This window comes from Erythrobacter sp. RANMB8 (assembly GCF_056848235.1).
The window spans coordinates 56,716-114,386 of the sequence record NZ_JBREHG010000008.1 but is presented as its reverse complement, the minus strand read 5'-3'; the positions used below and the strand labels follow the sequence as shown (position 1 = coordinate 114,386).

At 61.8% G+C, this 57,671-nt stretch carries 41 protein-coding genes and 1 tRNA gene (2 of these 42 only partly in view); 26 read left to right on the top strand and 16 right to left on the bottom strand.

The window, feature by feature from the left end; translation table 11 throughout:
- The 3 genes from ACU0AG_RS11105 to ACU0AG_RS11095 form a co-directional block, all read right to left on the bottom strand.
- On the bottom strand, positions 1-902 hold the 5' portion of the coding sequence (locus tag ACU0AG_RS11105; protein ID WP_482782345.1) for a M10 family metallopeptidase C-terminal domain-containing protein. The gene continues 2,557 nt to the left of window position 1, outside the view; 902 of the gene's 3,459 nt are visible here — the first part of the coding sequence; the start codon lies at positions 900-902; its stop codon lies off the left edge, out of view.
- A 137-nt stretch (positions 903-1,039) separates the two neighbouring features.
- Entirely contained in the window at positions 1,040-1,471 is a 432-nt protein-coding gene (locus tag ACU0AG_RS11100; protein ID WP_482782344.1) for a copper resistance protein CopC, read from the bottom strand.
- A gap of 184 nt (positions 1,472-1,655) precedes the next feature.
- Positions 1,656-2,645: a hypothetical protein gene (locus tag ACU0AG_RS11095; protein ID WP_482782343.1), complete on the bottom strand. Its 990-nt coding sequence runs from the start codon at positions 2,643-2,645 to the stop codon at positions 1,656-1,658.
- 191 nt (positions 2,646-2,836) lie between these two features.
- Between ACU0AG_RS11095 and ACU0AG_RS11090 the strand changes: the two genes are divergently transcribed.
- Positions 2,837-4,786 carry a sensor histidine kinase gene (locus ACU0AG_RS11090; RefSeq protein ID WP_482782342.1) on the top strand — a complete coding sequence of 650 codons (1,950 nt, stop codon included), beginning with the start codon at positions 2,837-2,839 and terminating at the stop codon, positions 4,784-4,786.
- Positions 4,783-5,442: a response regulator gene (locus ACU0AG_RS11085; protein ID WP_482782341.1), complete on the top strand. Its 660-nt coding sequence runs from the start codon at positions 4,783-4,785 to the stop codon at positions 5,440-5,442. Before ACU0AG_RS11090 ends, ACU0AG_RS11085 begins: the two co-directional genes overlap by 4 nt.
- A 31-nt stretch (positions 5,443-5,473) precedes the next feature.
- Here ACU0AG_RS11085 and ACU0AG_RS11080 read toward each other — a convergent pair whose 3' ends face one another.
- Entirely contained in the window at positions 5,474-6,181 is a 708-nt protein-coding gene (locus ACU0AG_RS11080; RefSeq protein WP_482782340.1) for a VIT1/CCC1 transporter family protein, read from the bottom strand.
- A gap of 88 nt (positions 6,182-6,269) precedes the next feature.
- Positions 6,270-7,241: a complex I NDUFA9 subunit family protein gene (locus tag ACU0AG_RS11075; protein ID WP_482782339.1), complete on the bottom strand. Its 972-nt coding sequence runs from the start codon at positions 7,239-7,241 to the stop codon at positions 6,270-6,272.
- 360 nt (positions 7,242-7,601) lie between these two features.
- Here ACU0AG_RS11075 and ACU0AG_RS11070 point away from each other — a divergent pair.
- A tRNA-Leu gene (locus ACU0AG_RS11070) sits at positions 7,602-7,688 on the top strand.
- A gap of 166 nt (positions 7,689-7,854) precedes the next feature.
- Positions 7,855-9,081 (top strand): tyrosine-type recombinase/integrase, encoded by a 1,227-nt coding sequence (locus tag ACU0AG_RS11065; RefSeq protein WP_482782338.1) that lies wholly within the window; start codon positions 7,855-7,857, stop codon positions 9,079-9,081.
- Between the two features lie 7 nt (positions 9,082-9,088).
- Here the strand turns inward: ACU0AG_RS11065 and ACU0AG_RS11060 are convergent, their stop codons facing one another.
- From ACU0AG_RS11060 to ACU0AG_RS11050, 3 genes are all read right to left on the bottom strand, one after another.
- Positions 9,089-10,921, bottom strand: coding sequence for a recombinase family protein (locus ACU0AG_RS11060; RefSeq protein ID WP_482782337.1), 1,833 nt, complete (start codon positions 10,919-10,921; stop codon positions 9,089-9,091).
- Between the two features lie 182 nt (positions 10,922-11,103).
- Positions 11,104-11,685, bottom strand: a complete 582-nt coding sequence (locus ACU0AG_RS11055) for a thermonuclease family protein (RefSeq protein WP_482782336.1) — start codon at positions 11,683-11,685, stop codon at positions 11,104-11,106.
- A gap of 59 nt (positions 11,686-11,744) precedes the next feature.
- Complete coding sequence (locus ACU0AG_RS11050; RefSeq protein WP_482782335.1) at positions 11,745-12,329, bottom strand: lytic transglycosylase domain-containing protein; 585 nt, start codon at positions 12,327-12,329, stop codon at positions 11,745-11,747.
- Between the two features lie 182 nt (positions 12,330-12,511).
- Between ACU0AG_RS11050 and ACU0AG_RS11045 the strand changes: the two genes are divergently transcribed.
- The 4 genes from ACU0AG_RS11045 (at position 12,512) to ACU0AG_RS11030 (ending at position 18,888) form a co-directional block, all read left to right on the top strand.
- Positions 12,512-13,375 (top strand): DUF7146 domain-containing protein, encoded by an 864-nt coding sequence (locus tag ACU0AG_RS11045; RefSeq protein WP_482782334.1) that lies wholly within the window; start codon positions 12,512-12,514, stop codon positions 13,373-13,375.
- Positions 13,376-13,449: 74 nt separating this feature from the next.
- The gene (locus tag ACU0AG_RS11040; RefSeq protein WP_482782333.1) at positions 13,450-17,685 is read left to right on the top strand and encodes a strawberry notch-like NTP hydrolase domain-containing protein; all 4,236 of its coding nucleotides are present in this window, start codon (positions 13,450-13,452) and stop codon (positions 17,683-17,685) included.
- Between the two features lie 58 nt (positions 17,686-17,743).
- Entirely contained in the window at positions 17,744-18,157 is a 414-nt protein-coding gene (locus tag ACU0AG_RS11035) for an MbcA/ParS/Xre antitoxin family protein (protein WP_482782332.1), read from the top strand.
- The gene (locus ACU0AG_RS11030) at positions 18,154-18,888 is read left to right on the top strand and encodes an RES family NAD+ phosphorylase (protein WP_482782331.1); all 735 of its coding nucleotides are present in this window, start codon (positions 18,154-18,156) and stop codon (positions 18,886-18,888) included. Before ACU0AG_RS11035 ends, ACU0AG_RS11030 begins: the two co-directional genes overlap by 4 nt.
- A 65-nt stretch (positions 18,889-18,953) precedes the next feature.
- Here the strand turns inward: ACU0AG_RS11030 and ACU0AG_RS11025 are convergent, their stop codons facing one another.
- The 6 genes from ACU0AG_RS11025 to ACU0AG_RS11000 form a co-directional block, all read right to left on the bottom strand.
- Positions 18,954-19,466 (bottom strand): DUF6933 domain-containing protein, encoded by a 513-nt coding sequence (locus ACU0AG_RS11025; protein ID WP_482782330.1) that lies wholly within the window; start codon positions 19,464-19,466, stop codon positions 18,954-18,956.
- Positions 19,467-19,653: 187 nt separating this feature from the next.
- Positions 19,654-20,592 carry a hypothetical protein gene (locus ACU0AG_RS11020; RefSeq protein WP_482782329.1) on the bottom strand — a complete coding sequence of 313 codons (939 nt, stop codon included), beginning with the start codon at positions 20,590-20,592 and terminating at the stop codon, positions 19,654-19,656.
- Between the two features lie 3 nt (positions 20,593-20,595).
- Complete coding sequence (locus ACU0AG_RS11015) at positions 20,596-21,561, bottom strand: DUF4917 family protein (protein WP_482782328.1); 966 nt, start codon at positions 21,559-21,561, stop codon at positions 20,596-20,598.
- A 349-nt stretch (positions 21,562-21,910) separates the two neighbouring features.
- A complete protein-coding gene (locus ACU0AG_RS11010; protein WP_482782327.1) occupies positions 21,911-23,869 on the bottom strand; it encodes a DUF3732 domain-containing protein in 1,959 nt (652 codons plus the stop codon).
- Positions 23,866-24,351, bottom strand: a complete 486-nt coding sequence (locus tag ACU0AG_RS11005; protein ID WP_482782326.1) for a three component ABC system middle component — start codon at positions 24,349-24,351, stop codon at positions 23,866-23,868. Before ACU0AG_RS11005 ends, ACU0AG_RS11010 begins: the two co-directional genes overlap by 4 nt.
- Positions 24,348-25,565, bottom strand: a complete 1,218-nt coding sequence (locus ACU0AG_RS11000; protein WP_482782325.1) for an ABC-three component system protein — start codon at positions 25,563-25,565, stop codon at positions 24,348-24,350. Before ACU0AG_RS11000 ends, ACU0AG_RS11005 begins: the two co-directional genes overlap by 4 nt.
- Positions 25,566-25,898: 333 nt before the next feature.
- Between ACU0AG_RS11000 and ACU0AG_RS10995 the strand changes: the two genes are divergently transcribed.
- The 7 genes from ACU0AG_RS10995 (at position 25,899) to ACU0AG_RS10965 (ending at position 32,402) form a co-directional block, all read left to right on the top strand.
- On the top strand, positions 25,899-27,887 hold the full coding sequence (locus tag ACU0AG_RS10995) for a ParB/RepB/Spo0J family partition protein (protein WP_482782324.1): 1,989 nt from the start codon (positions 25,899-25,901) through the stop codon (positions 27,885-27,887).
- A 167-nt stretch (positions 27,888-28,054) separates the two neighbouring features.
- Positions 28,055-28,996 carry an ArdC family protein gene (locus tag ACU0AG_RS10990; protein ID WP_482782323.1) on the top strand — a complete coding sequence of 314 codons (942 nt, stop codon included), beginning with the start codon at positions 28,055-28,057 and terminating at the stop codon, positions 28,994-28,996.
- A gap of 11 nt (positions 28,997-29,007) precedes the next feature.
- Positions 29,008-29,430: a hypothetical protein gene (locus ACU0AG_RS10985; RefSeq protein ID WP_482782322.1), complete on the top strand. Its 423-nt coding sequence runs from the start codon at positions 29,008-29,010 to the stop codon at positions 29,428-29,430.
- A 302-nt stretch (positions 29,431-29,732) separates the two neighbouring features.
- Complete coding sequence (locus tag ACU0AG_RS10980; RefSeq protein ID WP_482782321.1) at positions 29,733-30,686, top strand: DUF2493 domain-containing protein; 954 nt, start codon at positions 29,733-29,735, stop codon at positions 30,684-30,686.
- Between the two features lie 122 nt (positions 30,687-30,808).
- On the top strand, positions 30,809-31,270 hold the full coding sequence (locus ACU0AG_RS10975; RefSeq protein ID WP_482782320.1) for a DUF6878 family protein: 462 nt from the start codon (positions 30,809-30,811) through the stop codon (positions 31,268-31,270).
- Between the two features lie 10 nt (positions 31,271-31,280).
- Positions 31,281-31,709, top strand: a complete 429-nt coding sequence (locus tag ACU0AG_RS10970; protein ID WP_482782319.1) for a DUF6915 family protein — start codon at positions 31,281-31,283, stop codon at positions 31,707-31,709.
- Between the two features lie 303 nt (positions 31,710-32,012).
- Complete coding sequence (locus ACU0AG_RS10965; RefSeq protein WP_482782318.1) at positions 32,013-32,402, top strand: single-stranded DNA-binding protein; 390 nt, start codon at positions 32,013-32,015, stop codon at positions 32,400-32,402.
- Positions 32,403-32,517: 115 nt separating this feature from the next.
- Here the strand turns inward: ACU0AG_RS10965 and ACU0AG_RS10960 are convergent, their stop codons facing one another.
- Entirely contained in the window at positions 32,518-32,745 is a 228-nt protein-coding gene (locus ACU0AG_RS10960) for a DUF6437 family protein (RefSeq protein ID WP_482782317.1), read from the bottom strand.
- Between the two features lie 348 nt (positions 32,746-33,093).
- On the opposite strand from ACU0AG_RS10960, the gene ACU0AG_RS10955 reads away from it, so the two are divergent.
- The 5 genes from ACU0AG_RS10955 (at position 33,094) to ACU0AG_RS10935 (ending at position 40,368) form a co-directional block, all read left to right on the top strand.
- The gene (locus ACU0AG_RS10955; RefSeq protein WP_482782316.1) at positions 33,094-33,315 is read left to right on the top strand and encodes a hypothetical protein; all 222 of its coding nucleotides are present in this window, start codon (positions 33,094-33,096) and stop codon (positions 33,313-33,315) included.
- Between the two features lie 462 nt (positions 33,316-33,777).
- Positions 33,778-34,107, top strand: a complete 330-nt coding sequence (locus ACU0AG_RS10950; protein ID WP_482782315.1) for a hypothetical protein — start codon at positions 33,778-33,780, stop codon at positions 34,105-34,107.
- On the top strand, positions 34,097-36,427 hold the full coding sequence (locus ACU0AG_RS10945; protein WP_482782314.1) for a type IV secretion system DNA-binding domain-containing protein: 2,331 nt from the start codon (positions 34,097-34,099) through the stop codon (positions 36,425-36,427). Before ACU0AG_RS10950 ends, ACU0AG_RS10945 begins: the two co-directional genes overlap by 11 nt.
- 44 nt (positions 36,428-36,471) lie before the next feature.
- The gene (gene mobF / locus ACU0AG_RS10940; protein ID WP_482782313.1) at positions 36,472-39,381 is read left to right on the top strand and encodes a MobF family relaxase; all 2,910 of its coding nucleotides are present in this window, start codon (positions 36,472-36,474) and stop codon (positions 39,379-39,381) included.
- A 78-nt stretch (positions 39,382-39,459) separates the two neighbouring features.
- Positions 39,460-40,368 (top strand): HNH endonuclease, encoded by a 909-nt coding sequence (locus tag ACU0AG_RS10935; protein WP_482782312.1) that lies wholly within the window; start codon positions 39,460-39,462, stop codon positions 40,366-40,368.
- 10 nt (positions 40,369-40,378) lie between these two features.
- Here ACU0AG_RS10935 and ACU0AG_RS10930 read toward each other — a convergent pair whose 3' ends face one another.
- Positions 40,379-41,014 (bottom strand): S24 family peptidase, encoded by a 636-nt coding sequence (locus ACU0AG_RS10930; protein ID WP_184081895.1) that lies wholly within the window; start codon positions 41,012-41,014, stop codon positions 40,379-40,381.
- A 481-nt stretch (positions 41,015-41,495) separates the two neighbouring features.
- Between ACU0AG_RS10930 and zorA the strand changes: the two genes are divergently transcribed.
- The 6 genes from zorA to ACU0AG_RS10900 form a co-directional block, all read left to right on the top strand.
- On the top strand, positions 41,496-43,421 hold the full coding sequence (gene zorA, locus ACU0AG_RS10925; RefSeq protein ID WP_482782311.1) for an anti-phage ZorAB system protein ZorA: 1,926 nt from the start codon (positions 41,496-41,498) through the stop codon (positions 43,419-43,421).
- Positions 43,422-43,471: 50 nt separating this feature from the next.
- Positions 43,472-44,149 carry an OmpA/MotB family protein gene (locus ACU0AG_RS10920; RefSeq protein ID WP_482782310.1) on the top strand — a complete coding sequence of 226 codons (678 nt, stop codon included), beginning with the start codon at positions 43,472-43,474 and terminating at the stop codon, positions 44,147-44,149.
- Positions 44,146-45,552, top strand: coding sequence for an EH signature domain-containing protein (locus ACU0AG_RS10915; RefSeq protein WP_482782309.1), 1,407 nt, complete (start codon positions 44,146-44,148; stop codon positions 45,550-45,552). Before ACU0AG_RS10920 ends, ACU0AG_RS10915 begins: the two co-directional genes overlap by 4 nt.
- A complete protein-coding gene (locus ACU0AG_RS10910; RefSeq protein WP_482782349.1) occupies positions 45,546-49,301 on the top strand; it encodes an SNF2-related protein in 3,756 nt (1,251 codons plus the stop codon). Before ACU0AG_RS10915 ends, ACU0AG_RS10910 begins: the two co-directional genes overlap by 7 nt.
- Positions 49,302-49,412: 111 nt before the next feature.
- Positions 49,413-52,709: an STY4851/ECs_5259 family protein gene (locus tag ACU0AG_RS10905; protein ID WP_482782308.1), complete on the top strand. Its 3,297-nt coding sequence runs from the start codon at positions 49,413-49,415 to the stop codon at positions 52,707-52,709.
- Positions 52,699-57,671: the 5' portion of a DEAD/DEAH box helicase gene (locus tag ACU0AG_RS10900; RefSeq protein WP_482782307.1), read on the top strand. 991 nt of this gene lie beyond the right edge of the window; only the first 4,973 of its 5,964 coding nucleotides appear in the window; it begins with the start codon at positions 52,699-52,701; the stop codon falls past the right edge of the window. The genes ACU0AG_RS10905 and ACU0AG_RS10900 overlap by 11 nt, the downstream gene beginning before the upstream one ends.

Genomic DNA, 57,671 nt, shown 5'->3' with positions numbered 1-57,671 from the left:
GAACGGAAGCCGATGATGCCGAGCGGATCGGTGAGCGGGGAGCCGGGCGGATAGCTGGCCCCGCCTTCGACATAGATGAAGCCGCGATTTTCGAAGGCATTGCCCTCCAGTGCCCAGACCCCGTAGGCATCGAAGGTCGAAATCGCCTCGATCAGACCGGTGTTGAGCAGCGCCCCGCTCCAGCCGATCGCCCGGCCGGGAAAGAACTGGCTGTCGGCCCCGCCGCTGAAGATGGCCGAGGCGACGCCGTGGTTCTCGCCAAAATCCCCGACTGCGGCGGCACCGCCTGTCTCGGGCTCCGCACTGCGGGCGGTGATCCGGCCGTAATTGTAGGTGCGGCCCAGCGGCGGGGTCGCCACCACGGTCGTCGCGCCGTTCGATCCGTTGGCGGCGACCAGCGCGATCGCGCCGAAATTGGTGAAGTCCCAGCGCGGCTCGGATTCGAAGGACAGCGCCTCGCGGTAGCCTTCGGCACCGGTGAACCGCACCAGCGCATCGCGGGCGATAACCGTATCCCCGGCCACTTCGACGGGATCGTTGAAGGTGATCGCCGTCTGTCCCGGCTCGTTCACCCCGTTGATCGCCACATCCACCGCCAGCGTGCGTTCCACGCCGCCCAGCCGGTAGGTGATGACGAAGCGGTCAATCGCGGTCTCGCCGGTCGCGAGCAGATCGGTATCTGTATCGGTGTTGTCGAGCACATAGGAAAAGCTGCCGTTGGCATTGACCTGCAAGGTGCCGAAGATCCCGCGAAACGGCGTGCCGACATTGCCCGGCTGGCGGCCGGCAAAATGCACCCCCAGCACGGTCATGCCCGCAAGGCTGCCGGTATCGAGCCGCCCCGACAGGGTGGTGGTTGCGGTCTGATTGCTCTCGTTTACCGAACCGAGGCGGGTGGTCATCGCGTGTGTTCCTCTTGCGGCAGCCATCCGGGCCGCGCCGATGATACAAAGTATTCCGGCAGGAGAAACCAGAAGCGCCGCGAATGCAAGCGCTTACCTTGTCGCTGCAATGTCGCTGGCAGGATGTCCGGCTCCAGTCACTCCGGCGCTTCGGTCGCCTGATCGTCAGCGACCGGGGGTTCGGCGAGGGTGAAGCTGGTGTGGACGCTCATCGTCGAGGCCGATCCGTCCGCCGGATCGGTGACCGAGGCGGCGACTTCGATCACATAGGCACCGGGCAGGCTGACCGCTTCGGGCAGGGGCAGCACGAAGCTGTCACCCTTGCGATCGGGATCGCCGTTGAAGGCATCGTGCAGCATCACGCGGCGCTGGTCGGGTGTGACGAGCGCGACTTCCACCAGATCGACCGTGGCCGCGAAGGTCAGCGTGACCTCGACCGGCGGCGCGGCGATTTCGCTCTCGTCAGCCGGGGTGATCGCGGCCAGTTCCGGGGCGGGCAGGGTGGCGCTGAGCGGTGCGGGTGCAAGGGCCAGCGCCAGAACGGCGGAAAGGGCGGAGATCAGGCGCATCGGCGTTTCCTATTGCTGGGCAAAAAGGGAGGGGGGCGCAAAAAGGCGGGGGCACCGCGTTACGGCAGCACCCCCGCCAGTGTTCCGCGGGGACGGGTCGCATATGACCCCGCAGACCGTGATCAGCCGCCCCGCACGCGGCGCGGCGGCTGACCGGGACTGGTGATCGACAGACGGGGGGCCTTCAGCAGCCGGGTGCCTTTTTCTTCTTCTTGCCGAGCCCGCCCAGCATCCCGCCGATGGCCGCGCCGGTCTGTCCGCCCACAGCGCCGCCAATCGCCGCACCGGCAGCAGAGGCATCGCCGGTCTGGCATTGGGCGCTCTGGGCAGCGGCCTGGGCAGCGGGGCTATTGCCCGCCGCAGCCGGAGCGGCGGCAGCAGCAGCCTGCGCGCCGCCCTTGGGGCCATAGGCCGCCACCATCGAGGGGTAATTGTCGGTATCGTCGCCCTGAGCGGGATATTTGCCGCGGTTGAACGAATAGATCGCGTTGAAATCGCGCACCGCCTCGGCCTCGGCCTGGGCGCGGGTGATGGCGGCCGCGTTGGCGGTGCAATAGAGGCCCCATTCGTCGATTTCGTCGGCCTTGCACCCGCCGGTGTTCTTGCGCACGACCGGCGCGGGGGAGAGGCGGGTGGTGCAGATCGTCATGTCCGACTTGGAAAAGTAGCCAAGCGGGCAGCGGTCGAGCGGGTTGGCCTTGGCGATCGTGGCATGGGACACCAGCCGGTCCGAAGCCGGGCCTGACGGGGCCGAGGAGGAACTGCTGCTTTCGCTGGCGCTGGCGCTGGCGCTTTTGGCGTCCTTGGCCTCCTTGGCGGCCTTGCTGGCGGCAGCGGCGCTCGCAGCCTTGGCACCCTTGGTCGTGCACCAGACGCGCTGTTCCTCGATATAGCCCTCGGCGCAGGTTTCCTTCTCCTTCTTGGAGTAGATCTTGGGCGAGAGCGATCCTTGCGGGAAGCACATGGAAGTGTCGGTCTGGCTGTTCTTGGTGCTGCTCCATCCGCTGGGGCAGCCATAGGTCTTGTTGGTCTTGGCGACGGGCGCCTGGTTCTGCCCCTGCGCCTGGGCAGGCGCGCCAAGGCCCGCCAACGCAAGACTGGCGACCAGAGCGAGGTTGGCGATGCTCAGTCCGCCCGCGATGATCAAGCGACCGCGGCTTTCCCTGATGGTCATGGTGTCTTCTCCCTGTTGCGACAAAAACTGCTGGTCACAGGGTTAGGCGGGCAGGGGGCGGCGCGGCATCCCATGCGCTGTGGCTCCCATATCATGGGATGCGGCGTGCTGTGTGCCGCCGCATTTGCCCTCTTTCCAGACCCTAGCCTTTCGGGCATCGCAGGCGGGCAGCCGGGGGGGTGTAGGGGCGAATGTTCAGCCGTGTGAACTGGAAGCAGCTGGGCAAGCTGCTGGTGGCCGTGGCGCTGGTGCAGGCGTTTTACTGGCTGGCGATCGACCGCCCCTTGTTCCGCGGCGACCCCGACGATGCGTCGCAGTTTGTGCCGGTCACCGCGGTCGAAGTCGCGCGGCTGAAGGCGCCCGACTTTGCCGAGGCGGCCACCGCCACCTATCAGCCCGCCAGCCTGCCGTGGACCCATTGCTGCGACACCGCCATCTTTGCAGTGCGCATGACCTTCACCATCAGCGAGGTTCCGGCCGAGGGGCTGGGGATCGTCCCCTATCTGGAAGCGGACAATTACCTGCTCGCGCTCAACGGCACGCCGATTGTGGCGCGCGGGCGGATGCAGCCGGGCAACGGGAGCTTCCACGGTCAGGTCCGCACGCTCACGCGGATGCCGTCGGGCCTGCTGAAGCCGGGCGCGAACACGCTGACCTTTATCACCCTGCGTGACGGCTTTCCCTATACCGACGTGCTCGAACCGCAGATCGCCGGATATGCCGCGCTGGAACGTTACAGCGCGCGCACGCTGTTCCTTGCGTCGGGCTACAACCTGCTGACCGGCGGGCTGCTGGGCCTGCTGGGCGTGATTGCGACGATCATGGTGTTCCGGTCCGACGACTGGCGCTTTGCCGCCTGGCTCAGCCTGCTGTGCGCGGCCTTCGTCGCCAATGCGGCCTATTTCCTGTGGCTCGATCCGCCGTTCGACGGCTGGGGGCGGATGGTGGCCTTCTTCGCGATCTCGCAGCTGATCCCGGCGGCGATGCTGTGCTTCATCGACAGCTGGACGGGCCGTCCGGTCCCGTGGCTGCAACCCCTGACCATGGCGGTCTATCTGGCCGCGCTGGGGGTGATCGCATGGTATATCTACCGCGTGCCGATGCCCGCAGGCTTCGACGTTCCGGCGATGATCTGGATCTGGCATCTCGGGGCATCGGCGGTGGCGGTGGCGGCGCGGCTGGTGTGGCATTTTGCCACGCGGAGCGAAGACCGCCTGCTCGAAAGCGCACTGTTGACCGTGATGGCCGCCGCGCTGGTGATGGATGCCAGCGCCGCGTGGTTCCCCGAACAGCACGTGCAGGCGGGCAATGTCCGCTATTCGGCGGTGTTCCTGCTGCTGGCGATGACGGCGGCATTCCTCGCCCGCAATTTCCGCCTGTTCCAGTCGCAGGGCGCGCTCAACGAACTGTTGCGGGCCAAGGTCGCGCAGCGCGAGGCCGAGCTGGCCGAGGCGGCCCTGCGCGAACAGGCGCTGGTGCGGGCGCAGGCGCATGACGAGGAGCGCCGCCGGATCATGCGCGATCTGCACGACGGGCTCGGCAGCCAGCTGATGACGATGATGCTTTCGGCCCGGATGGGCGAGGCCGATCCGCCGCGGGTTACCGAAGGCTTGCAAGGCGTCATCGACGAGATGCGGCTGATGGTGGATTCGATGGATTCGGTGGGCGAATCGCTCGATGCCGCGCTCGCCACCTTCCGCGCCCGGGTCGAGCCGCGGGTCACGGCGGCAGGCTTTGCCTTCCGCTGGAGCCAGCCCGCACAGCTCGACGCGCCTGTTCTCGGCCCGCGCGATGTGTTGCAGGTGTTCCGCATCATGCAGGAAGCGGTCACCAATGCCCTGCGCCATTCGGGCGGAAACGAGATTGCGGTGGATGTCTCGGCGTCCGGTGCCGGTGGCGGCAGCGGCTGCGTCACCATCGCCATCGCGGACAATGGCAAGGGCGGCGCGCAGAGCGGCGATGCCGGGCGCGGGCTGGCCAATATGCGCACCCGCGCAAGGGCGGTGGGGGCGGAATATGCGCTGCAATCCGAACCGGGCAAGGGCACGCGGGTCACGATCGTCCTGCCGGGCGCATCCCATATTCCGGCGCCGGCCATGGGATATGCCGGGGGCGCTGCGGCTGATAGCGTCACGCCATGACCGACCCCAGCCCTTCAGCGCCGGTGCGCATCGCGATTATCGAGGATGAACCGGCGGTGCGCCGCTACTTCATGCAGATCATGGGCCTCGCCGAAGCCTATGACGTGATTGCCATGGCACCCGATCTCGCCACCGGACGCGGGCTGATCGGCCTCGCGCCGGACCTGTTCCTGATGGATATCGGCCTGCCCGACGGCAACGGCTATGATCTGGTGCCCGAGATCAAGGCGGGCTGCGCCGCGAAGGTGCTGATCATCAGCTCCTTCGGCGACCGCGAGACCGTGGTGAAGGCGCTGGGCGCGGGGGCGGACGGATACCTGCTCAAGGACAGCACCCCGCAGCAGATCCTCGATGGAATCGCGATCACACTGGATGGTGGCGCGCCGGTCAGCCCGGCGGCGGCGGTCTATCTGCTCGATCTGCTGCGCGCTCCGCCAGCCGTGCCGCAAGACCAGCCCGCCAGCGCCGCAGACGACCGCCTGACCCAGCGCGAGACCGAATTGCTGCGCGCCTTTGCGGAAGGCCAAAGCTACAAGGAAGCCGCGCGCGTGCTGGGCATTTCGCCGCACACCGTCGGCACCCATGTCAAGGCGATCTACCGCAAGCTTGAAGTCAATTCGCGCAGCGAGGCGATCCGCGAGGCGTTCCGCCCCTGACCGTCCCGATCCGGTTTCGCCGGGAACGTCTCTAGACACTCACCCCGAACAGGCGCCCGACCGCGGCAGTCGTCGCCATGGCAAACACGCCCCAGCCCACCACCCGCAGCGTTGCAGGGACCAGCGGGGCCGCGCCGGCCTTCGCACCCAGCGCGCCCAGCACCGCGAGCGCGAGAACCGAGACTGTCACCACGGTCACCATGATCGCTCCGGCAGGGGCAAGCCAGGCGGCCAGCAGCGGCACCGCGGCGGCGGCGCTGAAGGTCGCCCCGGATGCCATCGCCGCCTGCAGGGGCCGGGCGGCGAGATGGTCCGACAGGCCAAGCTCGTCGCGCACATGCGCCGCCAGCGGATCGAGCGCCGAAAGTTCGCGTGCAACCGCCGCCGCGGTTGCAGGGCTCAGCCCGCGCGCCCGATAGATCGCGGCCAGCTCGGCTTCCTCGTCGTCGGGGGTGGCGGCCAGCGCCTCCTGCTCGCGGCGGATATCGGCCTGTTCGGAATCGGCCTGGCTGGAGACCGAGATATACTCGCCCGCCGCCATCGACATCGCGCCCGCCATCAGCGCCGCGACACCGGCAACCAGCACCGGTCCGGGCTCGGGGGTCGCCGCCGCCACGCCGATGATCAGCGAGGCGACCGAGATGATTCCGTCATTCGCCCCCAGCACCGCAGCCCGCAGCCAGCCGGTGCGGTGGACATAGTGCGGGTCGTCAGGATGGGCGCTGGCGGGTGTGGTCATGGTCGCACTCCTCGGGCGGGGACCGGACGGGTTTCCACCCATACCGGGCCAATTGCAACCGGCGCTGTATCCGTGCGCCGCGCCCGCCTTACGCCTTGTGCGCCTTGGCCCGCTCGTTGGCCGCGCCGAAGCGGCCGTGCTTGCGGTAGCGCAGCATCCACTTGTCGAGGAACAGGCCGAGCGGCTTGGCTTCGATCCCGAGATCGCCAAGGGTCAGCGCCCCTTCGGCCACGGTGTTGCCTGCCTTCAGCAGCGCCCACTGGTCGCGGCTCATCGGGGTGCCGGGCAGCGCGGCAAAGGTCGCGCTGAGGCCGTCGGGCACGGCGATGAAGCGCCGCTGGCGCCCCTGCGCCTCGGCAATGCGCTGGTGAATTTCCATCATCGTCAGCGCTTCGGGCCCGCCCAGTTCATAGGTGCGGCCGCCGTGGCGTTCGGGGTGTTCCAGCGCCACCGCCACCGCCTCGGCAACATCATCGGCATAGACCAGTTGCAGCTTCGCATCCGGCCCGAACACCGGAAGCACCGGCAGCAGCTCGATCATGCCGCCGAACAGGTTAAGGAAGTTGTCATCCTTGCCGAACACGATCGAGGGCCGCAGCACCGTCGCCCTGGGGAAGGCCGCCAGCACGTTGCTCTCGCCCTGCGCCTTGCTGCGGGCATAGGCGGTGGGCGAAGCGGCATCGGCGCCGATCGCGCTGACATGGACGAGGGACTTGACCCCGCCAGCTTCGGCGAGGCGGGCGATGGTGCCGGGCGCCTCGCCCATCAGCTTGCCCAGATCGCCATCGAACGCGCCGACGAGATTGACGACATGGTTCGCCCCGTTGAGCGCAGCGGCGACGTGATCCTCGCGGGTGATGTCGCAGGGCAGGAACTGCAACTGGCCGAGATTGGCGAGCGGCTTGAGGCTCTGCGCCTTGTAGGGCGCCCTGCTGGCAAGCCGGATGCGCGCACCGCGCCGCAGCAGGGCCTGCGCGACATAATTGCCGATGTAGCCGCTGCCGCCGAAAATCGTGACCAGCTGGCCGGACAGGGGGGAGGAGGTGGGGGAGGACGGCATGGGGGTGCTCGCTCTTTATGGCTGCCTGTGTGCTGGCAGCGCTTTGCGTCAATGTGCGCTGGCAGGCAAGGGGTCGAAATCGCACAGGGCGGGTTGGACAGAGTTGCGAAGGGTTTGCACGGCGATTCGCGGCGCTTGCAGGCCGATGGGCTCAGGCAGAGGCGCCAGACCCCGCCTAGCCCCGTCCAGACCCCTTCTAGACCCGTTTTGACCCCCTCCAGCCTGCTGCCAGGCCCCCGGTTTTCCCGTCCGGACGCTCATGCCGAAATACCCGCAAGGTTATGATTGACAGCGCCCCCTCCCCCCCGCTATTGGCCCGCGCCTACCCAGCCTCCGGCAGCGATGACCGGCGGCTTTCGTGCCCAGATGGCGGAATTGGTAGACGCACCGTCTTCAGGTGGCGGCGCTCGCAAGGGCGTGGAGGTTCGAGTCCTCTTCTGGGCACCATTTGTTCTTCTCGGAACATCCCAAAAAGTGTATTAAACCCGCAGAAATCCAAGGGAATTGGCCCTTGGATCGTGCCGGATCGTCCCGCCTTTTCTCGGGGGTTCCGCACATTTTTGCGGGCCTTTTGCGGGCCTTTGCGAAAACCACATCGGGAAAAGGCCCGCACATGCCGCTGACCGAGACTCGGCTTCGAGCACTCAAGCCAAAGGACAAGCCGTACAAGGTTGCTGACGACCGCGGATTGTACATCGAGGTCTCCCCAGCCGGCGGCAAACTCTGGCGATTCCGCTACCGGATCGGCCCAGTCGAAAAGAAGCTGTCGATCGGTGCCTATCCGGAGATCAGCCTCAAGCAGGCGAGGCAGACAGCCTATGAGGCGCGGCACAAGATCGCGTCCGGCGGCGACCCGGCGATGGAGAAGCGCAAGCAGAAGATTCGCGCCGAATTCCTCTCCGCCCAGACCTTCGAGGCAGTGGCGCGGGAGTATATCGATCAGATGATGGTGCAGAGTGGCAGGGCAGATGCCACCATCGTGAAAGCCAACTTCTTCCTCGAGCAGCTGGTGGACGCGATTGGCAGCCGACCGATCGACGAGATCGAGCCGTTTGAAGTGCTCGCTCCTCTCAAGCGGCTCGAGGCCAAGGGTAAGCACGAGACCGCGAAGAAGACCCGGTCGTTTGCGAGCCGCGTATTCCGGTATGGCGTTGCCACCACGCGCTGCAAAGGCGACCCGACGTCGATGCTGCGCGGGGCGCTGATCACGCCAAAGGCAAAGCACTACGCAGCGATTCTCGAGCCCAAGGAGCTTGGCGGGTTGCTGCGAGCTATTCAGGACTACACTGGCAACTTCATCACCCGATATGCCCTTCTGATCGCTCCCCACGTCTTTGTCCGGCCTGGCGAATTACGGCACGCCGAGTGGAAGGAGATCGACCTCAAAGAAGGTGTCTGGCGCATCCCTGAAGGCAAGATGAAGTCGCGGCGACCTCATGCCGTGCCGCTCTCGAAGCAAGTGATTGGCTACCTGAAAGACCTCGCCGAGATGGTCGGTACTGAAGGGTATGTGTTCCCCTCGGCCCGTGCGTCTGTTCGACCGATGAGCGAAAACACCTTGAATGCCGCCTTTCGTCGCATGGGCTTCACCAAGGATGAGGTCACCGCTCATGGGCTGCGGGCAACCGCCTCCACCATGCTGAACGAAAGCGGTCTTTGGAACCCGGACGCGATCGAACGAGGATTGGCCCATGGCGACAGCAATGCCGTTCGCGGCGTCTATCACCGCGGCAAGCACTGGGACGAACGGGTTCGCATGGCCCAGTGGTGGAGCGATTACCTCGATACAATCCGAGAAGGAGGCAACGTCATCGAGGTGGCGTTTGCGAAAGGCGGGTAAGCAACGTTTAAAGAGTATCGGTCGTCATATCTCTCTCTTTCCCGCCTGCGTCGTCCTCCCCTCGCGACGGCCACATTCCGCGACCAAACAAGTTACGGGGAGTGGCGGGACGGCTTGGCTCTGGAAATCCGAACATTCGGCGCTGGACAGTCCAATCGAGAGGAATGTGCGCCGATGCCAAGGTCTTGCGGTTGAGCCCGGGCGGCTGTGTCCCATCGGCGATCGCCGCTATTATGTCGGGAGCGAGGTAGTTCAACCGGATCAGGCGTGAAAAATAGCCAGGCGAGCGACCGAACCGCTGAGCTAAGCCCACGAGATCAAGGTCTCGATGTGCGTCAAACAGGGCTTGCGCCGCACGGGCATTGCGAATCAGAATCTTAAGCTGCTTGTCAGGTCTGACCTCGACCGCAGGATCGCGGGGTTGCACGGTGAACGAGGGCCATCGTTCGGCTGCGATCACGCTAACCGGCACCTCGATTGCATAACGTGCGTTACTCGTTGGCCAGTCCGCCTGCCGTCCAACGAAGGTCCCTTGGCCGTCCCATTCGAGAAACCGCCTGAGCTCGATTGGCCGAACCTCGAGCGTGAGGGCTTCGGGAGCCACCTCTATTCGCACCAACAATGCCGCGATGAGGCCTTCGATCTGACTAGGCGGGGTGCTTGCGAGGCGGGAAGCGGCTAATCCGCCATACTGAGCCAGCCGATCGAGCTCGGCGCCGAATAGGCCGTGCGTGCGAAGTGCAGCGCGGAGACGGCTGCGATCGGTAAGAAACGCGCCAAGCGCAGCGAGGGTAACCGCATCGAGCCGGTCGGCTCGGGACCGATAGGCACGGCGATACTCAGCCTGCGACCATTGAGCGTTGCTCGAAACGTAAAAGTGATACGGTTGCCCTTCGACCCAGTTGACGTCGAGCAGCATGTGGCGTCCGAGATCGTCCCATAGAATCCCCGCGAGGAAGTGATCTGTGCCCAGAGCAGAAGGGCCTTTGCGCGTTCGTTTGGCAGCCAGTGCACATGCGGCATCCCAAGTCGCACGTTCGATTATCGGCGCGTGGCGGCCTGGCCAAGTTCGGTCGTGACCACGAATCTCGCCCACATAGATCGGGTTGCGCAAAATATTGTAGACCGACCCCGGGCTCATCGGCCTTCCGCCCCTTAAGGTACCATTACGCGCAGTCTTGAGCGAGCTACAAAACCCCGCCTCGCGCACCGCGGTCATCGCTGCTGTATAGGTTCCGTGCCGGAGGAACGCGGCGTAGATGAAGCCGACGATCTCGGCTTCGGCCTCTACGACTTCGAGCTCTCCGTCGCGGTATTCGTAGCCAAATGGGGCTAAGCCGCCGTGGATGCGGCCATGGCGTTTACGCGTGCGGATGCTGTCGCGTACGCGTTCGGCGATCAACTCGCGTTCAAATTGCGAGAAGGTCAGCAGTACGTTCAGGATCATGCGCCCCATGCTATCGGTGGTGTCGAAAGCCTGCGACACTGACACGAGACCAATCGACCGCCGGTCGAAAATCTCGATCAGGCGCACGAAGTCCAGTAGGCTGCGCGTCAGCCGGTCGATCTTATAGACGACAACTGTGTCGATCTCGCCCGCTTCAATATCGTGCATGAGCGCTGCGAGTGCTGGCCGTTCGAGCCCGCTGCCAGAGTGTCCGCCGTCGTCATACCTCCGAGGGAGCGCGGTCCAACCTCGATATCGCTGGCTTGCGATGTAAGCCGAGCAGATCTCATGCTGTGTCGTAAGCGAATTGACTTCGTGATCGAGGCGGCTGTTGGTGCTTTTGCGCGTGTAAATCGCACAACGATTGGGCGCGCCGAGAGGGTTTTCGGGCATCGATGGCCTCCTTCTAAGGGAGGCCGAGTGTGGGCGCGTTCGTAACGCTGGGACATGTACAAAGCTTTGTCGAGTTCGGCATACGGGAGGCCGATTAGCCGAAGAGAACCGTCGGCTTCGTCAGCGAATCCGGCCAAGCGGTTTCGTCCGTTCTGATAGCCCGCCAGAGATCTCGTAACGGTTCAGCACCACGGCTCCCGGCGCCCGGTCCAAGTGCGTGCGAGACCTTCGCTGACGAGTTGATCCCCAAGCGATCGGCCACCACGAACGACAACCCGAAGTTTGCGTCCAAACCGGTCTTCATCACGATTACCGATTGGTCGAACCTCGAAAGCGCCTTCGTTCAATAAGTCACGAAGCCGATGGGTGGCTTTCATACCGAGCTGATACTCGGCGTCACACTTTGGTTCGCTGATCTCGGGCGTGTCGATGTCAGCGATCCTGATCTTCTCACCCTCGAGCCAGAAGGTGTCGCCATCCACGACGCAGGTGCGGCGTATCATTCTGCAGAGTTCAAAACGCGGTGAAGAGGTCTCCGCCACCAGCGAGAACTTCGGTGTGAGCTCCGACGAGGTCAACGAGGTCGCGCCCAACGTCGGCCAGTTCAGTGCCAGCATTCCGCCAGCGAATACGATCGAAAACGCACCTAGTCCCAAAATCCACTCCTTACGCCGCTGCTTTCCGCGCTGCTTCTTCAGCTCGTCCCGGAAATCGAAGCGAATGACATTGTCATCCTCCGGGCCTCGATCTTTTTTCGGAGCCATCAAACTTGGCCTTCCCCACTCAACCAATCCGTTCTTCGACAAAGCTATACGGACACGATTCAGATGCGCGAGCTAATTGCTTGCCATCGGCCCAGAACGCTGCGGACATAGCCCGGCGTTTCGTTGTTTCGAGGAATGCCGCCTGCACGCAAAACCGCTCCGGGCCCTGCATTGTAGGCAGCGAGGGCGAGATGGATTTGCCCAAACTTGTCCAGCATCTCGCGCAGATAGCGAGCCCCGCCATCAATGCTCGCGACAGGATCATGCCGGTTCGCGACGCCAAGGTAACGGGCCGTACCTGGCATCAACTGCGCCAGTCCTGCCGCGCCAGCAGGGCTGATCGCCATTGGATTGAACCGCGATTCGGTCCAGATCAGTGCCTGCAATAAGCCTGTAGGAAGACCGTATCGGAGCTCTGCCTCTCGGACATTCGCCACGTAGATTGCCTCGCGGAACGAGGGCGCTGCCTTGCTTGCCCCCCAATCTATTTCACTCTGTGCCGCGAAGGAGGATTGGGCAGGCTCGGCGGCTGTCGCTGAGGGGCGATGTTCGAAAATCGCAAACGATGGCGCTTCGACCTGGGCCAAGGCCTGCACCGCTGGAACGGCCGCCAAGAGCATCCCGATCATTCCATATTTGATCATCTTACATCTCGTCGCATTGCTTCGAATCAGCAAAGAACGTATGGTGAACAAAAGGGTGTAGGAAAGTGTTTTGCGCACGCGACTGGGAGGAGAGGTCGCTCGCAAGGGGGCGGTATTTTGAGCCTGAGGAGCCCCACATGTCCCCCGTGTTATCCAGCGCTACCAACTCGTCCCTTGCTTCAGTGGCAAAGCAGCTTTGCGAGGAGCTCGGTGGACATTGGTCCGGCGCCAAAGGCATGGCGCAATGCCCGGCCCATGATGATCGAACGCCCTCGCTTGGCGTAACTTTGGGCCGACGCGCCATCCTCTTCCACTGTTTCGCGGGCTGCAGCCAGGATCAGGTCCTGACGGCGCTCGCCGGACGAGGTGTTTCGCCGGCGAGCATGTTCTCAGGGAACGCCGAAGGCGATGCATGCGCCAATGCCGACAAGCCCGCCCACCGCGCGTTTGCAGAGCGGATCTGGCGCGAAGCGACGCCAATCGGTGACACCCCCGCAAAGTCGTATCTTGAGGCCCGCGGCATTCGCGCTGCCTCTCGTGCCCTCAGATTTCACCCTCGCACTCCGCTCGGCCCGAAGGGGAACACGCAGTATTTGCCTGCTTTGATCGCCGCAGTGACCATGGATCATGGACTGGTGGCGATTCACCGCACGTTTCTCAATCCGACAAGGCCGGCGGTGCCCCCTTTCGACTATCCAAAGCGTGCGCTCGGGAGTCTGGCATCGGGCGCTGTTCGTCTCTTCGATCCCGTCGAAGGACGGCTCGGCCTTGCGGAGGGTATCGAGAGCGCGCTTGCTGCCAAGGCCCTGACCCAGATCCCTTGCTGGGCCTCGCTCGGCAATGAACGTTTTGGTCTCGTATCGATCCCAGAGAGCGTGCGCGAATTGCACCTGTTCGTCGACCATGATGCAGGCGGCGAACTCGCCGAAGAACGCGCGCTCAGTGCCTATACCTGTGAAAGCCGGACGATCATCACGCGTCGCCCGCGCGCTGAAGGCGCAGACTGGAATGACGCCTTGCAGGCGTGGCTGCAATCCAAGTCCTAACGAAGAAAGAGGGGAGAAGGCCTTTGGCCTGATGAGGCCCAGCAAATGAACTGGGCTACGTCAGGAGGCTCCAAATGCTCAGCTCTGCTCCCGTTCTCTTGCTCCCCCCACCATCTGAACCTCCGGTCTTGCTGGTCGCTCTCACCATCGCCGCAAGCATGGCATCCGGTGAACCGATCACGCGTCGGCAGGTGCATAGGCTTCTGACCAATCATTTCGGAGGCACCGACGCTGAAGGCCGCTGGTCGGTGCGCGATGCGCATCTCGCGCTGGAATTGGCTCAGGCCGAGTACCTGCATGCCAGCGCCCGGATCGATCTTGCCGCTTCGGCCGCCGACGCCGGCCGCGTATTTGAAACGCTGGAAGCCCAGCTTCCGACTCAAGCCAACCGCAGTGACGAACAGATCGAGTGGCAGCAGTTCGCGACGCCGCCGCGCCTTGCCTGGCTTGCCGCCCGTGCTTGCGCCTTAGTAGCAGACGAGCTCGTCCTGGAACCCTCTGCCGGAACAGGGATGCTCGCGGTGTGGGCAGCCAAGGCTGGCTTGCGCCTTGCCCTCAACGAAATCTCGCCGCTGCGCCGCGACTGCCTGACTGCCTTGTTCCCGGCTGCCCGAGTGACCGGCCATGACGCCGAACTGATCGACGAATTGCTCGATGCCGCCATCAGCCCGAGCGTCGTGCTGATGAATCCACCCTATTCGCACGGCATCGAGCGAGGGCACGATAATCGCACCGGCTCGCGCCACTTGCGGTCGGCCTGGAATCGTCTGGCGTCGGGCGGTCGGCTTGTCGCGATCATGCCCGAATGGTTCGATTGCGCTAGGTTTATGGTGGGGCTGAAGGGGCCAGTCTCGCTGCGACTCAATGCCGCGGTCGAACGTGCTTTCGTGAAGCACGGCACTGGGATCACCACACGACTACTGGTCTTGGACAAGGTGGAAGACGCCAACGAGCCCGTCGCTATTCGCACGAACGCGTTCCGCCAGCTGGCCGATCTCGTCGATGCCTTGCCGGCTCGCGCCAGCCTGGGGGTTGCTCCCCAAAAGTCGAGCCTTCCAGCTCGTGCTCCGTTCCTTCTGGTTACCGCGCCGCGCAGGCCGCTGCCGACACCAGAAAGGATCACGCCTGTAGCTTCCGCCATTAAGCCGCTCACCTACGTGTCGCTCGAAACCCCTGCGCCGCTTGCCCCTCAGGTCGGCCACTATCTTCCCTATCGTCCGAGCAGGATCGTCATTGATGGCGCGTCAGGGCATCCGACGCCCCTCGTCGAGTCCGTCGCCATGGGGTCGATTTCGGCACCCAAGCCCGAAGCTGTGCCGCAGCTACCCGAAGGGTTGCTCGCCAAGGGCCTGTTGTCTGCTGCCCAGGCAGAGACGCTCATCTACGCGTCAAGCGCCCATGCGCGCGATCTTCCCGGCCGGTTCGAACCAGAGGACAAGGGTTGTTCGCTCAAGGCATCCGCGGAAGGTCACGTCTACCGGCAGGGCTATTTCCTCGGGGACGGCACCGGCGCTGGTAAAGGCCGCCAAGTCGCGAGTGTCATTCTCGATCGCTGGGTGCGCGGGGAACGCCGCCACATCTGGATATCGAAGAACGAGGCGCTGCTGGAAGATGCTCGCCGCGACTGGACCGCCCTTGGCGGTCTCCCGATCGACATCCAGCCGCTGGCGTCCTGGAAGCTGGGCTCCCCCATCGCGATGCGCGACGGCATTCTCTTCGTCACCTATCCGACCCTGCGTTCGGGCCGGAGCGACGCAACGCGGCTGGATCAGATCCTCGCCTGGGCCGGTGAAGATTTCGACGGCGTGATCGTGTTCGACGAAGCGCACGCCATGGCCAACGCCGCTGGCGGCGAAGGATCGCGGGGCAAGGTCAAAGGATCGGAGCAGGGCATTGCCGGGGTGCGCCTGCAGAACCTCCTGCCCCGGGCAAGGGTGCTCTACGCCTCGGCCACCGGCGCATCCGACGTCAACAATCTGGCCTATGCCACGCGCCTCGGGCTCTGGGGTCCGGAGACCGCCTTTGCCAATCGCGAGGCCTTCGTTGCCGAAATTCGCAACGGCGGCATCGCAGCTATGGAACTGGTCGCACGGGATCTCAAATCGCTCGGCCTCTACACAGCCCGGGCGCTTTCGTTCGCCGGTGTCGAGTATGAGATCCTCGAGCATTGCCTGACCGAGGATCAGATCGCGGTCTACGATGCCTATGCCGAAGCTTGGGCAATCATCCACGCTAACCTGCGCGAAGCGCTGGAAGCCACGCGGATCGTCGACAGCGAGACCGGCGGGACGCTCAACTCCGGGGCCAAGTCCGCAGCGCTGTCGATCTTTGAGGGGACCAAGCAGCGCTTCTTCGCGCACCTGCTTTTGTCGATGAAGCTCCCAAGCCTGCTGCCCGCGATCGACAGGGTGATTGCCGATGGTCATGCTGTTGTCGTGCAACTCGTTTCGACGGCCGAGGCCATGCTAGACCGTCGGCTTGCCGACCTGCCTGACGAGGAGCGGGAAGCTCTCGAGATCGACTTGTCTCCGCGGGAATACGTGATCGACTATCTCGCCAAGAGCTTCCCCGTCCGCCTGATGGCCGTGTTCACCGACGAAAACGGCAATCCTCGCTCCGAGCCGATGAGTGACGAGCATGGCGCTCCTGTGCTCTGTCGCTCTGCGCTTGCCGCGCGCGACCGGATGATCGAGCAGCTCTGCGCCTTGCCGCCGATTGCCAACGCGCTCGATGCCGTCATCGAACGCTTCGGCGTCGACCAAGTGGCCGAAGTCACCGGTCGCACGCGCCGGCTGATCGTCGGCCGTGATGGTCGTCAAAAACTCCAATCCCGCTCGCCGCGCGCCAATGTCGCCGAGACCCAGGCCTTCATGGACGGTGCCAAGCGCATCCTGGTGTTCTCCGATGCCGGAGGAACGGGGCGCAGCTACCATGCCGATCTGGCCGCGAGGAATCAGGCCCGCCGCGTCCACTTTCTGCTCGAGCCGGGCTGGCGGGCTGATGCCGCAATCCAGGGGCTTGGTCGCACCAATCGCACCAACCAGGCATCGGCTCCGCTGTTCAGGCCCGTGACCACCGATGTGCGCGGCGAGCGCCGCTTCATCTCGACGATCGCGCGGCGTCTGGACAGCCTGGGTGCTCTGACGCGCGGGCAGCGACAGACCGGCGGTCAGAACCTTTTTGATCCAGCCGACAATCTCGAAAGCATCTACGCGAAGGAGGCACTCCATCGCTGGTTCGGCCTGTTGTTCACCGGCAAACTCGAAGCGGTCAGCCTCGGGCGCTTTCAGGAGTTGACGGGCCTCAGGATCGAAGGGCCTGACGGGTCGATGGTCGATGACCTGCCATCGATCCAGCGCTGGCTCAATCGTATCCTGGCGCTACCCATTGCCCTGCAGAACGCGATCTTCGATGAGTTCATGGGTCTGGTCGAAGCGCGCATTGATGCCGCCCGTCAGGCCGGTACACTGGACCTCGGTCTCGAGACCATCGCAGTCGAGGACTTCACGGTCCTGTCGGACACGCTGCTACGCACCGATCCCGCCTCGGGCGCGACGACCCATCTGCTGGAACTGGAAATCGCCAGAGCCCTGAAGCCGCTGACGCTGAAGCGGCTCGAGGAGCTTCACGGCCTCGCTGGGCAGCGGCAACGGCCGGTTCGAAATGCCCGCTCAGGCCGGGTTGCCTTGCTCGTGCCTGCCCGCAGCATTCTTGCTGATGACGGCACCCGCGTTTCCCGCTTCGAACTGCTGCGCCCGTTGAAGCGCAGTCATATCACCGAGGATCAGCTCGCTCAGAGCAGCTGGGAGGTAATTTCCGTCGACGCTTTCCACGAGGCCTGGGCAGCCGAGGTTGAGGAAGCGCGGACCAGCCACAAGCGCGAGCGCCTCTATCTTGCGACGGGCCTCCTGCTTCCGGTCTGGGACAAGCTCCCTTCGGATTTCGTGAGGGTGAGCCGCATCTCGGCGGCGGATGGCCGTTCGCTCCTCGGCCGCGAGGTTCCCGCCCATTCTGTTCCGGAGCTGTGCCGGGCGCTGGGTCTCGAGCGCGAGCTGACGCTGTCCGCCGATGAAATCGTGCAGACCGTTCTTGCGACTGGCCGGGCTATGGAATTTGCGGGACGCGAGCAGCTCATGGTCAAACGCAGCCTGGTCAATGGCTCACAGCGAATTGAGCTCACCGGTTGGAGCGTAGCCCGCCTAGACTGGTACAAGGCCCAAGGCTGCTTCACCGAGATCATCCGCTACCAGACCCGGTTGTTCGTGCCGATCGAGGGCGCTGCAAACCTGATTGCCAGGTTGGCAGCATAGAGGTTTTCATTGCCAAATGGCATTAAGTAGCGTATAGGATGCCATATGGAGATTTGCCATGCTGGCTTTGCAACCCGTTGATACTGCCGTTCCTGCCTTCCGTGCGGATCCGATCACCCAGGACGAGGCAGCTGCCATGTTCCGGGCAGTCCTCAATCTGTTCGGCAAATGGGAACTGACCGACGAGCAGGCGGCAACGCTGCTCGACATGCCAGTGCGCTCCTACCGTCGCTGGAAGGCCGAAGGCCCCGGGCGCGTTTCGCGCGATGGCCGCGCTCGGCTGTCCAACCTCATGGGCATCCACAAGGCGCTTCGGATCATCTTCTCGGAGACAACGCGCGGCTATGCCTGGATAAGGTTGGCCAACGATGCCTTTGGCGGATCCAGTGCGCTCGACGTGATGCTTGGAGGCGAACTTACCGATATCATGCGGGTACGTCGCTACCTCGACGCCGAGCGCGGTGGCTGGTGAGCGGAACGGCGGAGATCCCGGTTTTCCGAGTTGAGTGGAAGGGCGCTGTCAGGATCATCCGCAGTGCCTTTCCTCCGATCGACCTGTTCGAGGACATCGCTGATCCAGCTGACTGGCCGCTGCTGATCTCGGCGGAGCAGAAGACCAATCCTCGTATCATGGCGACGATCGGCAATCTCGACCTCGTGCCAGCGGGCCGCCGCGTGGGCGGAAACGGCGCCTCTTACCTCATGGCGCCGTTTACCCATGTCAGCATTGACCGGCCAAGCCGCTTTACCGCTGGCAGCTACGGCGTGCTCTACGTCGGCGATCGGTTCGAGACCGCGCTGTTCGAGACGATTCACCACCATTCGCGCTTTATGGCGCGGACGAAGGAAGCGCCTGGTTGGACTTCGCAGTTCCGGGAGATCGTCATGTTAGTGGATGCCGACCTCCATGATCTCAGAGCGTCAGATGCAGAGCCCGTGCTGGCGCTGGATCCGGACAGCTATACAGCAGCCCAAGCTCTCGCTGCGAACCTGAGGGGGGTGGGATCCGATGGCATTGTCTACCCGAGCATCCGGCATCCTGGCGGGGAGTGCGTCGCGCTCTTCTATCCTGACTGCGCATCAAATCCCTTGCAGGGGCGTCATCTCGACTATCACTGGGATGGGGAGCGCGTTGACCTTATCCGTGATGCCGGTTCTGGAACTGTTTTCCGTATCGTCGATTTGCCGCCAGATCCTGTCTGACTGCATGAGTTGGGCTTCCGGCCGAGTGCTGTAGGATCCCCGAGCACTGTTGCCGGCCAACATACTCATGTCTGCGCACCAGCCTTCACAAGTTGATTAAGGGCTTTGTCCGGCGAAATCGGGCCTTTATACAGCGGGCTACATGGTGTCTCCGCTAGCTTCGCCGAAATCGCCAGAAGGTCGTCATCATCGCCCTTTTCATAGCCATAGGCGGCTAGCCAGAATTCGGCCTGCTTAACGAACTCATTGAGGATGCCCACGACACTCCGGTTCGCGGTCTTTGCATACTGGACGATGTCCATCCGCCAAACTTCCTGAGCGATGAATTCGGACGGCACTCCGTGCTCTTCTAAGACGAGCGCGAGCTGGCCAGGGAATCTTCGAGCAAGCGTGGCCGCTGGGGCCAGCGGCATAAGAACGGGAAGGAGCGTGCGTTCGGAAACCAGCAAAGCTACTTGCGGCTTCCAGAATAGGACTGTGGCATACCAATTGCCCAGCGCGGTGTCGCTTTGCCCAGAGGCAAAGATTTCCGGTTTGATCCGATCGAGCAGCTTCTTGGTGCAATGGAGGTGGAACATGGCGTCCCACCTTAGTGTTCGCTGTTCAGCACGTCCACCGAGCTACCGGTCGCGCCCCTGTAATGGCGTGACCGGCCAGTAGGTGCTGCCCCCGGGGCAGGCCTTCAACGGCAGCTTCCGCCAAAACCTGCCGAGCGATCGGAAAGAAGTCCGTTTCTAGCCAGTCTCTGACTTGGCGCGGGACCGCTCATGAGACAGCAACTGCGCCGCCTTCAGCAGGCTCAACAGATCGGGCTCGTGTGCTCGGGTCCGAGTTATTGAAAAGGTCTTTGAACTGCTCGTCGGTCAGTGAATCGACACCAAAAACGCCATAGTCCGGATGGTCCACAAATCGCCATCCGCCAACTCCCTGCTCAATGCTGTGTAATGGGCCGACGCAAACATTTCGCTGCAGGTAGTATTGCGCCACGAAGGGCCGATCCTCCCACTCGCGTTTGATGAAGCTGGCTCCGAGAATACCCTCGATGAACCAAGGTTGCAGGCCGATGCTCGCAAACTGTCCATCGATGATGCTGCGGACATGACCGATCGCCTGAAGCGCGTCCTCACGGAGGCGCGAAGTCGTCTCTGGATTAAAGTGAATGGAGCGATGCCGCAGCTTTTCGAGGTCGCGAAATTCCGAGGCAGGGCCAGGCAACAGCACATCCCACTCTACCAGGGCGTCGATTGCCGTCGGCCAGCGATCAAAAGAATCCTTCCGGCAGACGTGTCGGTAGGAAGGCGACGCTTTATAGGCGTCTCGCAGATCCAAGACGAGGTGGTTGAGGATCCGCTCCCCCAGCGCGCACGCCGAGGTTAGGGCTGCGTAGTAGCCACCGCTTACGAAGGCCGAGCGAACCTGATCGAACAATGCGTTGTGGTGCGCAATAATTGAGAAGGGCTTTGTGCCCAAGGCTGCGAAATCTGCAACCTTGCGATCGATATCATGCGCCCCGAATTCACGCTTAAGGCTCTCGATTAGGTTGTCGCGGCTGGTCTGCCACTGCACCTTCGCCTCTTGGGACCATGACTCTTTAGGCTCGTCCACGAGGATGTTGGCACGAGCGTCGAAGTCAAAACAGAATACGCGAAAGCGCCGTACCTCCCGGTCGCTGATCCCAGGAATGCGAATGCGGTCCGACTCCATGCATCAACCCCACACAGCGGCGGTCTCGCTGTCAAAGAACGTGTACTCGGTGTTATCTCCGTATATCCGCTGATACTTAGCCATCTGTCCGTCGAGCGCCTTAAGCTTCTCGGCGTCCGGCTTGAATACCCCGAAATAGATATGCTTCGCCTCAGACTCGAAGACTGCCCTGTAGATGTGCGAGTCATTCTCGTCGGCGCTGTGCCCGTAAACGAATAGCGGTGCCGCGTTTTCGCGCAGCTTCTGATAGGCGTGTCGGAGATAGGGAACGGAGTTGATCTTCGCCATCTTCTGCGATGAGCTGCCCTCTGCGACGTAGGTAGGCATGCGTTTTTTCACCCCGATTGCTTGGGTAATGGTAGCAATCACGCCATCACCGGAATCGAGCGCTTTAAACAGCTCTCCCTCCTTGCCGGCAAAGAGGTGAAGCCCACCGTGGAGATTATAGAGCGCGCAGTGTGCAGCGGGGCTGAAAGGACCGAGAAAGTTCCCGTTTTGTCGCCCTAGCCCAAAGCCGTCCCCTAAGCTCTGCTTCTCGAGATTAACCCAGTAGAGCAATAGGTCATAATTCAGGGAGAAGACCGTGCTGAACAGCTCAATGAACTTCGAGCTTGGCGCATATTTATCTCCCAGATCCTTGCGGTGCGCCGGATGAGTCTCGTTGACCGCTTTGACCAACGCCTCCCGAACCTCCTGCGCGTGCTCGACTAGTTCGCTAGCGCGGGCTTCGTGGCCATAGGCGCCCTCAATGACCGAAGCATCCTCCAGCGCCCGCACGACCTTTTCGAAATCGACGGTGTCGAGGGCCGCGAAGACGTTCCGGAGTGCCGACCCTTCTTCGATGCCGGAGGCGGCAAGTAGGCTTCGATATGAAAAATAGTCGGCGGAAAAGCCGTTGCCGATCAGAAGAGCACGATCCTTGCCGTTACTCGCGGCGACCGCCTCCTCGAACTCAATGACGTCGACCATGAAATCCTAACTTATTTAAATGAGCGCCTGTTTTCGCTCTCCCTTGCGAAGGCGACCGCGCCGAAGTCGACATCGAACCAGATTAGCCTAGTTCGCTAAAGACCAAGTTTTAGTGTCTACGTCTTCGCAGATCAACGCGATAACATGAGCGCGCAGTCGGGCGGGCGGCGTATCCGACTTCACAGATTGGAGAAAACTCCGAAGGGCTTGTCGATCGATATGGATCAACGTTTGTCATTCGGGAGGGCAGGAATGACACAGGATTTTCCGGCATCATGGCCGCCCCCAAAAAAGGCCTTAATTGGGGCCGCCCCATACCGAAGTCTCCCGGCTAATACCAAAGCCTCGATCAGTTCCGCATCGGCCAGTCAGGTGGGATCAAGGCATTCCCCGAGCTGCGCGTCCAGCGTTCGCGGGTGGCGGCCACATAGCGAGCGTCGTCTTCGAAATATGCATGCTCGATCAACAGCACCTGTAGGCCATTTCGCCGTTCAACCTCTTTAAAGAGGAAATCGATATGGCGGCGCATCGCCTTGATATCCTCATCCTCTTCGCCGCCCGAGATGGCCTTTTCGTCTTCATCGCCCGACTGCGCTGGAAAATAGGGGCGGCTGATCTGGTCGAGGACGAGGATGCCAGGCACAGGTGCACCTACCTCGCCGAAGTAGCGCTGCAGTCCGAAGGCTAGCGCAATATGGATAGCGAGATAGTTTTGATCGGAGCCAACGTCTGGCAGCCGCAGCATCGAGCCCTTACCGCCAGCTTCGATCACGCGGACCTCCGGCTCCTTCGAGGAGAAATAGAGCTCCGACCCCACACAGGGGGCCACGGTTGGTAAGAAGGAAAGTGCCTCAGAGGCATATTGTGAAATCTTGCTCTCCGCGCGCTTCAGGCGGATGTCTTTGCTCTCACGATCGACTTGCGCTTCCAACTGGGCGATCTCGTCTCGGAGCACAGCTAGATCGGCACCGGGCCTTCTCGGCTCATCCGCGCTTGTTTGCAGAAAGAAGGCGATCTTGCCCTGCAGATGGGCTCGCGCTTGCGCGACATCCGCAAGGCGCCGGGTCTCATCAGTCTGGCGAAGCCAGCTCCTGATCTTCTCATCCGTCTCTCGAAGATCTCGGCTCAGGCGGTTGATCTCGGCGGTCAGGGCCTCGTCATGCTCGACCAGTTGGGGGTGTACACGTTCCACAGCCAAGCTTTCGTCTCGAACCTTCGCCAGGGTATGTGCCAGCACTGCCGCTGTCTCGCGCCCGCGCTCGGATGGCGCATCACATAGTGGACAGAGATGTGCGGCTGAATCGAGCTTCAAATGTTCCGCTAGTTTCAGCTTGTTCAGTTGCCGGGTCACAGCACCCTGGAAACCTGAGGCATCGGCGAGCGCGACCCGCGCAGCCTGACGCTTGCGCCTTGCGGTTGCGAGGCCGACCAGTATTTCCTTCCTGCTTGCATGCAGGACGCCGAGTTCTCCCTCGGTCGGGTAAGTGGTGGGATCATTCTCGGTTTCGGCAATTGCCTGCAGCTGCAAAAGCAATTCGTCTTCGTCCATATCGCCGTTTGGTTTGTCAGCGAGCGAAAAACGATGCGCTTCGGTCAGCAGTCCGATAGCGCGCTGCTTCAGTGCCGTATCGGCAGCACGCCGGCTGCGCTGACGGCCTTCCTCTATCGCGAGAGCGCGCTGCAGCTGACGAAGCTTGCGCTCCGCCATCGCGCTTTCCTCATCCGTCGCCCGCAGGAAATAAGGCATAGTCGCGACAATGTCCTTGGCCTTGTCGGCCTTCTCCATGCCATGCAGGAGCACCGACTCGCTGTCGATTACCTCCTTTGTTACGAACAAATATGGCGTGACATGGCGGACGCTCGTGCGGCCCTTCGTTTCGCCAGCGGCGTCTGGGAGATGGCTCAAATCTCCTATGCCAAAAGCTTTCTGAATGAAGCTCTTTGCGGCCTCGAGCGTGGTGGCGCCGTCAAAGTCATCGACACTCTTGGGGAGGAGCAGATTCTTGCCCGCCGTCACGAACATCCGAGTGCTAGTCGCCTGACCATCGGGCGGAATATGCCGGCCGATAATCATTTCTTCCTCGCCCGCCACCCATTTCACGCCGACGGCGATTGCGTGCCGCCGGATGTGTACCGGCAACTCACACTTGCTCGAGCCAAGGCAATAATCGATCGCTTTGATCAGTGCCGACTTTCCAGTCCCGGAGGCGCCGGTGATGATGTTGACTTCGCCAAGGTTGAACGAAATGTCCTGCCGACGTCCTGCCATGCCGAGGAAAAAGACATTGGCGATGTTCCAGCGGTTCATACAGTCAGTCCCAGGATACCAAAAATATTTCGTGTCGATCCAGCCATCGCGAACCATGTCCCCAATCTTCCTGCCCGCCGTATCGCGCGGGTCGAGACAGCATCGAGCTTGGTGATCGCCGTTGCCTTCACCGTCTTTGCACCGAGCCTCATGCGGCCGTCCCGTCCAAGAACAAACACGTCTGCGAAGCAGCCATAGCGCACCGCCATTGTAACGATCTCGAGGCTGGCGTTGACTCGCTCGGCAAGCGCAACAGACATCTGTGGTGTCCGCTCCAGCCACTCCAGAAGGCCAGTTTTCTTATTGGTGCCCTCGAAAGAGGCAGCCAGGTCCTCGGACAGGGCAATGGGCAAGGCAATATAGGCGAGCGGCAGCTCCGCGCCGGTCTCGTCAACCTCGACAAAGGCCTTTAGAAATTCCGCGAGTGCATATGTGCAGAAAGCGGGATTGAACTCGGAATAGAGGTCATGTGCGCGGGTCATTCACCGTCCTTGAGAAGGTCCTTGTAGTCGGGATGCCAGCCCACATGGAGATCGATCGCCAGCACTTGATAGCTGCCGCGCACATAGTAGGCGGCGCCGAAGCCCTCCTGGATCGGCCTCACCGCCGTAGGCGCGTCATTGTGAGTCCAGCGAAGAAGATCGAGACCCGATTTGCATTTTCCATCCTCCTCGAAATCCTGACAATCCTCCACCATTTGGCTGTGCCTATCCGACCAGTGCTCGGTTAGGACCGCATCATAGTCATTGATCATGCTAGCAATCGCGGGGTTCTCGGTTGCCCAGCGCGCGCGCTGCGCGCGGGCACGCCATTCTTCACGGATGGCCTTGTCGATGTCAGCATTGCTACCCTTTACCAGGGCAATCTGGCGCGTGAGCATTCCATTGGGCTGATACTCGAGCGGTTTCTGCACGGTTTCAAAGTCAGCCGACAATTTGCCCTGATCCAGCTCGGCAATGATTTCGCTGATTTGCGCCTGCAATTCGGGTCGGGCGATGACCCGCTCGCGCTTGCCGCACAGGCTGTAAACGATCTGTCGGTCCCACCACTCGACAAGCTTTTTGGCGACCTGCGCGCGTTGCCCAGCAGGAAGCAGCGTCAGCCGGGCTTCTATGTGATCCTCAATCTCGCCGACGGTGGGGCTAGCGATCTTCAGCGTCACGCGGCGCATCAGATTCAGCCTGACCATCGTTGGCAGTGTCAGGAATGCCTCACATCCGTCCTTTCGGTCGCCAAATGGGAGAGAGGATTCTCCTGCATCCTTTGCTTCTGCCCGCGCATCCACCACGCGCTGCGCTTCCTCTGACATCGCGCTCGCCAACGCATCTCGGTCGCTGTCGGTCTCGGTCAGAGCCGTGAGCGGATCGTCTTCCACAATGCCGCCCACCGTCACGAGGTGAAGGCTGGTTTCAGCCAGGCTCAGCTTCGGGAGCAGATCCACCCATACCTTGATGGTGCGCCATAACGAGCGCGACTTGATTCCCACTGGCGAAGGCTTGGCTGCAACTGAATGCTTCAGCTGATAAAGCAGGTCATGGCCGTCCGCAGTAAGCGCGATGTCATCAAGCTGCTCTACGGCGACTGCAGATTCATCAGATGACTGCTCCAAAAGGATGAGCAACGCATAGAGCGACTGATACCAGAAGCCCAGAGCTGCACCCTCGGCAGAATGGCTTGTCCCGTCTTTATCACCCATCAGGACGATTTAGCCTCTACCATTCCTATGTGGCAATGGATCACTGTGCTGATTTAGTTTCATGATGCCCACAAGCTACCCGTCGTCAAGCGGCCCAGTTTTCGTCGATCGACGACGGTCGGCCGGGTGCTGAAGGTCCTATTCTGACAAGAGCTGCCGTTCGGCTTGTCACATGTGTGCGACGGCTCTTTCCCAACTATGGTCATTTCGTCATAGCCCGTTGCTGTCGGGAGATTTGCTGCGAACGTACTAGAGGAGAGTGGGCTTTGCCCTGATTGAGCCATTTGGGCGTCGATGGTCGATGCACGGGGCTCACAATCAGGAGTGTGTCCCATGATCAAGTCGATCCCGCTGAACAAGCTTGTTCAGTCCACCCGCAATGTCCGCCGTCACGGCGATCCAGCCGCCGATGCCGAACTCAAGGCCAGCATCGCTGCCCATGGGCTGCTGCAGAACCTCATCGTCCGGCCTGCCGCGAAGGGCAAGTTCGAGGTCGAAGCCGGCGAGCGGCGGCGCCGCGCAATGCTTGCACTTGCAGACGAAAAGATCCTCGCCCGCGATCACGAAGTCACGTGCCTCGTGCTCGAGGACAGTGCCGAAGCCGCGGTTGAGACCAGCCTTGCGGAGAACTTCCACCGCCTAGCCATGAACCCCGCCGATGAAGCCCAGGCCTTTGCTGCTCTCGTCTCAAGCGGTGCAACTGTCGAAGATGTTGCCCGCCGCTTCGGCCTGACTGTCCGTTTCGTTGAAGGCCGCCTGCGTCTCGCGACGCTCGCGCCCGTCGTCTTCGAGGCACTGGCCTCCGGCCAGATCACTCTCGACATCGCCAAGGCCTTTGGCGCGACCTCGGACCAGGAAATCCAGGCCCGCGTATTTGAGCAGGTTTCCTCGGCCTACTATGCGCCCAATCCCGACAGCATCCGGCGCATGGTCCTGTCCGGCACTGTCCGGGGCAGCGATCCCCGGGCCCGCCTTGTCGGCCGCGACGCCTACATCGCCGCCGGCGGTCGGATCGAGCGCGAACTGTTCGACGACGATGACAGCGAATCCTGGGTCGATGTCGCCTTGCTCGAGAGCCTCGCGGCGGCGAAGATGGAAGAACAGGCGAAGGCGCTCGCAGCCGAACAGGGTCTCGCCTGGGTCAAGCCCACGCTTGATCCCTATGCCAGCCACGATCTGGTCGAAGGGCTGGTCCGGCTTCCTGCAGAACCGGCGCCGCTCACCGAAGCGGAACTGGCGAAGCTCGACGAACTCGATGCCTCCTATGACGAGCACGCGGCAATCCTTGACGACGAGGACAGCGCCGAAGAGGCTGTGGCGGCGGCCGAAGCGGCAATCGAGACCATCGAACGCGAATGCCAGGAAATCCGGGCCCGGCCGCCCGTCATTGCGGCCGAACTCAAGGCCGAAGCAGGTATGATCCTGGTGCTCTCGCGCGATGGCACGCCGGTTCTCCAGCCGGTGTTCTACGGCGAGCGTCAGACTGAACCCGCTGAAGCCGACAGCGGGATCGAAGTCATTCCGGGCGATGACGGTTCGGACAGGCGCCGGACCACCTTGTCCAAGCGTCTGGTCGACGAACTGGCCATGCAGCGCCGCGATGTTCTGGCACTGCATGTTGCCTCTGATCCAGGGCTTGCGCTCGACGTCATGGTCTTCACGCTGGCTGATGCCGACACGCCCGACTGGCGGGCGCGGGCCGCGACCACGCTGCGCGCGCCTGTTCCGGCAGGCCCGATCCTCGGCTTCGAAGCCAAGGATGCGCCGGCGAGCAGCGCGCTTGCCGAGCTCAGGTCCAGTCTCGACGAAAGCTGGCGTGCCGATTCCGAGGCGACGTCCCGCTTCGATCTCTTCCGTGCGCTGCCCGATGACAGCCGCGCCGCCTGGCTGGGCTACGTCGTCGCCCGTTCGCTCGAGGCAAGCCTCAACATGGCCGGTGAGCGTCAGTTGCCATTCCAGGACCATCTCGGCAGCCTGATCGGTATCGACATGGCGCAGTGGTGGCGCCCGACGGCGGCCAATTACTTCGACCGAGTGTCAAAGCAGGTGATCCTCGACGCGTTGACCGACGTCGGCGGTCTCGAGCTTTCCTCGCGCTTTGCTTCGGTCAAGAAGGGCGATCTCGCGATGAGTGCCGAGCGCGTCTTTGCTGGCACCTACATCACAGAAGTCGAAGTGCGCGAGAAGGCTCTGTCATGGGTACCTGAGGTCATGCGCTTCGCTCGCCCTACGCCGGAGGCGGGCGAAGCCAACATCGACGCAAGCGACGCTGAGTCGGGTACCGACGGCGAAAATTATACCCCCCGCGAGCTGGCCGCCTGACCTCCTCCTGACAGGCAAGGCCACTCGTACCTCGAGAAGCGGTCCTTCGGCTTACGCCGGAGGGCCGCTTCCTTTTTGGAAGCAGAGCAGAGGGGGCCCGTGAACCTGTGGCACTGACCGGCGAACCTGTCGCCGACTGTCCAGATGCCTCAATCAGGAGAACCATCATGGCCTATCGCAAGGAGCAGGGCGGCGGCTTGTCGCCCGCCGCCCGTATCACCCAGGAAATCATCGCCCGTCTGGAAGCTGGCACAAAGCCGTGGATCAAGCCGTGGCGCGGTGTCCCGGTCTCCCGGCCCTTGCGGGCCTGCGGGATCCCGTACCGCGGCATGAACGTGTTCTGGCTCTGGATGGTCGCCGACATGTGCGGCTACGCCTCGCCATTCTGGATGACCTACAACCAGGCAAAATTGCTCGGCGCCCAGGTCCGCAAGGGCGAGAAGTCGACCATCGCGATCTTCTACAAGAGCTACACCAAAGAGGTGGAAGCCCCCGATACCGGCGAAAAGGCCGACGAAGCCCGCCGGGTGCTCAAGGCCTATCCGGTCTTCAATGCCGATCAGGTCGAAGGTCTGCCCGAGCGCTTGCATCCGGCCGCGACGTTGGAGCTGGTCGAGCCTGAAGGGCGCGAGGCCGACCTCGACGCCTTCTTCGCTGCCATCCCCGTTCATCTGCGTCACCAAGGCTGCGAAGCCTATTACGAACCTACCAGCGATCGCGTCACGATGCCGCCGACGAGCCTGTTTTCCGGCTTTGACCACTACTATGCCACGCTCGCCCACGAGCTGTCGCACTGGACCGGCCATACCAGCCGACTGGGACGTGATCTCAAGAACCGCTTCGGCACGGCGGCCTATGCCGCCGAAGAACTGGTAGCCGAACTATCGAGCGCCATGCTCGGCGCTGAGCTGGGGCTGCCGGTCACGCATCTCGACAGCCACGCGAGCTACATCGAGCATTGGCTCAAGCTTCTGAAGGATGACAATCGCGCGATCCTGACCGCTGCCGCCAAGGCTGAGGAGGCGTCGACCCTGCTGCTGAAGCTTGGCGGAAGGGTCATGCCCGAACAGTTTGACGACGCGTCAGACGACGCTGCGCTCGCGGCTTGAGGGAGGATATCATGGGCCGATCGGTCAGCTATCCTAGCGGCGCAATCGTCGCATTCACGGTTCTCGAGGTCGAAGCCGAGGACGACTGGGAATTTGAGTACGAATGGCTGCGCGAGGATCTGCGCGAACGGGCATCCAGAGCCTTTCCGTCCCTGATCCCGCATGACGCCTGGCGCGGTCGGGAGGACCGGACCCTCTTGCGCAATGCCTATGCGGATTTCGGCGTATCGGTCTATGGCGGGCTGGTGGCCGTCTGGATCGTCGAACGCGATGACGGGGCCTATTGGGACGCCGATTGGCGCACGGCCCGTTCACCCCGCGCACAGCGCTGGCTGTCCCAGATTGCATCCCGGTTCGATGCCATGTTCGGCGACTACGATTGCCTTGGGCATATGTCGAACGGCGAGGGGGTCTACACCAAGCGCGCAGCTTGAGCTCCGCGAGTTGGTCACGCCCAGAGCTTTGGGTTGCCGTCCCTGACTGAGCTTTGCCGACCGCTCATGGTCTGTTGCCATGCGAGAGAGGCCCTGGGCCAGCCGACAGCCTTGCGCAACCCGGCTTGGGCGGGCCCGTGTTGGCCGTCGCCCTTCAGGCTCAAGGCCTGCCCGCGCCAGCCCGCCAAGCCGGGTTTCCCCTGACGGGTGCGCAATCCTGCCTGAATGCTGACCCTGACGGGCTCTCGCTGGCGCAGCCATGAACGGGTGCGTCGGCCTCACGTCAGTCAGGAGGATACCCCATGCACACGTCATTTGCCGACCAACTCGCCGGGTTCGATCTTGCCGGTTTCTCGATTGGACCAGCTCCCGTATCGACAAGCGATTTCCCAGTCCGGGAGGCGGTCGTCCAAACTCTCGAAGCGGTCTGGTCTGATCTTTTCGCCATGGTGTCCGGGACAGCTCTCGAAGCCGACGCCGAGGATCTTGGCTGGGCTTTCGTCAACATCTTTCACCGCTCGGCCGAACGCAAATCGACGGCCCTTGACCGGGCGACCGACGAGGTCCGCGCGCTGATTTCTACGGCCGATGGATCCGAGGTCCACACCCATGAACTCGAGACGCAGATCGAGCGGGCGCAGTGCGCCGAAAGTGCCATGCTGGCGCTCGAAGAGATGCGCGAGGTCGCAGCAGCCCTTTACCTCAATGAGTTCGGGTCATCGTGGAAGCCGGTCTCCAGTTCTCGCTTCAATCACAGTGTCATGCTCACCTCCGCACTGGTCGAAGGGCGCGACTTCTTGCGTGCCCGTGCCGAGGCTAAGCGCCGTGCGGCAGTGCCCGAAGGAACCCCGGTCGTCTTCGCTGGCGGACGCACCCGCCATGCGACCGAAGACGATGCTCTGACCTTTGGTAACAACGTCTGGGCCACGCTCGACAAGGTCCGCGACCGCGTCCCTGACATGGTGCTCATCCACGGCGGCGACACCAAGGGCGTCGACCGTTTGGCATCGAGCTGGGCTGAACGTCGCGGCATCCCGCAGGTCACGTTTTCGCTCGATATGCGCCTCGGCGCCCGTGCCGGCTTCAAGCGTAACGAGCGGATGCTCTCCCTCGATCCGCGCTACGTCATCGCCTTTCCGGGCAATGGCGTACTTGAACGTTTGGTGATCGAGGCCAAGACTCGGCGGATCACCGTTGTCGATCGCCGCGGGCCCCTTGGCACCAATCCGAAGAGCACTTCGGCAGGGACTGACTGAGGTCATGCCGATCCTCGCGCCAGCGCCAAATCGGCGCTGGCGTCATCCATCAGAGGAAAGGCGCGCGCCTGTCGTTTGGAGCCAGCGAATAGCCGTTGGCTTCATTCACCAGGAGGCATTCCATGATAAATATCGAGGCCGTGATGGCCGATTTTGTCGTCCGGCAAGCGGAGCGGCAGGTGCAAGTTGCCGAAGAAATCCAGCAGCTCAAGGCAGCCATTCTTCCGCGCTTGCAGCACGCTGGCATCGCCCGCGTCGAGATCCGCTTTGATGGCTGCGGCGACAGCGGTGCCGTTGAAGAATGTGCATGCCTCGATGCAGCCGGCGCGGCGATCCCGTGCCCGGAAGTCTCCCTCATGGAAGGCGAAGCAGACAGCGTTGATCGTGCCGGTTCCGAAGAGCTGCAATCACTCGGACAAGCTCTCGAACAGCTGACCTATCTGGCACTCGAACGCCACCATCCAGGCTGGGAGATCAACGATGGTGCCTGCGGCGAACTCGTGATCGATGTGCCTGAAGCGACCTTCGTGCTCGACTGCAGCCTGCGCTTCATCGCGACCGATGATCATTCGACCGAGCTCTAGGAGATCAGGCATGGCCCACTGCTACTACCACGCTCTCTCGTCGGTCCGGAAATGGGGCGGCACGGTCGATGACTATCTCCCGCTGCACCAGTGGTTCGACCAGTCGAAGGCAATTCTCGCAGACCCCCGTCACCGCGCGCTGCGGCACCATGCCGAGGGGACATTCATGCTGGAGGCGATCTTCGGCGAGACCCTCGTCAATACCGATGGCCGCGTCGTTCCGGTGCGTCTGGTCGGCGAACAGCACGTACGCGAAGACCTGGGCTCGATCCCCTCCTTTGCGGACTGGGCGCGCTTGATCACGCCGCAGGCCTGGATGCTGCGAGGCAACCCTCTGGATGGCGCTGAAGGGGTGACGATCGATATGCCTCTCCCCGGCGAAGCAGTTGCGTCCAGGAGTGCGCCACCTGCTGGAGGAGCGGTCCGTACCGAGATCTAGAAAGGGGTTCTCCGGTGGGTGGCTGGCGGGGGAATGATCCGGCCAAGACCGGAGGGAAACGAGGCAGGGCTGACCTGTTCAGGACATCCGGCTCCACCCGGCTTCGATACAAACCTGTCCCTGAATCACCCCCCGTCGAGACGCGCAACCCGGATCAGGTCCGGCCGAGTTGCCGGGCCGTGCCCGGCTGCCCGCACCACCCGGACCAGTTCCGGGTTCCCCTCCGGTGCGCTTCGCCGCGGGGCGCTTCTGCTCGGGTTTGCAGCCGGGATGGACCCGGAATGCTCGATCAGGAGAAAGCCCATGACCAATCTCGTTATCCTCGTTGGCCGCATCGCTCGCGACCCCGAAACCCGCACCACCCAGGGCGGCACCAGCATCACCTCGATCTCGGTCGTGACCGACCGTCCTGCCCGCAAGGATGGCAAGACCTACAAGGACGAAAACGGCTACACCGCCAAGGACAGCGAATTCCACCGGATCACCTGCTTCAACGGCCTGGGCCAGAACGTCGCCAAGTACTGCACCAAGGGCCAGCTCGTGACGGTCGAAGGGCGCATCCACTACACCCAGTGGGAGGATCAGAGCGGCACCAAGCGATACGGCTGCGAGATCATCGCCGACAAGGTCGACTTCCTCACCAAGAGCCGTTCGGGCAGCAACGAGGGCGCGCCGGACATCGACGAGGACTGAACGTCTTTCCCTCACGACAAGGCCCCGGTGGCAGACGCCATCGGGGCCTTTTCTTTTGCTCTGGTCCTATGCGGCGGCGCGGGGCATCGAACCCCTTGCCGCCGCCGGGTTGGGCTTACGCGGGAGCTATCCGCTTCAGCGTTTCCTCGATCCCGAGTGCCATTGCTCCTCGCACGATCTGACGCAGTTGCGCTGGTTCGATCGTCTCGGCGCCGCACTCGATCAGAATGTGGCCAAGGACGAGGGCAGCCTCGTCGCGGAGTTTTGCTTCCTTGGCCGCCAGTTCATCGCGCTGTTCCCGGAGCTTCTTCAAGGCATCGACCGGATTGTTCTTACGGGGCATGTCATTCCTTTCCGCCCCCTTGGTTTGTGATCCCTCGAGAGCGCATCTGCCACCGCGCGCCGGGTGTAGGAAAACGAGAAAAGCGGAGCCCGCCCGCAACCGTCCGGTGCAAACCGCGAGGGTAGAGGGGCTGGCTCACGGAATGCCCAGCATGATGTCCGTCAACATGCCGCCTCAAGGACGGCAGGGCCCCACCATTTTGCCGGAGAAGGGATGAATCCCTCCCCCGACAAAATCGTTTCCCCCACCGCCGCTGACGCGGCCGCGCAGGAGCGCGGTCCCTGACCCGTCGTGTGCACGAACATCGCACTTTCTCCTGTCGTTCGAGACAATCTCAGGAGGATCATCATGGCTTATTCTGCACCTTGCACCGCTTCATCCCGCAGCTACTTCGAGGCCCTGGAGCTCGCCGAACGCAGGGCACTGCATAGCTACTTCGATCAGCACATCGTGGCAGACGAAGAGCTCGGATATATCGCCCTCGATGAAGGCGACTACTGCGCTCTGCCTGCACACCTGGCAGCACGTGTCGTCCACACCATTCACGGATCGATGCTGGATGAATTCTGACGCCGGAAAGGGTGGGAGCCGGGAACGGTTCCTGCCCTTTTATTTTGCTCGCCGTCGGTTCGTTTCGATTCATAAGCGGGCCCGATGAGCGGGGTGCGGGCATCGGCGCCCGCACGCGCTTTGGTTCCGCGCTATCGAGGCTCTTCATTCCCTCCTGCATGTCCGGCGAAGTGACCGGATCACCCTCTCGCAGCTTGGTAGAGTGAGCACACCGTACGCAGTGACACTGCTGGATTTAAGGAAGCTTTTTCAGAGTGATAGGCGAAATTTCAGGGCTGGTGTCAAACCAATTCAATCGCGAAGCATGCTTCAGATTCGCGATTTGCGGGCAAATCGAATCCAGTTAAACCATTGATAGTATTTGCATATTCCGCGATTGACAGGCTTATGTTCCTGATTTATTCTCATTCTTGTCTTCCGCAAGATCGAACCGGGTTCGCAAGGGTCAATAGGACCCCGAACATGGATCGGCATCTCAGTCTTCAGACCTACGTTCCCCGCCCACTTGCTGACTGGATAAAGGGCAAGGCCCGGGACCAGCAGGTCTCCGTCAGCATCGTCATTCGCGACCAGTTGATCGACGCATGGCAGCGTGAAAACGAAGCGCGAAAGCGGCCTGCGGCCCTCGACCCGGTACGGCAGAACCTCTTCATCACGGTTGCCCTCGATGCGCTCCTGGCCAGCCATACCGATGGTTCGTTGAGGCAGCGTACGCACGACGCCTACAACCGTCGTCTCGCCCGTCTCGGACTCAGCGCCTCCACGCCCGAAGGAGGCAGCGATGAAGCGTAATCTCCTCAATTTCACCCGCGGCAGCCAGCTCCTCGGACACTTCGGTTTCATGTTCGCAGCGGGGCTCAAAGGCCCCCTGCTGGTGACCTTCCTGGTCAGCGCCTGGCTTTGCTATCTCGAGGTGACGTCCACGCTCAGCGATCACCAGGTCTATCTCGCCTGGATGCATGTCTATGCCTCCGGCTACGCGTTCATGGAGTTCGATCCCGGCAAGCTGGTGGAACTCAACATGGCTGGTGGCGGAACTGTCCGCCTTCCTCTCAATGTCGTGCGCGATTTTCCGCCCATGCGCGAAGCCTGGAGTGCACTCGGTGGTGCCATCCGGCGCGGTATCGGGCTTTCGGCGCTTGTCCTGATCCCGGCCTTTGCGGCCTTCTGGTGGTTCGCGGAGCGGTTCGGAGGCAAGTCCAAGGAGCGTAAGCACGAGCGCGGGGCGATGCTCGTCACGCTGGACGAACTCGAAGCGGAGATCGACCGGCACAATCGCGCCGAGCGTGCCCGCGAACTGCACGCAGCGCTAGGATGGAAATGGCGTTTGGCAGGCACAGCAGCGACCGAGGAAGCCGGCTTCTACAGTCCGGCACATCTCGCGGGCGTATCCTGGCCGTGGCGTCTTGAGCAAAGCCATACCATGCTGATCGGCACCACTGGCACCGGCAAGACCGTTGCCCTCAGCCAACTCCTTGCCGAAGGCCGGGCACGCGGACAGCGGGCCGTTGTTTTCGATCTCACCGGAGCCTTTATCGAGACCTTCTACGATCCGACCCGCGACATCATTCTGAACCCGCTCGATGCCCGTTGCCCGAACTGGAGCGTATTCAACGATTGCACCAGCGAAGGCGAATTCCATGCCGCAGCCGAGGCGCTGGTTCCGCACGATGGCGGTGGTTCCGAGCAGTTCTGGGTGCTCGCAGCCCGTATGCTTTTCGTTGAAATGTGCCTGCATCTCCAGCGCACCGGTCAGGCCAGCAACCAGGCGCTTGCCACTCGGCTCATGACCGCCGACCTCGCGCAGGTGCACAAGCTTATGCGTGGCACCATTGCCGATCCGCTGACAGCGCCAGAAGCCGCGCGCATGGCGGAATCAATCCGCGCTGTGTTTAACGCCAACGCCAAGGCACTGAAGCTGCTACCCGCTAAAGGCCCGCGCTTTTCGGTACGGGACTGGATCCGCGGCAGCTCCCAATCGGGCTCAATCCTGTTCCTCTCCGCACGCTACGTCGACATGTCGATCTGTTCGCAGTTGCTCACCTTGTGGCTCGACACGGCCATGAACACGCTGATGACCATGGAGCGTACGCCCGATCTCAGGGTCTGGTTTCTGATCGACGAACTCGGCGCGTTGCACCGGCTGCCCGCCCTGGAGAAAGGCCTGCAGACCGCGCGCAATTTTGGCGGCGCGATCGTCACTGGCGTCCATGCCTTTGCCAAGCTCAAGGAGGTCTACGGCGAGAACATGGCGATGACCTTATCGTCGCTCGCGCGCAGCAAGCTGATCCTCGCCACTGCGGACCGGGAAACGGCAACCTGGTGTTCCGACTTCATCGGTCATCGCCAGGTCCGCGACATGGAAGAAGGGTACAGCTACGGTTATAACAATGCCCGCGACGCCGTCAGCCTGACGCCCCGTCGCCAGATTGAGCCGTTGCTGCTGCCCGATCAGTTCATGAACCTGCCGAGGCTCTCGGGCTACCTCAAGTTCCCCGACGGATTTCCTGCCGCTCCGGTCACGCTTGTCCCGCGCCGCTGGCCGCGGATGGCCGAGGGATTCATCGCGCGGGAGCTCCGGCCTGGCCCAGGGGCACACGCGGCGGATGAAGATGGCGGGGATCCCTCGGCATGGGCCTCCTTGCCTGCCGAAGCTGTTGACGGCGCCCCGGCCGCGAATGACGACGGCGCCGGCAAGCCGGTCGTTCCCGAGCAGTTGAAGTTGGACTTTCAGCGTGTATCCGGTTCGCCGACTGACGCCGCGCATCTGCCTGAAGAGCGGTTGTCCGAAGCCTCTGCACAGGTCTTGCAGGGCGCTCGCGAACAAGCCCATGTCGAAACATCGGCCGAAGCGCTCACGAGTTCTGGGCCGGCTACAACCTTGCCTCCCGGGCCGCTTCTTTCCGGTAGAAGTGAAGCGACCGATGAGACGCAGCCATCCCCCGATGGGAAAGCGTCAGCACACGGAGAAAAGCCAGCTTCAGGCGATCCGAAGCCAATCGCGGTTCCGCGATCACAGGACAGCCCGAGCCCCCGCGAACGGGCCGAACGGGACCTGTTGGAGGGCGGCGTCGAGAGCGGGGCGCAAGACTTCTACGAACCCGACCTTTGAGGGCACCACAGCAAGGGGGCACCTTGCTTGAAGGACCATAAGCCATGCTCTCGGTTGCCAATATCCGGTCCGCGTCCGGCGCAGCCAGCTACTTTGCTGCTGACAATTACTACGCAAGCGCAGACGCGGATCGCTCAGGCCAATGGGTTGGGTCAGGAGCCGATGCCCTTGGCCTTTCCGGAGCGGTCGATGCCACAGTCTTCGACAAGCTCCTCAAGGGCGAGCTTCCGGATGGCACCAGGGTTGGTCACGAAAACCAGCACCGAGCCGGCACCGATCTGACCTTTTCCCTGCCCAAGAGCTGGTCGGTCCTCGCTCTAGTCGGCGGCGACAAGCGGATCATCGAGGCCTACCGCGAGGCCGTGGTGGAAACGCTCCAGTGGGCCGAGAAGAATGCTGCAGAGACGCGTCTCGTCGAAAACGGGAAAGTGCGGACCGTGCAGACCGGCAATCTCACCGTGGCGCTGTTCCAGCACGATACCAATCGCAACCAGGAGCCCAACCTCCATTTCCATGCCGTCATCGCCAACGTCACGAAAGGTGCCGATGACAAATGGCGGACGCTGAAGAACGACCGGCTCTGGTCACTCAATACGCTTCTCAACAGCATGACGATGGCGCGCTTCCGTCTCTCGGTCGAGAAGCTCGGTTATGAAGTCTGTCCTGTCGGCAAGCACGGGAACTTCGAGGCGGCGGGCTTTTCTCGCGACCAGGTCATGGCCTTCTCCACAAGGCGGCAGGAGGTGCTGGACGCACGCCGCGGCCCGGGCCTTGAAGCGGGCAAGATCGCTGCCCTCGATACCCGCAGCGCCAAACAAGCCGTCGCCGATAGGGGCGCCCTGACGGCGGATTGGCAGGACCACGCCCGGGCAGCAGGGCTCGACCTGAAGGCCATGATTGAACGAGCACAGGGTCACTCGCATTCCTCGCAGGACGCACCCGCGGCTGGCACCAGCCTGATCGAGCGCGGCAGGGCCTGGCTCAGGGACTTTGCCGAGCGCACCAGGGGCAATCCTGCCGATCCACTGATCCCGGCTCACGTCCTTAAGCAAGACCGCAAGACCATCGCCGCAGCCCAGGCTACAGCGTCAGCGGTACGCCACCTCTCGCAGCGCGAAGCGGCCTTTCCGCGCGAGGCCCTGTTCAAATCGGCGCTGGATTTTGGTCTGCCGACAACCATTGGCGCCATTGAGCAGCGGGTCAGCTCGCTGGTCCGTTCGGGCGAACTCGTTCCAGGGTCAGGTGAACACAAGGGCTGGCTGACCTCGCGTGATGCGCTCGCGAGCGAGCATCGCATTCTCGCCGCGGTCGAAGCCGGGAGGGACGCCGTGGCCCCCGTTCTCGGGAGCAATGAGGCAGGGGCACGGGTCAAGGCCGTCGCTGCCATCAATCACGGCATCGACCTTAATGGTGGCCAAGAAGCGGCCGCCCGCCTGATCCTCAGCTCGACCCACCGGACAATCGCCATCCAAGGTGTCGCCGGTGCGGGCAAGAGCAGTGTTTTAAAGCCCGTGGCACAGATCCTCGGCGAGGAAGGCAAGGAGATCATCGGGCTCGCCGTCCAGAACACCCTGGTGCAGATGCTGGAGCGCGACACTGGTATTCGCTCGATGACTTTGGCGCGCCTGCTCAAGAGCTGGGCACCGCTGCTGGAGCATCCTGGAAATCCTGGCTTGATGGCCGAGGCGAGAGCCGCATTGGGCGACCGGGTCCTCGTTCTTGATGAGGCCTCGATGGTCTCGAACAGCGACAAGGAGCGTCTGGTCACGCTGGCCAATCTGGTTGGCGCGCGCAGGCTTGTACTTGTTGGCGATGCCCGCCAACTCGGCGCGGTCGATGCCGGCAAACCCTTTGATCTCGTCCAGAAGGCCGGTATCGCGCGCGCTGAAATGACGACCAATCTGCGCGGCCGGGATCCGCAACTGCGTCTGGCCCAGGCTGCTGCGCAAACGGGTGACGTGGAAACCGCACTTGGTCATCTCAAGAACTCGACGATCGAGACATCAGGCGACAGCGCTTTGACGGCTGCCGAGCAATGGCTCCAGCTTGCGCCGCTAGAGCGGGAGCGGACCGCGATCTACGCCTCGGGTCGGGCCTTGCGAACCGCGGTGAACGAAGCTGTTCAGCGGGGGCTTAAGGCCAACGGTGAGCTCGGCAAAACCTCGCTCGACCTGACCGTACTGTCACGGATCAATGCAACGCGTGAGGAGCTCCGATATGTCTCGGCATACCGTCCGGGCATGGTCCTCGATGTTCGGAGCCCCGAAAAACATCAGCGGCTCCCACGCGGCGAATACAAGGTCGACAGGATCGACGAGACAACGCGCGAGGTGTTCCTCGTCGATGACAAGGGTAAGGCACGAACCCTTCGGCCGAGCCGGATCCGTCCCGGTGCGAAGGACGATCGCCTTGTGCTCTTCGAGGAGAAGCGGCTGTCGATCCATGCCGGTGACCGGATCCGGTGGACCGAGAATGATCATCGCCGAGGGCTGTTTAATGCCGACCAGGCGAGGATCGAGACGGTCGAAGGCTCGCGAGTGACTGTGGTGACCTCTACGGGCCTGCGACACGAGTTGGAGCGCACCGACCCGATGCTCAGGCGGCTCGACCTCGCTTACGCGCTCAATGCCCATATGGCGCAAGGTCTGACGTCGGATCGAGGCATTGCCGTCATGGACAGCCGGGAGCGCAATCTGGCCAACCAACAGACCTTCCTCGTGACCGTGACCCGGCTGCGGGACCATCTGACCCTTGTCGTCGACAGTACCGACAAGTTCGGGAGGGCGGTTTCGCAGAATAGCGGGGAGAAGACCTCGGCGCTGGAAGTGACCGAGCGTCTGCGCGAGGCTGCAGCGAAAGGCCAGGCTGCCGGGTCACCAAGCAAGGAGGATCATTCCAAAAAGCCGCCAGAACTGGTCAAGGAGCGTACCAAGCCATTCGAAATCGGTATTTAATCTCTGCGAGGTTGAGCCTGGACCGCCGGACATTCTCCAGGCAACCTGGTGCACATTGATTTTGGCTAGGGCGGAACTGTGAAGGGCGTTTTCGAGATCAGTGGCAATTCGCGGTACGATGACGCGATCACCGAGCGGTATCACTTTCCGAGCAATTACCTTTCGGTTGCCCGAGATCTCGAGCGCGACTGGATCGTTTACCGCGAAACCCGCGTCTCTGGCGGTCGCATGGCCTACATCGCTGCTGCCTTCGTCGAGCGCATCGACGCGGACCCGAGCGATCCCAGCCACTTCTACGCGCGTGTGCGTGACTACCTCGAGTTCGATCAGCCCGTTCCGTACCGCGACGGCAGCGGCCGGTTTGCCGAGCGGTTTCTGCGCGAGATGGCACGGCCGGGCGATGCCGGGCGAAACCTGCGCGGCAAGTCGGTCCGCAAGCTGGAGAACGAGGATTTCGTGGCGATCGTCAATGCGGGCCTTGCCGAAACTCTCGATCCCGAAAACCGGATCCGGTTTGAGCTCGATGCCCCGCGCATCGATCCGGAGACCAATCTGCTTCTGCAAGATCAGTTCGCGGAGCGGCGGGTCGAGCAAATGCTCCTAAACCGCAAGATCCGTGACGCGAACTTTCGCAACCATGTTCTCGATGCGTACGAGAACACCTGCGCCGTCACCGGGCTCAGGATCGTCAATGGCGGCGGCAAGGCAGAAGCCCAGGCGGCCCACATCTGGTCGGTTGCCGATGGCGGTCCTGACATCGTCCAGAACGGGGTCGCCTTGTCAGCGACAGCCCATTGGCTGTTTGACCGTCACCTCATCACCTTCGACGACAACCTCTGCCTGCTCGTGTCACACAACAAGGTGCCGTCCGAGCTTCTGCAGCTGTTTCCGCCGGCCGGTCAGCAAATCCGGTTGCCGCGTGATCGATCACTGCATCCAAGGGCAGACTTCGTGGCCCGCCACCGAGAGCGATTTGCAGGGATCTGATCGCGGCAGATCAGACAGAACGACCGAACCAGATGACCCGACCGACCACATGGATCGACGCGCGCTCAACGTCGGTCCAGGTCGGGTAGGCGGCATTGTCGCTTGAGATGGTGATCTGCCGTCCGCCTGGTTGGATCGTCACACGTTTCACCACGAGCGCATCGTCGACACGCAGCACGTAGATTCCGTCGCGCAGGCGCGAGCCCTGATCCGATGCGTCGACCAGGACCTCATCGCCGTCCCGCAGCGTCGGTTCCATCGACTCCCCATGGACGTGGATGATTGACAGGCTGGGCCCTTTCGCCCGGGTCAACTTCCCCAGCCACCGCTCATCGAAACCGAACCGGGTATGGGCCGTCTCGCTTTCCGCGATCGCACCAAAACCGGCCGAGGCATCGACGTTCAGAATTGGCACTTCAACCAGGCCATCACGCACAGGAAGCGCCGGCCCACCGAGCACCTGCTCATCGACCCCGAAGAACTGGGCAAGGATACGCCGGTCCTCATCGTCCAGCTTGCGCGGTGAGCCGCGCTTGATGAATTGCTGGATATAAGCGGGGTTGCGATTGAGCAGCCGCGACACCGCGGAATAACCCACGTTTCTCTGCCGGATCAGGCGATCCAGCTCTTCCCTGACATTCTCCATCTGCGTCGCCTTTCAAGGGGCGGTCCAGGAGAGGTGTAGGAATTCATCCTAGACTCGATGGAGTCTTCCTAATAAGAACATAACAAGAACACAAGCCAAATTTGATTCGAGGTAGGCCATGAAGCTGCTGGAGCGCATCGAGCGTCATCTCAAAGAGACCCACATGTCGGCTACCCGCTTCGGGCGAAGGGCAGTGGGAGATCCGCGCTTTGTTCTGGACTTGCGGCTGGGGCGGCGGCCAAGGCGGCGGACGCTGGAGAAGGTCGAAGCCTACCTAGCCTCGTCATCGCATAGCCGCCAAACACATCAGTAATTTACAGAATTCTCATGTCCCTAATGGAACCAGTCTTGGCGGCAGCGGGCGTGTTCGATACCGTTCGAGCTGTTCGGGGATCTCCTGTTTGAATGCTATGGGCAGACCTGTCTGCTTCCCGGCATAGAAGCAGAGATCGTCGATTTTGCCGAGGTTCAGGGGGATTGCGTGGAAATTACCGAATGGCTGGGTCATGGTCTGATCTTCTTCTTTACCAAGATTCCGCTCATCGGCGATGCGATGGCTGCCTTCCTGGCCGTCGTATTAGTTGGAACGGCCTTCGCCATATCTTCCCGCTACAAGCGCGATTTCCATGAGCCGCTTGCAAAAGCGATCGAAGCACGGGTTCGACTCCTCGATGATGTGACTGGTGGCAGCACGGCGGACATCGATTCAGCGCGGCTTGCCTTCGCCCGTCGGTTCAATGAAATCGATGAGCAGATGATGGAGGTTGGGCACCCCGAGGTGCTCCCACTGCGCCGCACCTGGGAAGAGTTTCGCGAAACGATCGTCGATCCGTCCGCAGATGTTCTCCAGAATTCGGCCCGCCCTGAGCACTTCTTCGTAAATCTCGGAGACAGTCATCGCGGGCTCAACTGGTTTGCGAACATCTTTATCGCAATCGGTCTGTTGATCACCTTCCTTGGCATCATTGCTGCCCTGTCGACCCTGGATTTCAGCGGTGGGGTCGATGCGATGCAGGAGCGCCTCAATGAACTGATGAAGGTCGCCGGCGCAAAGTTTTGGGCCTCAGTGGGCGGTATCGTGGCGTCGATCGTCCTGCGTTCTTACGATTACCGGTTCGGCAAGCGGATCAATGACGGCCTCTCCATGCTCTGCGACAAGCTTGAGCATGGCATGGCCTATCTCCCACCGCAGCGCATTGCGAGCGATCAGCTGGAGCAGCTGAAGGAACAGACCCCCGCCCTCCGTACCTTCTCCGAGCAGTTGGCTGCTGCGCTCGATGGCGCTCTCGAAAAGCAGATGGCTCCGATGATCACCCATCTGGGGTCTATCCAGCAAGGCATCGACAAAATCAGTGGCGGCGGCGGCGAAGCTGTCCGTGATGCCATCGCTTCGAGCGCGGGCGCCGAGATGGCGGGCCTTGCTGAGGCCATCGGGGCAATGACCGTGTCGATGGCCACGATGTCGCAGCGACTTGAGAAACAGACAGGAGAAGCGGACCGGCAGATCGAAGAGGCAGTGCGCCGGTTCGGCCAAGCGTCAGAAGAGATGCGCACTGCCTTTGGCGACCTTAATCGCAACTTCGGCGTGATCGCCGACCGCATGCGCGAGGAAAATGAGCAAGCGAGCACACTTGCGCGCCAGAGAATGGATGAACTGCTCACCAGCCTCGGCTCGACCCTGGACGATATGAAAGCTGGCTTGGCCGCGGCGGCCACGCAGCTCGGGGAAGCCTCGACCAGCGCCGCAAATGACGCTGCACGGATCGGCCAGGAAGCGATGGAGAAGTCCTTCTCGGAATTCGTGGAGCGCTTCAACGGAGCGGGCACTCCGCTTGTTGCCAGCATGAAGGACGCCGGCGACGCGATCTCGGTTTCGGCTGATCGGCTATCTTCGGCTCAGACCGCTATTGGCGACCACGCTCGCGCTATCGAGCAGGTCGCAGCCCGTTCGAGCGATCTGGCCACAGCATTCGGTACAGTTGCCAACGACGTCGAAGCTGCCGCTGCTCCTGTCCGTCAGTCTGCCCTGTCGATCGCCGAAGCTGTCAAATCGGTTGAGGCCGTCGTCGTCAAAAACGCGCAGTCTTCTGAAAACGCCCGAGAAGAGATGCGCGAGCTCGCTGTATCGTTGAACCAAACCGCATCAGCAGCCTCGTCAGCCTGGTCTGAATATCGGGCGCGCTTTGAGGAAGTCGATCGTTCACTTGGAGCAGCGCTCGAGAAGATCACCGACGCGGCAGGCAGCCACGCCACAAACCTCAACGAACGTGTTGGTCAAATCGACCGCGCATTGGGCGAAGGTGTCGCCCAGCTTGCAGGTGCGCTTGAGCCACTGACCACGCTGCGTGACACTGTTGAAGAACTGGCCGGAATTCTCGCGAACCAAAATCGGGAAGCTGCTGAATAATGGAAGGCGCCGTTCGCAGGAGGCCCCCTGAAGAAGGCGAAAGCTACTTCATGTCCATGACGGACATGATGGTTGGCCTGCTTCTCATTTTCATCATCCTACTGGCCTACTTCGCATTAAATCTGCAGTCGAAAACCGAGGAGCTGACCGGCGCCAACCGAACCCGGGCAGAGATCCTCAACGACCTGCAGCAGTCTTTGAAGGACAAGGGCCTGCAGGTCGAAATTGACACGAAGACGGGCGTTCTACGCCTGCCTGATGACGTGCTGTTCGACAAAGGGCGCTGGGAGCTGAACGACAGAGGCCAAGCCGCGATCAACAAGGTTGCCAGCGCGATGGTCGAGGTTCTTCCCTGTTACACGACGTCAAACCTCTGCAAAGCGGAGCGCTCAAAGCACATGATCGACGCCGTCTTTGTAGAGGGGCATACCGATTCCGACGCGATGTACGGTGGGATGAACAACTATGGCCTTTCGGTTCGAAGAGCCGAAACGACGTTCACCATGCTTCAGCTCAATCAACCGGCCTTGCGGGGGTTTCTCAACAAGCCAGCAGGTCAGCCAGGTTCTGCGCCGATCCTGGGCCTGAGCGGCTACGGTCCGGATCGCCCTATCGCGCAAGGTGATAGCGAGGCGGCGAAGAAGCGTAATCGACGGATCGACTTGCGGTTCTTGATGACCACACCCAGCGCCGGTTTGGACAAGGACATCTTGAGGCAGGAGCAATGAGCTTCCTGCGCGCGGCAATCGATCGGATGGACGCCCTGGCGTCTGCCGGGCTCGCCAAGCCTCCGACAACGCAACCTGAACTGCAGCGGCAACTCGCCAAGCTTGATGCGAGTCTCGGTGAGGCGGAGCCAGTTGCCGAGTTGAAACCCTTCTTGCGCAGTGCGGCTGAAAACGGAGCCGGGGCGCTGCCGCGCTTTCAACTCAACCGGGTTCTGCGTGGGGCATGGTGCGATCCAGAATTCGATGACCTCGGATCGGCTGCTCTCGACCGCGCGGTCGAAGAGCAGCGGCGCAGTTCCGACCAAGCCATGATCGATGGCTACCTCACCTATTTTCCGGTCGACCGGCCTATTATGGGCAAGCTTGCCGATGCTGCCTCAAGTGCTGCCCAGCGGCACGAGTGGGCATGGCGAGAGAGGGCCCGACAATGGGAGCTATTTGCGCCAACCCAAGGCCCGGCACGGGTGGCGTTCGAGTTGATCCAGCGCGATGACGATCAAATCTTTCAGCTCATCAGGGAAACCGGGCTAGGAACAAACCTGGCGGCGAGCGGCTTCGGTCAAGCAACCTTCGCCAGGTTATGCGTTGCGACGGCAGAGCTCCCGCCGAGAAAGGCGGTCTCGGCGCAGCGCAGCTTGCTGAGGCTCTTTGATCAAGAGGCACTCGCCGGACAGATCGAGCTGGTCGTGCGGGCTTTGCTCGAACCTTGGGTCAGCGAGAAGCCCGAACCTGAGCATCGCAAGGCGATTTCCGAGTTTCTCCTCGACCAGGTTGGTGATCCGCGTCTTCAGCGGCCCCGCTGGGATAGGATCGTCCGTTCGCTGGCAGAGACCATTGGTGAAGAGCGCGCGCTCACGGTCACACAAGTCTTCAAGCGGTGGCTCACCGAAGTCGCGATGCGGGAATTCTTCCGGGCTATCGCCAAGACTACCGATCGGCCCGATCAATGGGCACAGCGTGAGAAGTTCTGGATGGCCTATCTGGACGAAGGCCTCGTCAGTGATGCGTGGCCTGCCTTGGGCGTCCGGGCTCGGAACCAGATCGAGTACCTGATCCGACAAAGCGGGGAACGCCCGGAATATGGGATCATTCGAGGCGGCCCTGCCTCATCGTCCTCGATCATCATGCAGATCGGTGACTTGAGGATTTCCGAGTGGAGCGACAATGGCTCATGCCGGTTTTGGAGCGATAGCGATCCAAATGCTCCGAAGCTCTATGCCAAGATCTACGACGGTGCCAAACTGCGGACCACGGCAGGTCGGTCTGACTTCGAGTATGAATCTCACGTTCCAGCAAGCCCGGGTTGGGAAGGCAAATTTGCCGGGATAATTCATCGCCGGACATCAATCTTGCACCCCCGGTTCGGCAAAGGCCGTGGTCGTAATTGGAACGATCGATGGTAAGCACGAAATTCATTGCAACTCAGCAGAGCGATGGCAGTGAAACTATCACGCTTTTGCGTGAGCGACCGGGCGGGCTTTTCAAACGGGCCTCAAGCGAAACGGTGCCAGTCGCGGAGTGGCCCAAGATCGCTCCCGAAGCAGGGCAAGCGGCCTTGGCGCTCGCACGCTCGTTTGATCAGGAAGGGCAAATTCTTGAAGAGGACGGAGGGGTTATCCTCCCCCCTCACATTGCCGCCCAATTGGACGAGGCCGACGCCTTTGCTCTCGGCTTGCCACCAGCCACGCCCCTGACACTTCAATTGAATTCGAGCGGATCGCTCGCCGAAGGATCCATCACGGTCAATCCGAAGTGGGTTCGTCGCGGCGGCGTCCCTGTTCGCGCTGATATTGTAGGTGCTCGTGTCAGAGAGGGTGGGCGCGTCAGCCGCATTCCCGAGCCGGTGTTTTCCGTCTTCCGAGCTGCGCAAGCCGTAAAGGCAGCAAGTGAGCCCGACGAACGAAGAGCAGCCTTTGCAGAGCTTCGCGAACTGCTGGGTGATAAGCTGGGCGCGGGAATAGAAGCCGACGGATTTCTGGAACGCATCCGCATAGCCTACGCTGCGAACTTCTCATTGAGTGCAAAGACCGATCACGGCCGCTTCGACTTTGACCCGGTTCTCTTCTCAAGACACGTCGGCGAGACCTCCGACGGCGATCTCATCGATGAGCATGAAGCATCTCTGCTGACCCCGCAGGATACCGCGCACTTCCAGCGCAGGTTTCGGAGCCAGGAAGGGGGACGGCGGAGTTATCTCCTTTCCGATGGAACGCTACTTTTCCTCGACCCCCTGCTGGGTAAAGCCCTCGATATTGTTCGTGCCAAGCAGGGCGGTAGCTCGCAGGAAAAGCGGGAATTCCTGCGCTCTCCCCAGCGGGTTTTGCGCGAAGAGCTGAAACTCGATGCAACCGGCGATGACGCAGCGGCCGACCGCCTCTTCATTGAGACGCAGCAGTTCTCCGAGCGCGTCAGCGGGATCGAAGTCTGGCAAAAGCCGGTCCTTCCCTGGATCAAGCCGAAGCCCAACAGCTGGCTGCCCGAAAGCTTCGGCCTGCGGATTGGTGATCCGCCGGATGCGCGACACGTCCCCTTGGCTCCCGGTGAAGCTGAGGTTCTCGCTGGCGACCTTGAGACTGCCATCAAAGCGGGACACGAAACCGTCGCCTGGCGCGACGAGAGCATCCCGGCCACCACGGCTACGCTTCAGGCAACGCGCGGAATTGCCGATCTTGAGAGACAAATCGCAGCGGAGACAGGAGACCAATCGCGATCTGAGGATGAGCGTGAACCGGTCGAGATCTTCTTTCTGCAGGTCGGTGAGAATTTCGAGCAACTCGACTATGCGCGTCTGCCTAGGCCTACGTCGGCGCCAGAGCCATTTGAGGTGCCAGCTCTTCCCCAAGGCCTGAAGTCCGAGCCAAAACCGCACCAACGCGATGCATTTGCGTGGCTGACTGAAGCTTGGGGGCGCAGATTGCCGGGCGTCCTGCTCGCCGACGATATGGGTCTGGGAAAGACATTCCAGGCACTCATGTTCCTGCTCTGGTTGCGGACCAACTCGGCTCACCCCAAGCCAGTGCTGATCGTTGCGCCAACAGGTCTGCTCAAGAACTGGCAAGCTGAACTCGCGCAGCATGTCGAGACGGGCCTCATGGGTCCAGTGATTGAAGCCTTCGGGACAAATTTGCGCAGCTTTCGGCTGGAAGCTGGAAGCGATATCCGCGGCGGTACTTCACGGCTCGATTCCGGCGAATGGGAAGACGCAGGGATCGTCCTCACGACTTACGAAACGATGCGCGACTATCATATGAGCTTCGCGCGCATCCCATTTGATGCGATCGTATACGACGAAATTCAGAAGCTTAAGAACCCGGCCAGCCAAATGACCCGGGCAGCCAAGGCGCTTAATGGCCGTCTGCAAATTGCCATGACCGGCACACCAATCGAAAACCGACTTCAGGATCTTTGGTCGATTGCCGATACGGTCTACCCCGGGTTCCTCGGATCGAGCCGGGAGTTCGAAAGCAGCTACCCAGCGAACGATTTGGAGGGCCTTGAAGACCTTCAGCGGCGATTGGTCGAGCGTGATGACGAGCTGCCTCCGTTCATGCTCAGGCGCATGAAGGACGAGATCCTCACCGGCCTGCCGGAAAAAACGGCGCGCAAATACGCGATGGAAATGCCGCCCGCCCAAGCGCAGGCCTATGACATGGTACTCGCCAGAGCTCGTGCGCTGCGCGAAAGCGGCGAGCAAGGCGCGATGCTCAAAGTGCTGCACATGCTGCGCGGGACATCGCTCCACCCGTCGGCGCCGCGAGGCGTTACTGACATAGACGCCTACGTTGCCCAGTCGGCGCGCCTGAAGAAGACCTTTGAGATTCTCGCGGAGGTTAAGCAGCGCGGCGAGAAGGCGCTACTGTTTTGCGAAGATCTCGAGATGCAGGCGTTTTTGGCCATGGCCATCCAGGAGCGCTTTGACCTCAGGCACAGGCCGATGTGCATCAGCGGCAAGGTGGCTGGACATAAGCGCCAGGAGATGGTGAACGCGTTCCAGAGCTCGCCATCTGCCTTTGACGTCCTCATCCTGTCTCCCAAGGCAGGGGGCGTGGGTCTCACGATTACCGCCGCAAATAACGTGATCCACCTCTCACGCTGGTGGAACCCAGCTGTCGAGGATCAGGCTACCGACCGCGCCTACCGGATCGGCCAGACACGCCCGGTCACGATCCACATTCCGATGGCCATCCATCCGGATGAAGCGATTGGTCCGTCGAGCTTCGATCAGCGCCTCGACGCCCTCATGGAGCGCAAGCGCTCATTGAGTCGCGGTCTGCTTATGCCGCCCGAGAGCGAGCGGGATGTCGAGGACTTGCTTGCCGACGTGCTCGATGGGAAGCGGGCCGAGCAGCAGGATCAATCTGTTACAGCCCCTGAAACGGAACCCCAATCCCCCCAGGAGCGGAGCAGTTACAACATTGAGCCACCCGCTCCGACAGAGCCGCAGGTCAGTCATGAACGGCTCAATGTCTCAGCGAGCGAAACCTTGCCGCCCGCCCCTGAGGACGTGAAAACTCCCAGTCCGACAGAGGCCGAAAGCACACGATCAAAGGGCAAACCTGAGGAGATCGCGTCAGCGCAGTTGAATAAACCGTCAGTTCGGCGCCCGATTCTCTCGGTACGAACACCCGTTGAAGCGGCAGAAGCACGGGCTTCCTACGTCCAGCGCGTCGTCTTCGAACAACATGGTCCGCGGGACTGGACCATCTTTGAGCAATATGCCCGCGATGCAAATATCGCATTGCTTGAAATCCAGGACCCCTACTGCTGCGCTGATGGTCAAGCGCGGGGGCGGCTCGTCAATTTCATCAGTCGTTTTGGTCAGCTCGCTTCTCAAATCGCAGCTGTCCATGTTGTGGCCTTTGATGCGGACTCGGTCCAAACGCGGGAACCCGAAAGCACGAACGATCAGCGAAGAGATCTTGAAGAGCGGTGGAACCGCATGCTGGCCTCGGTGCAGTTGCACCTGGCGCAAAAGTCGCGCCGATCTGTCGGCGACCTGCACGATCGGTTCGTGAAAGCCCGGCTCGCCAACGGAGACTCAGTCATCTGGGATTTGGGTCGAGGTATCGACGGGATCATGAGCGCCCGCTGGTCCTGCGTAGTCAATGCTTTCTACGATAGAGCTTCGCCGAATTCGTCCCTGATGCACTGAAAGTATCGACCGCCATCATTGATTATAAACTAATGTTCATTGATGGTTAGCCTGCGGTTGGGAACGCCTGTTACCCAAAAGCAATGCAGTTAAAGGGGAGGCCAATCAGCAATGCAGGAACGCGATTTCAAGGCTGAAATCGAAGCTGAGCGCAACGATCCCGCACAGCTGCGCAAGATTGCCGACGAAATTCAGGCGGCAGGTGGTTCGCGTCTTCTCGTGATCCGGGCGATCCAGCGTGCCAGGGCTGCAGACACGGGTCCTCATCCACTTGGCAAAGCAAGCGCCGAACTGGGCTTGCCTCGGCCAACCGGTCTGCCGCTTTACCGCTACAAGCTTGCGCCCGGAATGTTTGAGCGCATGGGAAAGAAGCTATCGTCGGGCCTCCCCTCTGATTGGCAACGGCCCTCACTTGCACCAGCCTTTGTTCTCTGGGCCGCGGATTGGTTTCGGCGATCCTATCAGGGCGGCGTCCAACGTTGGGCTGACATCGAGAAGGTACTAGGACTGCGGCTTTCGCAAGGCGAATGGCGAGATCTGGCCGACCAGGGGTTTCGCGCCTGGGGTATCGAACCGTTGATTACTGCTCACGGGAATCAGCGGCTGTCCAACCTGGCGCGTCAGGGCGGATTTCCAGCCGCTGCAATGGCGAGCGGCGCAAGCTGGCCAAGAAAGTTTTTGGAACGGGCTGTTGGCGAGCTTTTGGGCGCTGACGTACAGGACATCGCCGCCGCAGTCGCCATCTGCGAGCGGAACGAATACCTGCTGCCGACGATCTGGCGCAGCCAGGAAATGTACGCGATCTGCGGCGAGCTGGCGCTCAAGATTGTCGAATTGCGTGCATTCGTTGACAAGGAAGTGCCGGCTGATGGCCGTCCTTACTCGGCGCGGCTGGACCAGGCCTACGAGGATTGGCGCGATGAATTGCCAATGACCCTGGATGGGGCGGCGGCGGGTTTGATCGATACGCTGCTGGAAGCAAAAAAGCTCTCTAGCAGCGGTAGCATTCGCGTTGGCCGGATGATGTCTCGGCACGGCGAAGATTGGCGTGAGTGCCTCGACTTCCACCTCGATGGACGGTGGGACGACAAGGACCAGGTGCTTTCACCCAGCGATCACATACGCGTGTTCCTCCAGCCTTCCGATGGATTGGCGGACCGAATTTCCGGCAGACTTGCCTATCTTGAGCACGAGGACGCGAACCGCTGGATCGCAAGACCGATGCGAAGTGAGGCGGCAATCGAGTTTCCATTCGACCTACCGGTTACGGCCGAATTTCACGCACGCGGAGATCGGCTTGCACGCGGTTTTATGCTGCCTGGCGGTAAGCCCGTGAGCGGCGGGCTGCGTGTCTTCGAACCGCGCGGCACAGATGCCCAGCGCACAACCTTTGCTCTCATCGGCCAAGGCTCCGGCGCTTACAAAGCGGAGCCTGTTTTTATCGATGTTCCCGAGGACTGGTCAGTTCGAGGAAAAGACGACAACGCCGAGATTGAGCCCGAAGATTTTGCCTTCGCTCCCGGGCGCAGTCTTTACCGGTGCGCGGGCTCAATCATAGCTCAGAAGAGCAACGGCGACAGTTTCCTTGTGCGAACCGGACAGAGTGCGGACCGCAAAGACCGCCTCTCGATCGTGGCCAATGCCATTGCCGGAGTACAGGCACCGGATGGCGAACAGCTGTTCAAGCACCCGCTCCATGCGCAGGTGTCAGATGGTCTTTCACACCGGGTCGCATCTCGGGGAGAGGTACGCTGGCGGATTGCAGGCCAACGCAGCTGGTCGGAAGACCTGGCCGCTGCGGGACCCGGGTTGTGCGAATTCGCTTGGCTCGATGGTGCAACAGGTCATGTGCGCGATCGGCAGACTGCGTTCGTTCTGCCCGCTGACTTTGAGCTGACGCAGCGAAGCAACGGGACTCATTCGGAGATCGAGCTGAGCGGTTGGGACGGGGCAGCTGTACTTGGCGACGAAGCACCGAGTTCGAAGCACAGCTGGCGGATACGGATTGATCCTCCTCGCCGGGCCGTGTTGACCTTACGCTTGGCCGCCGCGCAAACTCCTGCGTTCGATCTGAAGGTTCCGCTCCAATCGAAGGAATGGCTCACAACCTGGGACGGAGACCTCCTCCCGCGCGACGCAGTTCTTGGCCTGGCCGATCTTCGTGACACGGTGGCCCGCGTCCCCTCGACTTCGATCCTGATGGGGGAAGTTGCCCATAATGCTGACGCAGCATTGGACGCCAACTGGCGAATTGATGGGGAGCTTGGCCTGTCCGCATTGCGAACGGACATTGCAGCTCTCATGCGCCCCCTTGGCATCGACGCTCAGGTCAGGCTCGATTTCCACAACGGGAGCAATGACAACTGGTATGTAACGGAGTTTGGTAACAGCCTAGAGTGGGAGCCAAATGGAGGCTTGCGCCCAAAAACCGCTATAGTCGGTGAGGATGTGAGGGTGTGTGGACGCTCACTTGGGGCTCCCGAGAAAGAGCTCGAATTTGGCAGTTACGACGGCCTGCAAAGTGGCCTTGGTGGCCAACTTATTCACTTGCCGCGTCTCAAAGGTGATTGGCTCGTCTATCTTCGTGAGGGCTCCCGCGTCCTCACTCGACCCAAATTTGTCTCAGGTGACCCTGATCCCGAAGTTCCGCAGCACCGGCTCGGCCGGGCCATGGCCCAGCCATTCCTTAAGGCGCAAGAGGACCTGCAGTCCCTCGTTACCGAAATAGCGCAAGATCCGACGACCGCAGAGGCCAGTCAGACGATCCAGGTCGTCATGAAACTGGCCTTGTCGCTAAACGGCCTCCCACCGCAGACATTCGAGATCTTCAGCAAATTGGTTCACGCCGGTGCCCTTGCTCCCCTGCTACTGTACCGCTGTGAAGAAGAGCACCTGTCGACCATTCTCGAGTTGTTCGACGGGCTTTGCTCGAGCTGGATGCTCTTGCCACACGCCGCATGGGATGCAGCTTTCCAGGCCCAAGGGCACTATCTCGTTACCCGGTTGGATGATCCCCAGTGGGCATTGACCAGGCTCACTGAGCGCCAGAATGAAATCGCTGCGCGCGCTCCCCAGCTAGCTCCTCTGATTTGCCGTGATTATTCGCCATCGACCTGGGAGGAAGTGCGCAGTCACTTCACCGACCACACGAGCGAGGGCATCAGCACAGATGCCGGTGGCTTCAATCCGTTCCGCCCCGCTTTCCGCGAGCTGCTCCCGAAGGAAAATTTTCTCGAATCCCTAATGCGCGTCTTCGACGCCCCGTTTGTCGCAGCCTTGGCTGCTATGGGGCGGATCACGCTCGACAAGGTACAGATTCTAACGGTGAAAGACGTCGAGCGACGTCATCCCACATACTTCGCCAAGGCCTATGGCTACGCCCTTACGGAGCTCAAGAATGACCGCTGATGATGTGTCCCAGCCTACCCGTCTGTCGCCGATGGATGTCCATCGGCGCTTGCAGGCTGGCCTCGCAGAAGCGGTCGTGTCACGTGCTGGCATCAGGCATGAGGGCCTGAACGCCTTTCTCCGGCAGAACCTCGCCGGCACGGATCCTTCCAAGGGTGCCTTGCTGTCAGAACAGCTCTTTCAGGCAGCACCCGGCTATGTTTCGTCGGGCAAGCGCCCTGACGAACTCACTTCACTACTTCATCCGCGCACGATCGACGCAATCACGAAAACGCCCGATGCGGAGTTGCGGTTCGATTATCCTGCCTACGCCCACCAGCTGAGGACCTGGGAGCTTCTGCGCAATGCAGATCCGCAATCTGTGTTGGTCTCCAGTGGGACCGGTTCTGGCAAAACCGAGTGCTTCCTCGTTCCGCTGCTTGATGATCTGGTCCGCGCATCTGAAGCAGAAGGTCAGCTGACCGGTGTGCGAGCCCTCATGCTGTATCCGCTCAATGCCCTGATCGCGAGCCAGGAGAAGCGTCTAACGGCCTGGACCAGACCGCTCACCGGTGATGTCCGCTTCGCCCTCTACAACGGGCTGATGGGAACGGCGCGGAAATCAAACCGCGACAAGGCCGAGCACGATGTCCCGCATCAGGTTCTTTACCGCGAAACGCTCCGCGCGAACCCGCCACCCATCCTCGTCACAAACCAGACGATGCTGGAATACATGACGATCCGGCGTGAGGACCGTAAGATACTCGATGCGTCCAGGGGCAAGCTGCGCTGGATCGTGATCGACGAAGCGCATAGCTACATCGGTTCAGCCGCTGCGGAGCTGTCGTTGCTGCTTCGGCGCGTCATGAATGCGTTCGATGTGACGCCCGATCAGGTCCGATTTGTAGCGACCTCGGCCACCATAGGATCGGCAGATGACGCGGAGGCAGTCGCTTCACTGCAGCGCTTCCTCTCCGATATCGCTGGCGTCCCGCTTGAGCGCACGCATGTCGTAATTGGCAAGCCGCAACCGGTGGATCTTTCGAAGGTCCTGACTGCATCCGACGATCCGGCGGCCCGCGTGGTGGCCGAGATGCTCGAAAAGAAGCCGCAGACCATTTCATCTCTGTCATCCGTGACGACGTCACCAGAGAGGATCCTGCTCGACCTGTCTGCGCACAATGCCAAAGAGATCAGGCCGGTGCTGCCGATGCGCGCGCACAGCTTCACACGAGCCATTCCTGGCCTGTGGACCTGCATTAATGCGGGCTGCACCGGGGGCGCACGGCCGGACGGCTGGCCATTCGGCCCAGTCCTGTTTGACCAGAAGGACAGTTGCCCACACTGCCAGTCGCTGGTGTTCGAGATCCAGAGCTGCCCGGATTGTGGCGAGCCGTTCCTGCCTGCGGACGATCTGGGGGACAGGGTCTTGCCGCGGCGCAGCGATCAAGACACCGATGAGTTTCGCGAAAATAGTTACCGCGATCGGGACCATGACGAAGACGACGAGGAAGAGCGGCAACCGGACGGCATCGGGCATCCGCGCCTGATCGCTATCAACGCGCAATCCCAGTCGACGCCTGTTGGATTTGACGTCGTCAGCGGCGAATTGACCGACGACACGAGCCAATTCTCGCTGACGCAGTTGAACGAGGGGCGTTGCCCGGCTTGCCTCAGCAACAAGCGCCATGGACGGCCCGCGATGCTGTCATTCCGTTTCGGCACGCCGTTCCTGACCCAGAATGCGGCGCCCATCCTCCTGGAGGGGGTGTCACCGCACCAGGCAGAGCATGCCTTGCCTTTCGATGGTCGTCAGCTGATCAGCTTCTCCGATAGCCGACAGGGCACGGCGCGGTTTGCCGCCAATATCGAGACCAATGGCGAGCGCGGATTTGTACGCGGGTTCATCTACCATGCGGTGCAGAAGGCGGCGCAAGGCAGCGACCTGCCCGAAGAGAAACGACAGGAGCTAATCCAGAAGCGCGCCAAGCTCGCGAGCTTGGTCGATGAAATGCCATCGTTCAAAGACGACATCGCAAAGATCGATGCCGAACTAAACGGTGGCAGCGCAGCCGGCATTCCGTGGAAGGACCTGATATCGGCTCTGGCCTCCGAGCCGACCATCGGCATGATGGCCAAGGTCTGGGACCTTGATCGCAGCGAGCGCTATTATGACAATCGCGAAGCTCTCGCGCGCTTCATGATGCTGCGTGAACTCGCTCGCAGACCGCGCAACGCCAACGCCATGGAAACACTGGGCCTTGCGCGCTTGCGATTCCCCGACATCGAGCGGATCGGCAAAGAAAAGCTGCCCGAGGCCGTTGCGGCAAAAGGTTACTCAATCGAGGACTGGCGGGACTTTCAGTATTTCATGGTTGACTATCTCCGGAGCTATTTTGCGTTGGACGTAGATGACGGCGACGCCCGTTGGATGCCCGGGCGGGCGCGTCCCCGGAATGTCATCGGACCTGATCAACCTCCCGGTTCCAAGAGGGATATCCTCTGGCCATCAGTTAACACGAAAGGTGGGCAACCGACTGCTGTCCTCCTCCTTGCTACCGCCTTGGGGTTGGATATCTCGGAGCCGCGCGATCGCCACGAAATCAATCAACTCCTTCGCACAGCGTGGGAACACATGGCGCCGCTTCTCTCCGGTGTCGGCGGCACATTCAGTTTGCGCCTGGAGAAGGCCGCAGAGATCGAGGCCGTGACGAAAGCCTGGCAATGCCCGCTGACGCGGCGGGTGTTGCCCCGGCTCGTGTTCGGTCGCTCACCAAACCTTGTCACGACGGGAACCGGAAGGTTCGATGGCAAGATGGTGGCCGAAGTTGAATTCCCGAAGCTGCCGCATACCCGCCCACTCAATTCCGAAGCAAAGCAAAGGCTAGCCGACTGGCTCGCAGACAACGAGTTGGTGAGCTCTCTTCGCAACCAGCGTCTATGGACCGATATTCACGACCAAGCGGCGAGAGCGACTCCCTATCTGCGCGCAGAAGAACATAGCGCGCAGCAGCCGCCGCACCGGCTGCGCGATTTCGAGGAGCAGTTTAAGCAAGGCGACATCAACCTCCTGGCCTGTTCGACAACGATGGAAATGGGCGTCGATATTGGCTCGATTGAGGCGGTCCTGATGACCAATGTTCCGCCCTCGATTGCCAACTACAACCAGCGCGCCGGTCGAGCGGGTCGACGGGGCCAAGGGTTTTCGGCGAGCCTGACGATTGCACGCAACACCCCGCTCGATCTGGAAACCTTCGCCGATCCTGCGAGCTACCTCGGACGCAAGCTCGCTTCTCCCCGCGTGTCTCTGGATTCCGACCGTATCGCCCAGCGCCACGCGAACGCCTATCTGCTCGCCCAATGGTTCCGGGAGGTGGACGGTGAGTTCGCGCGGACCAAGACGGGCGATTTCTTCGGCTGCAGGGCTGATCTTCGCCCCTTCGAAGGGCTGCCGCCCGTAGGGGCCTTCTGTGAATGGGTCCGACTGCCGGCTACCGCTGCGACGACGGACGCTGGCCTTGGACGCTTGCTGAAGGGCACGGGTCTCGAATTCGACACTGAGATTCGAGAGCACACGGCCGTGATGTTCGAGCAGGAAACTGCAAACTTCCAACGGACCTGGCAGCGGCTGAAGGAAGATGCCGATGCGCTTGATGGGCCAGCAAAGAAGGCAATCGAGTTCCAGGCTCGGCGCTTGTGCAAGGAGTTCCTGCTCAAAGAGCTGGCCAACCGCTCCCTGATCCCGGGAAGCGGGTTCCCTACAGCCGTTGTCCCGTTCGATACCCTGTGTGCAGAAACTCAGAAAGCGCAGGAGCGTCTTCGCTCCGACGAGGAGGGAACCCGGGATCGGCGCTATGAGTGCCCGACCCGCAATGCTGACATTGCCATTCGAGAATATGCTCCGGGGGCTGAGGTTGTGGTCGATGGACTCGTCTGGAAGTCGGCCGGCGTGACTCTCAATTGGTTGAGCCCGATTGATAGCGGGCAGCGCGAGCCACAGAACTTACGCTGGGCCTGGTGGTGCGATCAATGCGGCGGGGCAGGTTCCGATCACCAGATGCCCGAGCGCTGCAATCATTGCGGCGATCCGCACGTCAAGACGGAGCAATTCCTCGAACCGGCCGGCTTCAGGGTCGACTGGAACGCGCAGCCCCATGCGGACACCGATCAAGCTGTTTACATCGAACCCAAGTCACCAAAGGTCAGCGTGGGAGACGCCTTGTGGCAACCCTTGCTGCAGCCAACCAGCGGTCGCATCCGTGCTTCGCACGATGGCTACATCTACCACCATTCGCGCGGCCCTAACGACAAGGGTTACGAGATTTGCCTCGAGTGCGGACGAGCAGGGGAAGCCGGCACTGACGCGCTTAAGGATCACTGGCCGCTTACGCCACGCGACAAGAAGGCGATTGATCGTTGTCCGGGGAACGATCAAGGGTACGCGATCACGCGTGCCCTGGCATTGGGGCACGAGGTTCTGACCGACGTGGTCGAAGTCCAGTTGCCGGGGCTCGAAAGCGACGGCGCAGCCTGGGCACTCGGCGCCGCTCTGCGTGAAAGTCTCGCCCGCTGGCTTGGCATCGAGCCACGCGAGCTGGGAATTTCAGTTGCGGCAAGGGATGGCCGGTTGGGCCGCAAGACGCCTTCGGTTTACCTGTTTGACGAAGCCTCTGGCGGCGCCGGGTATGCGCCGAGGTTGCTCGACGACATTTATCATGTGTTTGAACGGGCCTCTCATGTTCTCGACTGCCCCAAGGAATGCGAAATGGGGTGCTCGGCCTGTGTGCTGGCGCCAGATCTCTACAAACAGCAAGGGCGCCTGGACCGCAACGCGGCGTTGATCGCTGTCCGTGCCTTCCTTGAGACGAATGCCGAGTTGCCTGAGGAGGATCGGGCCGTTGCGGATGCGAAGGCTGTCAACGATGCAGCAAACACAATTCTGCTGCGCGCCCGTAGCGGGGATAGCGTAACAGTATTCCTGCC

Bases quoted from the DNA above. Each gene is read 5' to 3' on its own strand.
- ACU0AG_RS11050 (WP_482782335.1), bottom strand. From the start codon at position 12,329: ATGATCAAATATGGAATGATCGGGATGCTCTTGGCGGCCGTTCCAGCG.
- ACU0AG_RS11005 (WP_482782326.1), bottom strand. From the start codon at position 24,351: ATGACCCGCGCACATGACCTCTATTCCGAGTTCAATCCCGCTTTCTGC.
- ACU0AG_RS11025 (WP_482782330.1), bottom strand. From the start codon at position 19,466: ATGTTCCACCTCCATTGCACCAAGAAGCTGCTCGATCGGATCAAACCG.
- ACU0AG_RS10965 (WP_482782318.1), top strand. From the start codon at position 32,013: ATGACCAATCTCGTTATCCTCGTTGGCCGCATCGCTCGCGACCCCGAA.
- ACU0AG_RS11080 (WP_482782340.1), bottom strand. From the start codon at position 6,181: ATGACCACACCCGCCAGCGCCCATCCTGACGACCCGCACTATGTCCAC.
- ACU0AG_RS10975 (WP_482782320.1), top strand. From the start codon at position 30,809: ATGATAAATATCGAGGCCGTGATGGCCGATTTTGTCGTCCGGCAAGCG.
- mobF (WP_482782313.1), top strand. From the start codon at position 36,472: ATGCTCTCGGTTGCCAATATCCGGTCCGCGTCCGGCGCAGCCAGCTAC.
- ACU0AG_RS11100 (WP_482782344.1), bottom strand. From the start codon at position 1,471: ATGCGCCTGATCTCCGCCCTTTCCGCCGTTCTGGCGCTGGCCCTTGCA.
- ACU0AG_RS11010 (WP_482782327.1), bottom strand. From the start codon at position 23,869: ATGAACCGCTGGAACATCGCCAATGTCTTTTTCCTCGGCATGGCAGGA.
- ACU0AG_RS10910 (WP_482782349.1), top strand. From the start codon at position 45,546: ATGGTAAGCACGAAATTCATTGCAACTCAGCAGAGCGATGGCAGTGAA.
- ACU0AG_RS11000 (WP_482782325.1), bottom strand. From the start codon at position 25,565: ATGGGTGATAAAGACGGGACAAGCCATTCTGCCGAGGGTGCAGCTCTG.
- ACU0AG_RS11035 (WP_482782332.1), top strand. From the start codon at position 17,744: ATGCTGGCTTTGCAACCCGTTGATACTGCCGTTCCTGCCTTCCGTGCG.
- ACU0AG_RS10980 (WP_482782321.1), top strand. From the start codon at position 29,733: ATGCACACGTCATTTGCCGACCAACTCGCCGGGTTCGATCTTGCCGGT.
- ACU0AG_RS10915 (WP_482782309.1), top strand. From the start codon at position 44,146: ATGAGCTTCCTGCGCGCGGCAATCGATCGGATGGACGCCCTGGCGTCT.
- ACU0AG_RS11065 (WP_482782338.1), top strand. From the start codon at position 7,855: ATGCCGCTGACCGAGACTCGGCTTCGAGCACTCAAGCCAAAGGACAAG.
- ACU0AG_RS11060 (WP_482782337.1), bottom strand. From the start codon at position 10,921: ATGCCCGAAAACCCTCTCGGCGCGCCCAATCGTTGTGCGATTTACACG.
- ACU0AG_RS11020 (WP_482782329.1), bottom strand. From the start codon at position 20,592: ATGGAGTCGGACCGCATTCGCATTCCTGGGATCAGCGACCGGGAGGTA.
- ACU0AG_RS10960 (WP_482782317.1), bottom strand. From the start codon at position 32,745: ATGCCCCGTAAGAACAATCCGGTCGATGCCTTGAAGAAGCTCCGGGAA.
- ACU0AG_RS10995 (WP_482782324.1), top strand. From the start codon at position 25,899: ATGATCAAGTCGATCCCGCTGAACAAGCTTGTTCAGTCCACCCGCAAT.
- ACU0AG_RS10950 (WP_482782315.1), top strand. From the start codon at position 33,778: ATGGATCGGCATCTCAGTCTTCAGACCTACGTTCCCCGCCCACTTGCT.
- ACU0AG_RS10920 (WP_482782310.1), top strand. From the start codon at position 43,472: ATGTCCATGACGGACATGATGGTTGGCCTGCTTCTCATTTTCATCATC.
- ACU0AG_RS11085 (WP_482782341.1), top strand. From the start codon at position 4,783: ATGACCGACCCCAGCCCTTCAGCGCCGGTGCGCATCGCGATTATCGAG.
- ACU0AG_RS11090 (WP_482782342.1), top strand. From the start codon at position 2,837: ATGTTCAGCCGTGTGAACTGGAAGCAGCTGGGCAAGCTGCTGGTGGCC.
- ACU0AG_RS11015 (WP_482782328.1), bottom strand. From the start codon at position 21,561: ATGGTCGACGTCATTGAGTTCGAGGAGGCGGTCGCCGCGAGTAACGGC.
- ACU0AG_RS11095 (WP_482782343.1), bottom strand. From the start codon at position 2,645: ATGACCATCAGGGAAAGCCGCGGTCGCTTGATCATCGCGGGCGGACTG.
- ACU0AG_RS11075 (WP_482782339.1), bottom strand. From the start codon at position 7,241: ATGCCGTCCTCCCCCACCTCCTCCCCCCTGTCCGGCCAGCTGGTCACG.
- ACU0AG_RS10985 (WP_482782322.1), top strand. From the start codon at position 29,008: ATGGGCCGATCGGTCAGCTATCCTAGCGGCGCAATCGTCGCATTCACG.
- ACU0AG_RS10990 (WP_482782323.1), top strand. From the start codon at position 28,055: ATGGCCTATCGCAAGGAGCAGGGCGGCGGCTTGTCGCCCGCCGCCCGT.
- ACU0AG_RS10970 (WP_482782319.1), top strand. From the start codon at position 31,281: ATGGCCCACTGCTACTACCACGCTCTCTCGTCGGTCCGGAAATGGGGC.
- ACU0AG_RS10955 (WP_482782316.1), top strand. From the start codon at position 33,094: ATGGCTTATTCTGCACCTTGCACCGCTTCATCCCGCAGCTACTTCGAG.
- ACU0AG_RS10905 (WP_482782308.1), top strand. From the start codon at position 49,413: ATGCAGGAACGCGATTTCAAGGCTGAAATCGAAGCTGAGCGCAACGAT.
- ACU0AG_RS11040 (WP_482782333.1), top strand. From the start codon at position 13,450: ATGCTCAGCTCTGCTCCCGTTCTCTTGCTCCCCCCACCATCTGAACCT.
- ACU0AG_RS11055 (WP_482782336.1), bottom strand. From the start codon at position 11,685: ATGGCTCCGAAAAAAGATCGAGGCCCGGAGGATGACAATGTCATTCGC.
- ACU0AG_RS10945 (WP_482782314.1), top strand. From the start codon at position 34,097: ATGAAGCGTAATCTCCTCAATTTCACCCGCGGCAGCCAGCTCCTCGGA.
- ACU0AG_RS10930 (WP_184081895.1), bottom strand. From the start codon at position 41,014: ATGGAGAATGTCAGGGAAGAGCTGGATCGCCTGATCCGGCAGAGAAAC.